The sequence below is a fragment of the Entomohabitans teleogrylli genome, from assembly GCF_001484765.1.
Lineage (GTDB): Bacteria > Pseudomonadota > Gammaproteobacteria > Enterobacterales > Enterobacteriaceae > Entomohabitans > Entomohabitans teleogrylli.
The window spans coordinates 287,305-344,451 of record NZ_KQ947377.1 but is presented as its reverse complement, the minus strand read 5'-3'; the positions used below and the strand labels follow the sequence as shown (position 1 = coordinate 344,451).

At 48.8% G+C, this 57,147-nt stretch carries 58 protein-coding genes, 1 tRNA gene and 4 pseudogenes (2 of these 63 cut by a window edge); 25 read left to right on the top strand and 38 right to left on the bottom strand.

The genetic code is table 11. The features are described from left to right. The 15 genes and pseudogenes from AQ981_RS04805 to AQ981_RS04755 form a co-directional block, all read left to right on the top strand. Positions 1–196, top strand: the 3' end of a protein-coding gene (locus tag AQ981_RS04805; protein WP_058910610.1) for a DUF4303 domain-containing protein. 338 nt of this gene lie to the left of the window's left edge; only the last 196 of its 534 coding nucleotides appear in the window; its start codon lies off the left edge, out of view; its stop codon occupies positions 194–196. A gap of 52 nt (positions 197–248) precedes the next feature. Further along, positions 249–445 (top strand): annotated as a pseudogene (locus AQ981_RS28485) (hypothetical protein); the annotation flags it as partial. Between the two features lie 54 nt (positions 446–499). Continuing rightward, positions 500–715: an RHS repeat domain-containing protein gene (locus AQ981_RS04800; protein ID WP_058910609.1), complete on the top strand. Its 216-nt coding sequence runs from the start codon at positions 500–502 to the stop codon at positions 713–715. Beyond that, on the top strand, positions 666–806 hold the full coding sequence (locus AQ981_RS27565) for a hypothetical protein (protein WP_154675902.1): 141 nt from the start codon (positions 666–668) through the stop codon (positions 804–806). Before AQ981_RS04800 ends, AQ981_RS27565 begins: the two co-directional genes overlap by 50 nt. A 14-nt stretch (positions 807–820) precedes the next feature. Next, the gene (locus AQ981_RS04795; RefSeq protein WP_154675901.1) at positions 821–1,369 is read left to right on the top strand and encodes a hypothetical protein; all 549 of its coding nucleotides are present in this window, start codon (positions 821–823) and stop codon (positions 1,367–1,369) included. 283 nt (positions 1,370–1,652) lie between these two features. Beyond that, positions 1,653–1,958, top strand: coding sequence for a hypothetical protein (locus AQ981_RS04790; RefSeq protein ID WP_058910607.1), 306 nt, complete (start codon positions 1,653–1,655; stop codon positions 1,956–1,958). 34 nt (positions 1,959–1,992) lie between these two features. After that, complete coding sequence (locus AQ981_RS04785; protein ID WP_249226265.1) at positions 1,993–2,868, top strand: hypothetical protein; 876 nt, start codon at positions 1,993–1,995, stop codon at positions 2,866–2,868. 735 nt (positions 2,869–3,603) lie between these two features. Further along, a pseudogene (locus tag AQ981_RS25725) lies at positions 3,604–4,092 on the top strand (RHS repeat-associated core domain-containing protein); the annotation flags it as partial. 9 nt (positions 4,093–4,101) lie between these two features. Beyond that, positions 4,102–4,899, top strand: a complete 798-nt coding sequence (locus AQ981_RS04775; RefSeq protein ID WP_058910604.1) for a hypothetical protein — start codon at positions 4,102–4,104, stop codon at positions 4,897–4,899. A gap of 63 nt (positions 4,900–4,962) precedes the next feature. Beyond that, positions 4,963–5,364: pseudogene (locus AQ981_RS28650) on the top strand (RHS repeat-associated core domain-containing protein); the annotation flags it as partial. A 420-nt stretch (positions 5,365–5,784) separates the two neighbouring features. Further along, the gene (locus tag AQ981_RS04765) at positions 5,785–6,108 is read left to right on the top strand and encodes a hypothetical protein (protein WP_058910602.1); all 324 of its coding nucleotides are present in this window, start codon (positions 5,785–5,787) and stop codon (positions 6,106–6,108) included. A 257-nt stretch (positions 6,109–6,365) separates the two neighbouring features. Next, on the top strand, positions 6,366–7,502 hold the full coding sequence (locus AQ981_RS04760; RefSeq protein WP_058910601.1) for an ISAs1 family transposase: 1,137 nt from the start codon (positions 6,366–6,368) through the stop codon (positions 7,500–7,502). A gap of 9 nt (positions 7,503–7,511) precedes the next feature. Beyond that, positions 7,512–7,731: pseudogene (locus tag AQ981_RS28005) on the top strand (RHS repeat-associated core domain-containing protein); the annotation flags it as partial. A 2-nt stretch (positions 7,732–7,733) separates the two neighbouring features. Beyond that, positions 7,734–8,135, top strand: coding sequence for a DUF1308 domain-containing protein (locus tag AQ981_RS28000; protein WP_275935292.1), 402 nt, complete (start codon positions 7,734–7,736; stop codon positions 8,133–8,135). 4 nt (positions 8,136–8,139) lie between these two features. Beyond that, positions 8,140–8,433, top strand: a complete 294-nt coding sequence (locus AQ981_RS04755; RefSeq protein ID WP_154675900.1) for a hypothetical protein — start codon at positions 8,140–8,142, stop codon at positions 8,431–8,433. 374 nt (positions 8,434–8,807) lie between these two features. Here the strand turns inward: AQ981_RS04755 and cspE are convergent, their stop codons facing one another. Then, the gene (gene cspE, locus AQ981_RS04750; protein ID WP_058910599.1) at positions 8,808–9,023 is read right to left on the bottom strand and encodes a transcription antiterminator/RNA stability regulator CspE; all 216 of its coding nucleotides are present in this window, start codon (positions 9,021–9,023) and stop codon (positions 8,808–8,810) included. Positions 9,024–9,329: 306 nt separating this feature from the next. Between cspE and cspF the strand changes: the two genes are divergently transcribed. Together cspF and AQ981_RS04740 are read left to right on the top strand one after the other, a co-directional pair. Further along, entirely contained in the window at positions 9,330–9,542 is a 213-nt protein-coding gene (gene cspF / locus AQ981_RS04745; RefSeq protein WP_058910598.1) for a cold shock-like protein CspF, read from the top strand. A gap of 176 nt (positions 9,543–9,718) precedes the next feature. After that, positions 9,719–10,534 carry a LysR family transcriptional regulator gene (locus tag AQ981_RS04740; RefSeq protein WP_058910597.1) on the top strand — a complete coding sequence of 272 codons (816 nt, stop codon included), beginning with the start codon at positions 9,719–9,721 and terminating at the stop codon, positions 10,532–10,534. 11 nt (positions 10,535–10,545) lie between these two features. On the opposite strand, the gene AQ981_RS04735 is transcribed toward AQ981_RS04740, so the two are convergent. The 12 genes from AQ981_RS04735 to AQ981_RS27845 form a co-directional block, all read right to left on the bottom strand. After that, the gene (locus AQ981_RS04735) at positions 10,546–12,156 is read right to left on the bottom strand and encodes an FAD-NAD(P)-binding protein (RefSeq protein ID WP_058910596.1); all 1,611 of its coding nucleotides are present in this window, start codon (positions 12,154–12,156) and stop codon (positions 10,546–10,548) included. Positions 12,157–12,682: 526 nt separating this feature from the next. Then, the gene (locus AQ981_RS25710) at positions 12,683–13,096 is read right to left on the bottom strand and encodes a hypothetical protein (protein WP_071608801.1); all 414 of its coding nucleotides are present in this window, start codon (positions 13,094–13,096) and stop codon (positions 12,683–12,685) included. Between the two features lie 9 nt (positions 13,097–13,105). After that, the gene (locus tag AQ981_RS04730; RefSeq protein WP_058910595.1) at positions 13,106–13,795 is read right to left on the bottom strand and encodes a hypothetical protein; all 690 of its coding nucleotides are present in this window, start codon (positions 13,793–13,795) and stop codon (positions 13,106–13,108) included. Between the two features lie 529 nt (positions 13,796–14,324). Beyond that, positions 14,325–14,645, bottom strand: a complete 321-nt coding sequence (locus AQ981_RS04725) for a TA system toxin CbtA family protein (RefSeq protein ID WP_015703842.1) — start codon at positions 14,643–14,645, stop codon at positions 14,325–14,327. 20 nt (positions 14,646–14,665) lie between these two features. Next, the gene (locus AQ981_RS04720) at positions 14,666–14,992 is read right to left on the bottom strand and encodes a type IV toxin-antitoxin system YeeU family antitoxin (RefSeq protein ID WP_015703841.1); all 327 of its coding nucleotides are present in this window, start codon (positions 14,990–14,992) and stop codon (positions 14,666–14,668) included. 12 nt (positions 14,993–15,004) lie between these two features. After that, positions 15,005–15,475, bottom strand: a complete 471-nt coding sequence (gene radC, locus AQ981_RS04715) for a RadC family protein (protein ID WP_015703840.1) — start codon at positions 15,473–15,475, stop codon at positions 15,005–15,007. A 67-nt stretch (positions 15,476–15,542) separates the two neighbouring features. Then, positions 15,543–16,364 carry a DUF932 domain-containing protein gene (locus AQ981_RS04710; protein WP_015703839.1) on the bottom strand — a complete coding sequence of 274 codons (822 nt, stop codon included), beginning with the start codon at positions 16,362–16,364 and terminating at the stop codon, positions 15,543–15,545. A gap of 92 nt (positions 16,365–16,456) precedes the next feature. Continuing rightward, positions 16,457–17,467, bottom strand: coding sequence for a hypothetical protein (locus tag AQ981_RS04705; protein WP_015703838.1), 1,011 nt, complete (start codon positions 17,465–17,467; stop codon positions 16,457–16,459). 61 nt (positions 17,468–17,528) lie between these two features. Beyond that, complete coding sequence (locus AQ981_RS04700) at positions 17,529–18,218, bottom strand: helix-turn-helix transcriptional regulator (RefSeq protein ID WP_015703837.1); 690 nt, start codon at positions 18,216–18,218, stop codon at positions 17,529–17,531. Between the two features lie 191 nt (positions 18,219–18,409). After that, entirely contained in the window at positions 18,410–19,303 is an 894-nt protein-coding gene (locus AQ981_RS04695) for a GTPase family protein (RefSeq protein WP_015703836.1), read from the bottom strand. 184 nt (positions 19,304–19,487) lie between these two features. Then, positions 19,488–20,771, bottom strand: a complete 1,284-nt coding sequence (locus AQ981_RS04690; protein ID WP_015703835.1) for a hypothetical protein — start codon at positions 20,769–20,771, stop codon at positions 19,488–19,490. A 159-nt stretch (positions 20,772–20,930) separates the two neighbouring features. Then, on the bottom strand, positions 20,931–21,095 hold the full coding sequence (locus AQ981_RS27845) for a helix-turn-helix transcriptional regulator (RefSeq protein ID WP_161969156.1): 165 nt from the start codon (positions 21,093–21,095) through the stop codon (positions 20,931–20,933). A gap of 365 nt (positions 21,096–21,460) precedes the next feature. On the opposite strand from AQ981_RS27845, the gene AQ981_RS04680 reads away from it, so the two are divergent. Continuing rightward, positions 21,461–22,633: a hypothetical protein gene (locus AQ981_RS04680; RefSeq protein ID WP_015703833.1), complete on the top strand. Its 1,173-nt coding sequence runs from the start codon at positions 21,461–21,463 to the stop codon at positions 22,631–22,633. 304 nt (positions 22,634–22,937) lie between these two features. Here AQ981_RS04680 and ptuB read toward each other — a convergent pair whose 3' ends face one another. The 3 genes from ptuB to AQ981_RS04670 are packed head-to-tail and all read right to left on the bottom strand — an operon-like array spanning position 22,938 to position 26,373. Then, positions 22,938–23,714, bottom strand: coding sequence for a retron Ec78 anti-phage system effector HNH endonuclease PtuB (gene ptuB / locus AQ981_RS25705; RefSeq protein ID WP_071608800.1), 777 nt, complete (start codon positions 23,712–23,714; stop codon positions 22,938–22,940). Beyond that, positions 23,714–25,357, bottom strand: coding sequence for a retron Ec78 anti-phage system effector ATPase PtuA (gene ptuA / locus AQ981_RS04675; RefSeq protein ID WP_015703830.1), 1,644 nt, complete (start codon positions 25,355–25,357; stop codon positions 23,714–23,716). The genes ptuB and ptuA overlap by 1 nt, the downstream gene beginning before the upstream one ends. Beyond that, on the bottom strand, positions 25,357–26,373 hold the full coding sequence (locus AQ981_RS04670; RefSeq protein WP_015703829.1) for a retron St85 family RNA-directed DNA polymerase: 1,017 nt from the start codon (positions 26,371–26,373) through the stop codon (positions 25,357–25,359). The genes ptuA and AQ981_RS04670 overlap by 1 nt, the downstream gene beginning before the upstream one ends. A 446-nt stretch (positions 26,374–26,819) precedes the next feature. Here AQ981_RS04670 and AQ981_RS04665 point away from each other — a divergent pair, with 446 nt between their 5' ends. After that, entirely contained in the window at positions 26,820–27,446 is a 627-nt protein-coding gene (locus tag AQ981_RS04665) for a hypothetical protein (RefSeq protein WP_161969154.1), read from the top strand. After that, entirely contained in the window at positions 27,430–28,518 is a 1,089-nt protein-coding gene (locus tag AQ981_RS04660) for a helix-turn-helix domain-containing protein (protein WP_015703827.1), read from the top strand. Before AQ981_RS04665 ends, AQ981_RS04660 begins: the two co-directional genes overlap by 17 nt. Positions 28,519–28,578: 60 nt before the next feature. Here AQ981_RS04660 and AQ981_RS04655 read toward each other — a convergent pair whose 3' ends face one another. The 3 genes from AQ981_RS04655 to AQ981_RS04645 form a co-directional block, all read right to left on the bottom strand. Next, a complete protein-coding gene (locus AQ981_RS04655; protein WP_015703826.1) occupies positions 28,579–29,763 on the bottom strand; it encodes a tyrosine-type recombinase/integrase in 1,185 nt (394 codons plus the stop codon). Positions 29,764–29,926: 163 nt separating this feature from the next. Beyond that, positions 29,927–30,021 (bottom strand) — tRNA-Sec (locus AQ981_RS04650). A 459-nt stretch (positions 30,022–30,480) separates the two neighbouring features. Further along, positions 30,481–31,431 (bottom strand): alpha/beta hydrolase, encoded by a 951-nt coding sequence (locus AQ981_RS04645; RefSeq protein WP_058910594.1) that lies wholly within the window; start codon positions 31,429–31,431, stop codon positions 30,481–30,483. A 236-nt stretch (positions 31,432–31,667) separates the two neighbouring features. Here AQ981_RS04645 and AQ981_RS28395 point away from each other — a divergent pair, with 236 nt between their 5' ends. Both AQ981_RS28395 and AQ981_RS28390 read left to right on the top strand, forming a co-directional pair. Beyond that, on the top strand, positions 31,668–31,799 hold the full coding sequence (locus AQ981_RS28395; RefSeq protein ID WP_275935291.1) for a hypothetical protein: 132 nt from the start codon (positions 31,668–31,670) through the stop codon (positions 31,797–31,799). Between the two features lie 468 nt (positions 31,800–32,267). Further along, positions 32,268–32,390: a PIN domain-containing protein gene (locus AQ981_RS28390; protein ID WP_161969153.1), complete on the top strand. Its 123-nt coding sequence runs from the start codon at positions 32,268–32,270 to the stop codon at positions 32,388–32,390. Positions 32,391–32,407: 17 nt separating this feature from the next. Here the strand turns inward: AQ981_RS28390 and fdhE are convergent, their stop codons facing one another. From fdhE to fdnG, 7 genes are all read right to left on the bottom strand, one after another. After that, the gene (gene fdhE / locus AQ981_RS04640; RefSeq protein ID WP_058910593.1) at positions 32,408–33,337 is read right to left on the bottom strand and encodes a formate dehydrogenase accessory protein FdhE; all 930 of its coding nucleotides are present in this window, start codon (positions 33,335–33,337) and stop codon (positions 32,408–32,410) included. Between the two features lie 152 nt (positions 33,338–33,489). Beyond that, positions 33,490–34,212, bottom strand: coding sequence for a response regulator transcription factor (locus tag AQ981_RS04635; RefSeq protein WP_058910592.1), 723 nt, complete (start codon positions 34,210–34,212; stop codon positions 33,490–33,492). Beyond that, entirely contained in the window at positions 34,193–35,719 is a 1,527-nt protein-coding gene (locus tag AQ981_RS27995; RefSeq protein WP_058910591.1) for a sensor histidine kinase, read from the bottom strand. The genes AQ981_RS04635 and AQ981_RS27995 overlap by 20 nt, the downstream gene beginning before the upstream one ends. 20 nt (positions 35,720–35,739) lie before the next feature. Further along, positions 35,740–37,074: a vWA domain-containing protein gene (locus AQ981_RS04625; protein ID WP_058910590.1), complete on the bottom strand. Its 1,335-nt coding sequence runs from the start codon at positions 37,072–37,074 to the stop codon at positions 35,740–35,742. 167 nt (positions 37,075–37,241) lie between these two features. After that, positions 37,242–37,877 carry a formate dehydrogenase cytochrome b556 subunit gene (gene fdoI, locus AQ981_RS04620; protein ID WP_058910589.1) on the bottom strand — a complete coding sequence of 212 codons (636 nt, stop codon included), beginning with the start codon at positions 37,875–37,877 and terminating at the stop codon, positions 37,242–37,244. Continuing rightward, a complete protein-coding gene (gene fdxH / locus AQ981_RS04615) occupies positions 37,874–38,776 on the bottom strand; it encodes a formate dehydrogenase subunit beta (RefSeq protein ID WP_058910588.1) in 903 nt (300 codons plus the stop codon). Before fdxH ends, fdoI begins: the two co-directional genes overlap by 4 nt. A gap of 12 nt (positions 38,777–38,788) precedes the next feature. Further along, positions 38,789–41,839, bottom strand: coding sequence for a formate dehydrogenase-N subunit alpha (gene fdnG / locus AQ981_RS04610; protein WP_154675899.1), 3,051 nt, complete (start codon positions 41,837–41,839; stop codon positions 38,789–38,791). A 164-nt stretch (positions 41,840–42,003) separates the two neighbouring features. Between fdnG and fdhD the strand changes: the two genes are divergently transcribed. Together fdhD and AQ981_RS04595 are read left to right on the top strand one after the other, a co-directional pair. Beyond that, on the top strand, positions 42,004–42,834 hold the full coding sequence (gene fdhD / locus AQ981_RS04600; RefSeq protein WP_058910585.1) for a formate dehydrogenase accessory sulfurtransferase FdhD: 831 nt from the start codon (positions 42,004–42,006) through the stop codon (positions 42,832–42,834). 128 nt (positions 42,835–42,962) lie between these two features. Then, on the top strand, positions 42,963–43,172 hold the full coding sequence (locus tag AQ981_RS04595) for a YdgH/BhsA/McbA-like domain containing protein (protein ID WP_058910584.1): 210 nt from the start codon (positions 42,963–42,965) through the stop codon (positions 43,170–43,172). 114 nt (positions 43,173–43,286) lie between these two features. On the opposite strand, the gene AQ981_RS04590 is transcribed toward AQ981_RS04595, so the two are convergent. The 12 genes from AQ981_RS04590 to rhaB all read right to left on the bottom strand — a co-directional run bounded on the left by AQ981_RS04590 (position 43,287) and on the right by rhaB (position 56,145). Next, positions 43,287–43,868, bottom strand: a complete 582-nt coding sequence (locus AQ981_RS04590) for a fimbrial protein (protein WP_058910583.1) — start codon at positions 43,866–43,868, stop codon at positions 43,287–43,289. A gap of 35 nt (positions 43,869–43,903) precedes the next feature. Beyond that, positions 43,904–44,485, bottom strand: a complete 582-nt coding sequence (locus AQ981_RS04585; RefSeq protein WP_058910582.1) for a fimbrial protein — start codon at positions 44,483–44,485, stop codon at positions 43,904–43,906. A gap of 50 nt (positions 44,486–44,535) precedes the next feature. Continuing rightward, positions 44,536–45,669 (bottom strand): fimbrial protein, encoded by a 1,134-nt coding sequence (locus AQ981_RS04580; protein WP_058910581.1) that lies wholly within the window; start codon positions 45,667–45,669, stop codon positions 44,536–44,538. Further along, positions 45,666–46,400 (bottom strand): fimbrial biogenesis chaperone, encoded by a 735-nt coding sequence (locus tag AQ981_RS04575; protein ID WP_058910580.1) that lies wholly within the window; start codon positions 46,398–46,400, stop codon positions 45,666–45,668. The genes AQ981_RS04580 and AQ981_RS04575 overlap by 4 nt, the downstream gene beginning before the upstream one ends. 28 nt (positions 46,401–46,428) lie before the next feature. After that, positions 46,429–49,020, bottom strand: a complete 2,592-nt coding sequence (locus tag AQ981_RS04570; RefSeq protein ID WP_058910579.1) for a fimbria/pilus outer membrane usher protein — start codon at positions 49,018–49,020, stop codon at positions 46,429–46,431. Positions 49,021–49,068: 48 nt separating this feature from the next. After that, entirely contained in the window at positions 49,069–49,659 is a 591-nt protein-coding gene (locus tag AQ981_RS04565; RefSeq protein WP_058910578.1) for a fimbrial protein, read from the bottom strand. A gap of 52 nt (positions 49,660–49,711) precedes the next feature. Beyond that, a complete protein-coding gene (locus AQ981_RS04560) occupies positions 49,712–50,284 on the bottom strand; it encodes a fimbrial protein (protein ID WP_058910577.1) in 573 nt (190 codons plus the stop codon). Positions 50,285–50,967: 683 nt separating this feature from the next. Further along, positions 50,968–51,282 (bottom strand): L-rhamnose mutarotase, encoded by a 315-nt coding sequence (gene rhaM / locus AQ981_RS04555; RefSeq protein ID WP_058910576.1) that lies wholly within the window; start codon positions 51,280–51,282, stop codon positions 50,968–50,970. Continuing rightward, on the bottom strand, positions 51,279–52,427 hold the full coding sequence (fucO, locus tag AQ981_RS04550) for a lactaldehyde reductase (protein WP_058910575.1): 1,149 nt from the start codon (positions 52,425–52,427) through the stop codon (positions 51,279–51,281). Before fucO ends, rhaM begins: the two co-directional genes overlap by 4 nt. An 85-nt stretch (positions 52,428–52,512) precedes the next feature. Beyond that, positions 52,513–53,337, bottom strand: coding sequence for a rhamnulose-1-phosphate aldolase (rhaD, locus tag AQ981_RS04545; RefSeq protein WP_058910764.1), 825 nt, complete (start codon positions 53,335–53,337; stop codon positions 52,513–52,515). 82 nt (positions 53,338–53,419) lie between these two features. Beyond that, on the bottom strand, positions 53,420–54,679 hold the full coding sequence (gene rhaA / locus AQ981_RS04540; RefSeq protein WP_058910574.1) for an L-rhamnose isomerase: 1,260 nt from the start codon (positions 54,677–54,679) through the stop codon (positions 53,420–53,422). Continuing rightward, the gene (rhaB, locus tag AQ981_RS04535; protein WP_058910573.1) at positions 54,676–56,145 is read right to left on the bottom strand and encodes a rhamnulokinase; all 1,470 of its coding nucleotides are present in this window, start codon (positions 56,143–56,145) and stop codon (positions 54,676–54,678) included. Before rhaB ends, rhaA begins: the two co-directional genes overlap by 4 nt. 313 nt (positions 56,146–56,458) lie before the next feature. On the opposite strand from rhaB, the gene rhaS reads away from it, so the two are divergent. Beyond that, positions 56,459–57,147, top strand: partial view of an HTH-type transcriptional activator RhaS gene (gene rhaS / locus AQ981_RS04530; protein WP_058910763.1) — the 5' portion only. Its footprint extends 148 nt past the window's final position; the window shows 689 of its 837 coding nt (coding positions 1–689); the start codon lies at positions 56,459–56,461; its stop codon lies beyond the right edge, outside the window.

Below are 57,147 nucleotides of genomic sequence, written 5' to 3'. Positions count from 1 at the left end.
AAAAGTCATAGCCTGTTGCCTGGAAGCTATGAAAAGTTGCATTGAAAAAAATATTTTCAATAAATCAGATGGGTTAATATATCTCTTTATGATGAGTGATTGTTATGAAGGAGATGAGATATTATCTTGGAATAATGATTTAAATATTGGTATTGTACAAAAAGAGCTGAAACAGTGGGTTGAAAAAGAACTTTGAATGATATTTTGAAATTATCATCAATGATCTTGCGAAACTTTATTCCATATAAAAAACGCAGTATGCGTATGACAAGTCCGGCAGGGTTACGGGGATATTCGGCCCGGACGGAATGGAACAGCGAACCGGCTATGGTGAGCGTGGCCGGATGAATATCGCCACCCAGGGAAAACGGGCCATTGAGTACCATTATCTGGGTGAAATACGGTTATCTGCTACATCCTGACACCGGAAGGCGACACCGAAAAATAGATTAATCTGATCGGGGTCATTGATAATATTTATGATGGTTCCGGGCGTCTGGTGACGGTCACCAGCGATGATGCGGTGGTGGAGTTCGACTACGACGATACCGGACAGGTGATCGCCGAACGCATCAACGGGCGCAGCGTCAGTTATCAGTATGATGCGTCAGGACAGCGGACGGTAACCCGGCTGGACGGGGTGGCGTTGCATCTGGATTGGGGCTGTGTCGCAATTCAGCGTGAAGGGACATGCGCCGCTGAGCCTGGGCTATAACGCCCGGGATGAGGAGCAGTGGCGGGAAAGCGGAGCGGGTTTTGCGCTGCTGAGCAACTATACGCCGACGGGGCTGCTGGCAGGTTCGTAAAGCAGGAGGTTTTTTTGACTAGTTATGGTGATGAAGTGAATATAACAATGCATATATCGCAGCTAACGAAAAGACTTGCGTTGTTCAATTCTGTTCAGAGAATAAAATTCGGAATTTGGTGTTTATGGCCAATGATTAATGATTTTGAAATAAAAAAATTTCTGGATAAAATAAATGGAGATGGAACATGCAGCCATTTGGCAGAGGAGTTGAAAGCTATATGGAGTGGTAATTTTAGCCCAGAGAGATTGCACTTGCTATGTACCTATCTTGAAGATATAGACTGGGATCAAGATGAGATTGATGAGGATGATGAATCTGCTTCACAAGGCGCTATGGATTTTTTAGGAGGTATGTCATCTTTAGTTCATGGCTACCTTGATGATTCAATAGAATATATCGCAAATTGTGCTGAATTGATTATAAATAGAATATCTTATTTAATTGATTTTGGAAGATTAGATGATAGTGCACTTGGTGCTGAATTAAAGAAACAAATGGTAACTTTAAGTTTGATAAATAAAAAAGAAGATTTTTCACTATCTCTGGAAAATAGATTGTAAAGCATTATCATTTTCTGTAAACAACCTTTAAGATTATTTTTGGATTTCTATTTGATTACTATAATGTATGTTCAGTGGCTTTAAAAAGCTAATTTATCATGTTTATTTTAAAAATTGACCAAAGATATATGCAGCTACTTTGGAGTAAGTTATCTAATGTGGGATCGCAAAATTAATCAGGGATAATCCTAAGTTAAGATGAATTATTGAACACACAGGCAGAGTGAGAGGTCCAAATGGACAATTTATATCAAGCCCAGACTTTACTACTAAGGGAGGGGGGATGGCTGGTGGGAAGTTGAGGCATAAAACAGCAACTGATTTACTTTTCGATAGCGCAGGAAAATTACGTGATGGAGTAAAGGTTTCGATCCAGTATGTTGATTTGGGTAAAGCTGAGGGGTTGAGAGAAATGAATCGAATTTTGCGACATTATGAACAAAAAGCGATGGATTTTTTTGAAAATATACCAAAAGCTACCAACTCAGCAAACCAAATTCGTGCGGCAGCAATAAATAGAGTTGAAGAGTTCGCTCAATTGGCACGAGATAAGCTATCCAGTGTTGGCGATTGGTCCATATTGAATTAACCAAAATAGAGACAGCTATATGAGAAATTTTACAATGCGTAATGCAGATCGTTGGCCAATGCATGGTGATGTTTCAGAAGATATATTAAATAAGAAAGCATTCTTGGGACGTGAATTGAAATGGAATTGTATTCCAGAATATCAGAAGGATAAAGTGGATTTCATAGAGTTAATTCCTGATAACTTGGAAGATATTAATTTTCCAGACATTATTCAAACCCTGCCTAATTTAAAAAAAATTACTATACCAACTTATTTAGTTCCTGAAATGAAAACTAATCTTATTCCTGCCAATGTTGAAACAATTATCGTTGGCTTGTTAGGTGAAAATAAAAAAAAGAGAGTAAATTGGATAAGTAGTGAGATTTTCTATAATATTACTGAATTGCAAGGGGTAGGTGGAAATGTTGGTTTTTCACATCACAATTTCCCAAATTTAACTAATTTGCATGTCAATATTAATAAGGATGAGTCAGAGTTTAATGAGATCATTTTTTTGCCAAAGCTTCAATCTCTTATAGTAGAAAATCCGCTGACTATTAATTCAATTAATGAATTATCACAAACAAACATAGAATATTTAATGATATTGTCCGGGAAGTTACAATCTTTCAAGGATGTATCTAATATTGATAAATTATCTAAATTAGAAGTTCGATTTTGTACAGTTAATGATTTAAATGGAATTCAAAACTTGTCTCATGTTGAGGATGTTGAATTTTATGGGTGTACGAAAATTATAGATATAAAACCCATCGCATGTTCAAGCTCCATTAAAAGAATTCATATTATTGGTTGCGGCGCAAAATGGAATGATCCCACCTTACCTGATTATTTCATGTCGAAAGGGTTTACGCAGGTTAGGTATGAACCAGATTGTAGTAACTCCTTGTTTGAAGCAATTAAGTAGTTACTTGGTTTCTGAGCAATCAGTTACAGTGGTAACAGAACTATATGGGGCGGCGTGATCTGGCATTACCGTTATGATGCCGATGACCTGTGTGCAGAGAAGATAAACGACCTGGATGAAGCGCAGCTCGCTGGCACTCGCTCCTGCCGGTTCGGGTGCAGTGTGCCTCCCCGGCACCGCAGTCGCCGCCATCCCTGGCGGCTCCGGTGCCGTTCTGCGGGTGCGGCGTTGCGGGCCAGCCTGCGGTAAAGGGTTGTCGGCCTGCGGCCTCCGCTTGTAAAGGGCTTTATGCCCGCCCGGCGTCGTCTGGCTGCGGCGGCTCGTGCCGCGCAAAAAGGCCGCGCGTCACTCGTTCCCGCCTCGCCAGCTTCCGCTGCCCGCCCTGGTCCGTGTGGTCATGTAAAGGCAAACCCCGGTCAGGCAACGATGCCATAGAGCGCCGTTCCGTCGCTTTCGGACTCTCTCCGCCCGCACCCGCAGACCCCGCGCTGTGGCCCCGCCATGCCACCAGTGGCGGCCTGGCGGCCCCCCGTCACGGGTTGCCGGAAACGGACTTAGTGGAAAGCGGAATGACAGGTTCGTGGCGGTGGTGATATGGTGAGCGGGGGTGAAAACGCGCGTCGGGAAAGTTTGGTTAACGTGCTGTTAAATAAGTAAAAGGTGATGGCCGGAAAGCCAGGAGTGGCGCGGGCGGTAGCGTGTTAAAAAGTACGACCTGCACCGGATCGTCCCGATGACCCGATAGGGCTGGTGGGGGGAATAAGATCATACGGATATGTGAATAATCCACTGGGGTGGATTGATCCGTATGGGTTGGTTGCATGTCCAGTACGTGAAGTAAACGGAACAAAAATATTTGGTAAAGGCCAAAAAGATGGAACTCCTGGTCACGATCAGTTTTCCGAGGTTATAGCTAATAAATTAGCCATGAGTGGTAAATTTAAAGAAGTTTATTTGAATAGGTCATATAGCTTTGCTAATGGTAAAGGAATCTCAGGACGGCGACCTGATATTATGGCTGTTGATATGAATGGTAACGTTCATGCTATAGAACTTGCATCGAAAACAGATATGGGTAAAAAACTTCCAACACTTACTAGTCGTAATGATACTGCAATGAGTAATTTACCGCCAAATAGGCAAGGTGAAGTTATTGTTCTTGAACATCCGTATAATGCGCGAGATATGAAGTTAGCATTAGATAATTTAATTTCAGGGATATAAGAGGAACATATGTATTCTGGAATGGTTTTATATAATACTGAAGATATAGGTTCAGAAACTGCGTGCGAACTAGGTGAGAAGCTTTTTACTGATCTTGGTATACCTATTACTGGTGCTGGATATTATAAAATACTAAAGAATGGCGATCATCCAGGCGATCACGATATTATAGAAATATCATTTCCTGATTTAAAGAAAAAAATAAAAAACAATGAAATTACTGCTTTTAGAATATATTCAGAAAAGAGAGATGTGCAGCCATGGTATGCATCTTTCGGTTATATGACCAATGAGTTTGGGGGCTTCCACTATATTGATGCACAATATCCAAGTGTGGTTGATGAGCCCAAGGCTACAATTGAATTTTTAAGAACATTATCTAATAAAATATCATATTCATATGGTGTTAAATATGATAGCGATAAAATCACTAAGGCATTTTATTATGCTACTGGTGATAATATGGTTAATATATATCAATATGAAGACGCCTCTTTGTTCAGAAAAGAGTGCTCTGGTAGATTTAAAGGGCAGGAGCGTTATAAAAGTACGATGCTAAGGATGGTATATCCAGTTAATGTGATTAATCGCCATCATCTTGATATTGTCATTAGCAATATTAACTTGAAAGAGTGGATATCAAGTGATGAAAAGCACGGTGTCCTTGAAGAGTTAAGTAGTGGTTTATGGCTATGGACAGTTGATGCTGCGGAACTTGACGAGGTAAATAAATATCTTGGTAACGCCGGAGTATTAATATCTTGGAAACCGCTAACCATTAAAAAAACACAGAGAAAGCTGCCATAAGTAAAAGTCAGGGAGATCATCTTTGGGTCGTCCCTGCTTTTTATTCTTCAACTTGATTGGGCGGTTCACTGGCTGTATGCGCCGGGCGCGCTGACGCCGGTGGCCCGGTATGAGCGTGGTCAGCTGCATTATGTGGTGGTGGACTATCTGGGTACGCCGCGGGAGTTGCTGACGGAAGGTGGACGGCTGGCATGGTCATCGCGCAGTAACACGTGGGGTCGGGCGGAGTTCTGGCCGCTGCCGGCGGCGAATGATGATGAGGTGAGGCCGGACTATCCGCTGCGTTTTCCCGGGCAGTATGCGGATGAAGAATCGGGTTTACATTATAACCGGTACCGTTATTATGAACCGGAGACCGGGCAGTACCTGATGCCGGATCCGATAGGGTTGGCGGGGGGACTAAATACCTATGCGTATGTGCATAATCCGTTAAGCTGGATCGATCCGTTGGGGTTAATTGGCTGTATACCCAAAGGTTTTAAAGATGCTAATGATTTCAATCAGTTCGGTCAGGATGTAAGAAAAGGGCTTTCAGATGCCGGATATTCAGGTACAACACCGATTATCCAAGGTAGTGCTGTAACTGGTAAAAGTTATAGAACAGGGAAACCTTTTGACCAAGGCAGAGTAAGTGATTTTGATATAGCACTTGCCGGTAGTGATGTGATGAACGCTGCTAATAAAGCTGGTATACCTACGAGAGGCCAGGGAACTAGAACTCGCCCATTGACTGAAAGTGATTTGAAAAAAATGGGATTATTTGATTTAGCAAATAATATGAGTAAAAAATATGGAAGAGACGTGAACTTTATGATTTACGATACTATTCCTACTGCTACAAATCGTGCACCAAGCATTATATTACCTCAATGATTAAGGTGTTATATGAGTTTTTATGATCTATATGGTTTTCATAATGTTAGCTTAGAACAAGCAAGACTATTTTTTGAAAAAGTTTTAAATATTAATTTCGAGGCCCATGAGAGCCTATATCAAGGAGGAGACTATTATAGGCATGGGGAGAAAGGAGGTGAGAACTTTCTTCTAAGGAAAAATATTGATCCTTTTGATGATAATGAGCCAGTTGAACCAAACTTCTTAGAATATAATATTTTGTTGTATGTCAACAATACACATAGATCATTAGAGTTACAGTCCATGTTACATAATTTAGAACAATGTCGTTTGCTAAAAAGTGAGGAATTATAATCTAGAATAAAAACCGTAAAGATCCTATCTGGACCTTTACGGTTTTATTAGAGCCTGTCGGTAAGTCTGGGCCGTGACGCCAACTTAATGTTGTTGTACACTTTGTCTTTTGGACAGGGAAAGATCACGTAAAGTACATTTTTTGTACTGATAAATCCGCATTTTTTTTATAAATTAAGCCTATCCTTATCCAGTACAACTGTCCTTCTGACATGACATATGATCAAATATCTCCCGAAAAATAAGGAGAGCAGATTATGGAACTTGAAAAATTAATGGCGCATATATCTATCATTCCCGATTACAGACAATCGTGGAAAGTAGAACATAAATTATCTGATATTCTGTTATTGACAATATATGCTGTTATTTCTGGCGCTGAAGGCTGGGAGGATATTGAAGATTTTGGTGAGACTCATCTTGATTTTTTGAAGCAATACGGTGATTTTGAAAACGGTATTCCGGTTCATGATACTATTGCCAGAGTAGTTTCCTGCATCAGTCCTCAAAAGTTTCATGAATGCTTTATCAACTGGATGCGTGATTGCCATTCTTCAGTGGATGGCGATATTATTGCTATTGACGGGAAGACACTTCGACATTCTTACGATAAAAGTCGTCGTCGGGGAGCGATTCATGTAATAAGTGCATTTTCCACCATGAACAGTCTCGTGCTGGGGCAGATAAAAACCAGTGAAAAATCAAATGAGATCACTGCAATACCGGAATTGCTTAACATGCTGGATATCAAAGGAAAATTGATTACAACAGATGCCATGGGATGCCAGAAAGATATCGCTGAAAAGATACGTGCTCAGCAAGGTGATTATTTATTTTCAGTGAAGGGAAATCAGGGACGGTTGAATAAATCCTTTGAGGAAAAATTTCCGTTAAGGGAAATAAACAATCCGAAGTATGACAGTTATTCAACGACAGAAAAAAGTCATGACAGAGAAGAAACACGGCTTCATATTGTCAGTGATGTGCCAGATGAACCGATTGATTTTACGTTTGAATGGAAAGATCTTAAGAAATTATGTGTAGCGGTATCATTTCGTTCGGAAATAGCGGAGCGGAAAAAAGAACCGGAGATGCAGGTAAGATATTATATGAGCTCAGCGGATTTAACGGCAGAGAAATTTGCCAGAGCGATGAGAGGTCATTGGGATGTCGAAAATAAGTTGCACTGGCGTTTAGATGTAGCGATGAACGAAGATGATTGCAGAATAAGAAGAGGAAACGCGGCTGAATTATTTTCAGGCATAAGACATATAGCCATTAACATTCTGACAAAACACAAGGAGTTCAAAGCCGGGCTAAGACGCAAGATGAGAAAAGCAGGCATGGACAGAAACTACCTCGCGTCAGTCCTTGCAGGGAGCGGGGTTTCGTAATCTTGCCCTGCGAATGAGGGAGACATCAGGCCAGGTTGTGCGCTACGTTTTCCCGGTCAGGATGCTGATGACGAGTCGGGTTTACATTACAACCGGTATCGGTATTATGAGCCGGATACCGGGCAGTATTTGATGCCGGATCCGATAGGGTTATTGGGGGGAGTGAACCAGTATGCTTATGTTCCAAATCCGCAGGGATGGATTGATCCTTTAGGTTTAACTAAGTGCTCTGTGAATCTCGATGCTGGAAGTGTTCGAGGTTTAATTGCCGAAGGTTCACCGATTAGGCATCAGATTAGAAATATGATTGGTAATCGACGGATAGTTATGACACAAACCGCTGCTGATGAGGCGCTTGATGCCGTTTCTCGTTTGGCAGGGCCAAACGAGCAAGCACGTTTCTTGAGATTTTTAGATAAAATAGAAATTATTGCTGATAATCCATCGCAAAGAGCATTAAATTTAATAACAACCAGAAAAGTTGGTGATGCTGATAAGATTATTTTTGGTACAGCAGATAAAATGGGTATTCAGACAATAACTTCTGATGCAAAGTTTCTAAGAGGTGCCTCGGCCCAGGGAGTCGATTTTAATGCCTTGGTTCATGATCCATTCTCATATCTCGGGTTATAACATCATGATTATGAAAAAAGAAGTACCAAAAAATTTAATATCAACTTATGACATGGTTTTTAATGGATTTGGAGAGAGAATTAGTCAACATGAGTATGAAGGTTTGATTGTTTTTCTATATGATGAAATGTCAGATGAAAATTTATCAAAACTGCTATCTTACTTTATTGATAAAGAACAGGTAGTTATAAATAATGATATTGCCAGATATTATAATAAAGATAAAGAAATATATAGGGATGTCTCAATAAAACTTGAGAAGAATGGCTATATCGCATGGTTAGATGATGAGACTTAAATGGTATCCATAAAAATAGTGAGAGAATTAAGGCTCCAGGAAATATGAATTTGCGGCGCTATTTCAGACGGCGGGTCGCCATTTATATTTGCCGCATCTGCAGCGTGACGAGATGTGATCTCCGCCGTTAATATTTTTGGCGCAAAAGGAATTGAAAGAATGGATTGATGCAGGGTTATAGTTCTGTTGCCCGAAAGGAGGTAATAACCTGTATTCCGGAGCGATGAAATACTTACGCTCGTGTAGGAGTATGCTGGTGTTATACAGATTTCTGGCTCGATGGGAACACTTAATAAAAACCACAGACGCCTGCCTGTTTGTCCACTCGGGTATAAACCGTCATCGTTATCGCAAATAAACAGGCGTCGGGATAATTATTCTGCGGCTACAACGTTAGCGGCAGACGGGCCTTTAGCGCCATTCTCAATGGAGAATGTGACTTTCTGGCCTTCGAACAACGTACGAAAGTTGTCGCTCTGGATAGCAGAGAAGTGCACAAAAACGTCTTTGCTGCCATCGGTCGGGGAGATAAAGCCAAAACCTTTATCTGCGTTAAACCATTTTACTAAACCAGTCATTTTATTAGACATGTGATATTTCCTTTCTTTGAGCCTTGCGGCGAATATGGTCTGCGTTACAGAAATTACTTAGCGCTTAGTGGGGAGACTCAAAAGAAGGGATATCTGAATAAACCTGATGATGAGAACTACTTTAGTAAACTGCTTTTTATAACGTCTGTCTTTCAAACCGACGGCGCTATTAACGCACGTTGGTTCACATTACGCAAGTTTTATTTTAGCCGTCCGGGAGGCCAGGTTTCACAGGCATCTTTATGCTGGTATTACTGCGCATCATCGGTATACTGCCAGGGTTTTATTTATCTGAAGGAATTTTGTTTGTCCCAAAAAATGACAGGTATTGTCAAAGTTTTTAATTTAAAAAATGGTAAAGGCTTCATTACCCCCTCTGACGGACGCAAGGATGTTCTGTTTCATACCTCAACCATGAGCCCTGCCGATGCGCAGGAACTCATGCCCGGCATGTGCGTCGAATTTCGCAGAATGAACGGCCTTAAGGGGCCAACGGCGGCTAACGTCTACCTTAGATAATTCTGCATATTGCCCGTGTCGCGATGCCCCACAGGCTGAATATCGATACCCGCAGGCGGTGGAAAAATATTCCTCCCCGGTAAACATCTGTCTTCGCGGGCAGGATTATTAAGTCTACTGCCGGTGGTTTTCTTTCCCTTTAAAAACCGGCACTTCGCTCGAAAACCTTGCGCTACGTGAATCCCATTCAGCCGGCACTGACAAAGCAGATCCAGACGCTGGAACATCTTACCGGGATGCGTCTTTTCCTGCGCGGTCGCCAGGGCGCCAGGCTGACCGTCGCCGGGCAGCAGTTGTATTCCCGGGCCCGTGATTTGATTGGGCAGCATGACGAATTTTGTGAATACGTGCGGCAAGTGCGGCAGGGAAGCGTCGGGCGGCTGGCGCTTGGTTTCGGGATTTCAACCTTTCAGCTTGCGCCGGCGCTGGTCAGGGCTTTCCGCGAACAATTTCCCGCTGCCGATGTGTCCCTGAATGACATCCCTTCCGATGAGCAGTGTCGTATGCTGCTGGACGGGCAATTGCATGGCGGATTTGTGCGTCTGCCAGTGCCGGACCCCCTGCTGGCGCGGGTGGTCATGACTGAGCGGCTGGTGCTGGCAGTACCGTCCGGTCTGAAGGTCGTCAATGATGCGATCCACGCGCTAATTCATCATCATCCGCTGCTGCAAATCAGCCCAAAGCGCGGGCGCGGGCTGTCGGAACAGGCGGCCAGTTTCCTGAAGGCAAATGATATCAGACCCGCGGCGCTGGCCGATGCCGATGATATTCACACGCTGTTAGCGCTGGTAGCGGCGGGAAATGGTGTGGCGTTACTGCCTGCCGGCGCCAGCCATATCGTGCCGTCTGGCGTGATGCTGGTGCCTCTGGAAGGACAATGTACCCGGTGGCAGGTCGGTATCGCCTGGAACCCGGCGCTGGAGAACGCATTGCGCGATAATTTTATCAACAGCGCCACCGGGACAGAGCCTGCGGCCCTGCCCGGCCGGTAAAACCGCGTCTGTTACATATCAGACAACAGCAGTCGCCTGCGTGGGTGTGATGACGGCTGCGATATTGCTTTCGCCATGTCAGCGGCGATCTCCGCACAGGCGGTCAGCCCCTGAACGAAGGGCTGGTCGTGCATCAGGTAGGGCAGCGCGCCGAAGGCAATTTTTCCGCGCGCTACCGCCGGTTCCAGCAGGGTGTAATCGTCGGCGACATCGGGAATATCGTCGCCGGTTTCCAGCAACTGACGGCGCAGCGTCGGGAACGGTAGATCTTTACTCTTCAATGGTTTCTGACCGCGGGCGTCGATGAAAACGTCGAATTCATGCCGTTGTCCTGCGGCGAAAATCACGGTGTGTTCTGCTTCGCTGTTCATCTCGTAATCCGTTCCCAGGGTGAGGACACGAACGAGCCCGGCTTCGCGTAGCGCCAGCAGCCTGCGGATTGACTGTGGCGGAATCGCCGCATAATTGTCGATGAAGACCCGGCTGAGACCAGCGTTGAACCTTTTCCGGTCCCGATCGTTAAGATGTGGGACGATTTCCTGAACGGTTTCATGCAGGCGCAAAATCGCGTAGCGCCAGGGGACCGTTCGTTTGTCGCGCTTGTTGCGTTCGACTTCCCGGAGATTTTTTTCAGCCCACTGGAACGGATCGCTTTTCTTGCGGCTGGTAAAATAGGCGTCGGCAAAAGTGTCGGCATCCTGATCGCTGAGTGCGATATGCTCGCTCCATTGGGGATCTGCTGACGCTATTTCCCGGGCGATAAGTTGAAAGACCCGATCGAGCAGACCCTCTGCTCCGGCGGCGATTTCGGCGTCGAGCGCCTGCCGGGTAACGATATTCAGCGGTTCCCAGGGGATGGGGCAGAAGAAATCCGCCTCCGGCAGAATGCCCGATCGGGACATCAGCACGATCTCCAGACCTTTGCTTTTTTCATCCAGTGCGAAGCGCAGGGCGCCATCGGCAGACTCGACGAAAGCGCCATGCTGTATCACCACCGCCATCGCCGCATCGATGGCGCTCAGCGAAGTGCCCATAATTCCGACCCGGCATGGCCTGATGCTGGCATCCATCAGGCCAGACCACGGGCTGGGGAAGAAGGTGCGCGTCGCGTCCTCTTCATCAGGCCAGACATGCCCGGTTGCGATTACGGCCAGGTCGAAAAGCGCCGGTGCGGGCTCTCCCTTAGCCCACAGTCTGACGCCCTGTGGCGTGGCCTGCAGGTCGGTGACCTGGCAGGATTCGTGTACTGCCACAGTAAAACCGCGCTGGCCTGCCTGCTCCACCAGAGCCAGAAACTGGTCGCGGAAATATTCTCCAAGGAGGATGCGCGGCAGGAACTGCCGGTCGTGAAGTGTCGATTTGTCGACGCCATAGCGGGCCAGCCTTTGCTGGCTCTGGTTACGCAGCCAGTCGAGATAGGTTGAGGTAATTGGTGGGATTTCGATACTGGCGATGTTGGCCAACATCATTCGGGAGTTTTCACTGTCGCTGTAGGGCATACCGACGCCAGCCTCATCGCTCTGTTCATAGATGGTAATGGCGAGCGGCTGCTGGTGTTTCAGCAGACAGAAGAGCGTGTAAATACCCGTCGGACCGGCGCCGACGATGGCGATATTTTTCATGGTTGTTTCCCCTTGTGTTATGTCCGACGGGTCCGTATCCGGGCTTCGCCTGCGGCAAAATCGCCGCGTCCGGTCTGTCGTTTTTCGGTTATCTGGCGGGAGCGGCGAAGGGAACAGATTTCGCGTAAAAGAAATCCGTCAGGCTGGCCGCCAGCGCCATTGAGATAACTCCGGGGAATAAGTGTGGTAGAAAACACCGTTTTAGTCACTGGCCGGGGATGGGTCTGCTGGCTGCGATAGCTGGCCAGGGAGGAGTTACGCAGGAAGGGTGTAGAGTCAAAAGGTTAATTGAAGTTAAAATGTCTTATAAAGAGGAAGAGGTTTTCTTTTGATAAATATTGTTAATATTTACTCTCAAGAGATCTTCATATTTTGATATGAATTTTTTCCGGATTTTTAAACCTGACTATTATTTCATCCTGAATCAGGCTATATAATTTATTGAAATTCTATGTTCTTTCTTTTTAAATAGATAACATTATTATAATCTTCACTATTAGTAAATTCTCAATTAAGAAGGAAATGTTTATTTTTTCAGCACCTCAATAATTGTAGTCTCAGGAAACTCAATTGTGCTTATATGTACAGTTTTATCTGAATTATCCGAGGTCCAGTATTCACCACTTTCAACTTTACGATCTAATTTGAAATTTAGAGATAATAAATATTCATGAACCCTTGAAATATCTGTTGTATTACGGAATGTTATTGCACTTACTTCTATTGCAGGGCCATCTACAGTTGCATAACCAAATTCATAATCATGAGATATCCGTGGGCAGTTTTTAATTATATCATCGGTCAATAGGTTATATGCTCTTTTATCTTGCTCAGCATAACGTATATTTCCTCCTGTGAATATTTTTATTGTTGGTGAAAAATAGTATGAAAATACAATTATAGCTATAAGCAGTCCAATTATAATATATATTTTTTTCATAAAATCACCCTAATATTTAATTTCCAGTTCCGTTCCATCGTTAGATACGATGCCAACATTAGTAGATTTAAAATCATTATATGGTTGTACTGTATTCATAAATGCCGGGAGATACCCAGGTCGAGGTGATGAGCCGGGAAACCTTTCAGGGTCTGGAAATAAAATAGGACGAAAACTGGTGTTTTTAAATGATCCAACTGGACCGTAATAATCCCAGCGTTTTAGTGCATTATCCTGACTTACCGGGCGCAATAAAGGAAATGGATTTTGCAGAGAGACGACCCGATAAAAGCCTAATAAATCAGAAATCAAATCTTCCCCGCTAAAACCGCTGTCAGTAACTAAACTAAAAGGAAAGGATGATTGCATAGACTCAAATCGTTTTGCAACAGTAAGCATCATAGCTAAGGCGATACTTTGCCTTTCATGAACAGGACGCCCTTTTTTTATACGCCATTTAATGAAGCGGGATATCGTAATCTTTCTTTTAATACCAACCATTCCTTGAGCATACTTAACCTCATAAGTATTTTTATCACTTGATGACGTTTCTCCTGTGTTCATTTGTTGGAGAAGATCCCGAATATCTTCTCCCTGGGCATGGCCCAGATCAATCCATCCTAAAACCTCGGTATAGATCAACCCATAGCTTGAACCAATAGCAAGTCGTCCATCGATAATGTCACTTCGTATGCTCATTGCACTCTCCTTTGCAAATGTTCCTTTTTCTAAATATATATTCAGCAAGATTTTTATTCAAATGTCCTTCCTGCCTGGATAACCTGATACTGGAATAGTATCGGTTGATGGTGAAAGCGTTGGGAGAGTACAAAAACTGTAGAGAGCAAAAATGGGTATGTTTACATCCCTGAAATATATTTGATTCAGGTAAATATAAGTCGACATCAGGAGAAAATTGATGGCTTTAGTTATCCGTTTTTTAAGGCGTTTATTGATTTTAGTGGGACTCACAAGGATTGACGTGGTGAAGAGCACAGGGATGCTTACATGACTATGGTCACATATGGACGATAATTATTTTAACTTATTGTTTTTATAATTATAAATGGACGGGTATGGACTGCTATGGAAGGATTTTGGCGGAGATCACAGGAATCGCATTTGATAAGTAATCACTTTGAATTTATTGATTATTTTTCTATGCGATTTTTAAGTGTGCCCCCAATTATGCCCCCACATGTTTTTCCTTGTCAGTTAACTGGTTAAATTATAAACGTTCCACGTTGAGTTTAAATCGTGCTCGGTGGACATCCATAGAAGTTAACCAAGGTTCTTGATCTTGCACAGAGAAGCCTTTTTGGTCAATACGAACTAGTTCATAGCGTTCAACCAGAAAATTTATGGCATCAGCCAAGGTAATACCTGCCTCAATGTGTTTCTGAATAACAGTTTCATCACTGAACGGCGTGTCGTTTAGCGTGAGACCATAGTGCTGGTCTAGCAGGATTGTCAGTAACATTTTCCAGACAGCCAGGGGCGACAGACATGGCTTCGCCGCCTGCGGAGTTGTTGCAGGTTGAGTATTCATGTTTGATCTCAAGAAATTAGTTAGCGTTGAGTAGGGTAAACAGCGATGTACACGTAGCCGCAACTGCCAAGGGTGTCAGCTTCGCAGGTAAAACCGTTGTGGTAGAGAGTGACACAGTGTTGGTGACAGGGGATCAGTTCACCAGTGGTCAGCATCGATTCCATCTGGCTGATAAAGTGTGGAAATGCGTCATTCAATTTGAAACATTCCGTATCGCTGAAATTGCCCATCAAACTAGCCCTGTCAGCCAGATAATGCAGCCGGTTGCCTTCCTGAACTAATCTGGCACCAAACCGTGGAACAATTTCTCTTTGTAGTCCCCATTCATGGGCTGGTATTAATGACATGAGAACCTCCTTTTAAAGTAATCCCAGCTCAGCAAATGAAATTGTCTCATTCCCGACTACGAGATGATCCAGCACGCGTACTTCCACCAGCGCCAGCGCTTTCACGATCCGCTGAGTAATGTGTTTATCTTGCTGGCTGATTTCTGTCGTACCAGAAGGATGGTTGTGCGCCAGAATTACCGCAGCAGCATTATGCTTCAGTGCCGATTTCACCACTTCGCGGGGATGTACCTCGGTATGGCTCAGTGTGCCGGTAAACAGTGTTTCGCGTTCCAGCAAACAGTGCTGATTGTCGAGATACATCACGATGAAAGCTTCACGCTCAAGGTGTGCCATCCTGAGTTGAAGCCAGGCTTTAGTAACGCTGGTGCTAGTAAATGATTCACTGGGTTGACGCTGATACTTCTCCAGCAATCGCAGTGCGCGTTGTATAACACGTTGCTCGTTTACAGGAAATTCCGGGAATAAATTGGGCGCAGACATAATTGTTCCTTAAAGCAAAAAGCCCTACCAGTTTAGTCGTAGGGGCAAAAGAGCCTTGTGATAGAGTTCATGAAGCAAATTGCAGCATATTCTCAGCCATAACCCACAGTGCTCGATTGAGCTTCACATCACCGTCGATACCTTTCACTGCGCGTGTATGAGCGCGTTTACCTTTGATGGTTCGTCCCGATAGCCCACCTTTAATCAGGTTTTCCTGAATGCGTTGGTAGGTAGTCCAAAGATCGTTACTTTCATCCTGCCATCGGCGCGGGGAAAGTATCTGTGATTCCGTGACTGGTTGATGCTCTTCACCAAAACGATAGGTTAATGCCGCTTTCGCAATGGCGTGCTGAGCAGGTGGCGGTAACATAAGTGACTGCATGGCATCGCGCTTCTCTTCTACTCGGTCAAAAATGCCCAGTATTTCGTAAGCCCCTTCAATGACTTTCTCCACTACGTTGCCTTTATGCGGCACACGCACTTCCCCAAAACTTTCACCGCAAATAAGTCCATTTTGGCAAACCGATCTAAATAAACCTGGTAGCATCTGGTATGAGCTTGAACCGTCGTGGCTATTAAGCAGAATAATTTCTGGCACCTGTTTGCCGGTAATTTGCCCTTCGCGACGCAGGCGCAGCATATGTTTGGTGTGCTCTCGTTTACTCAGATCTCGCACTCGGGTCTGGCAGGCAAAGAACGGTTGAAAACCCTCGCGTTGAAGGTTATCGAGGAGGGTAATAGTAGGGATGTATGTGTAACGCTCACTGCGGGATTCATGCTTTTCTTCACTGAAGACACTCGGAACGTAATGTGCCAGTTCATCGTGGGTTAACGGGCGATCACGGCGCACTAAATTGACCGCACCAAAGCGGCTGGCTAATCGGGTCATAATTAATTCCTTCGGGCATAAAAGTGAAAAGGCCATACTTCCCTAGGGATGCATGGCCTTGATGAAATGATTGCTAGCAGTTGAATGGTGTATTACTGACCTTCGTACTGAACCTGTGTGCCAGTCACTGCACCTGATGCGTTTAGGGTGACACGCACTTTGTCATAAGTTTTGTAGCCTGGATTAAAGACCTCATACTCCACGACACGCAATTTTTGTGTTTTATCTGCCGGATCTGGTACAGAAGGTGCTTGTTTGTATGATCCAAAGTCAGCTGATGCGAGGGTTTCTTGATCGTAATTAGCAGCATAAGCCTTTTTCGCTGCCGCTAATGCTGCCTGCATCTCTGGTTCTGTAATTCCAGTAGCGCTTTTTGACATATGATTTTGTGCTGCAAGGCGGCGTGCTTCGTTTGCAGCTTCAGCATCCTTTTGTGCCTGGCTACCCGGACCATAAAGATTTTTATTGGCTCCGTCTCCATAGAACCCTCCTTTTCCTGAATTTTCAGCAACCCCCGCTTTGGGATCATAGTTGGCGGCTATTTCAGGATCTGCTTCGCGTGAATATGCCTGTTTTGATTGTTTATGCCATTGGCCGTTTTCATCCTGTTTATAGCCCATCTTTGCCATGTCCTGTTGATAGGTTTTCTGGGGATCGAAGTCGGCCACTTTCTGGTTAATGATGGATGAACAAGCTTGTGCAAAATCAGCAGTATTAACTTCAGAACGTGAACCGAAGGTATTGATGCTGACCGATTGGTTATCTTGCAGCATGCTGATTATGTTTTGGATATCTTTTGTCGCCGTGGTGGTTTGCACTGCCTGATAGTTCGATTGGGCGTTACACATCACGCTGGAGGGATAAGACGAACCATTGACACTAAAGTTACTGCCAGCCAATTCGGTAGAGCCTCGTCCGTTGCATTGCGGTTGCTGCTCAATCAAACCTATTGTTGCGGGTCTTACGCGAACAAGTACTCGTCCATCATCAGTGTAAGACTGACAAAAAGTCCCACTTACTTGCCATGCTGCGGAAGCATTAAAAGTTGAGGCACCTAACATCACTGTCAGTATCGTAGTTTTAAGAGGTATGATCATTTTCATTAAAGGTTCTCCATAACGGATAAGATATACAGGCTAAATCAGGTCTTCCTGATAGCTGGGACTAATAGCGAAATGTGTCAATAACATCACTGATAAGAGGAAAATGCGGTAGTGCCGCAATAAAACCTTCACCAGCAGTTAGGTATGAAATATCTTCGCGACGCTTAAAGCGCACCTCATCAAGCGTGACAGCACCAATACTGGTCAGAGCAAACACACGGATTTTTCCCGACTGACACACCACCAGATACCATTCCTCCACATAGTGAATAAGACGATAAGGCTCCAATGCTTCATGACGCTGCCCTTCAACCAACACAGTGATTTGTCGTTTCTGGCTGATAGCCTGCACAAGACGGGAGAAGAACTCGGGTAATGCGACATGGGATTTCAGGGGGGCATGCCAGATCAGGCAGGGTGAAGTCCCGGACTCGTTCATTAGCAGGTTCATTAGTTGCCTGTCTTGCACTGGGATTATCCGAGCAATCCCTGTAGTACGTATAAACGAGAATGCGCCCGATGAATGATCGGGTGGTTGGCAATCATTCAAACGGTATCGTCCATTTTCATCCAGAATATCCAGATGGATTAGCCTCTGATTGAAGTCACGTTGTAGAGTGCGTTCAGAGACACCAAATTCATCCACCAGAGATTTGAGTGAGAGTGTTTCTCCCGCAAGCAGGCGGCTAATAATGACCGATAATCTGATCGCCAGTCGGTCGTAACGTGAGTCTTGCTCGTTGACGGACATATGGCCTCTCAGGGCAACAAATATGGTTCTATTTCATGCAGTTATTATGCAGCACAGGCCGGACACGTTATGTCGGCAAAGATAGGTAAAATAATGAAATCTGAAAAATAGTGCGGCACGATAACGCCTTGTTAAGAAAGGTTTTGTCTGATAAACATTCATCATAGCGACACAACCTGACGGATGTGGTGTTAGCCAAAAAATCTGTCCCATAACACGGTGGCAAGCTGCACTAATTTTTGGCGCAGTTTTCTCAAAAAGCTGGTCCAGCCTGACGGGAAAGAGTCCGGGTTTATCACCGTATCAAATGCATTTCCTGCCATCTCACCAAACCGCTGGCGTACAGCATCGTTGCTCTCTTTAGTCAGGTGCTCTGGTTTCAATTGCCGATAAAAGGCGCTGCTAGCCTGTATCGGTAATGCATGCACCATAAGCTCTACAAGGACCGTCAAGTTGTAGCCAGTATGAGCAGAAACTGCTATTACCGGATAAGAAGATGGAAACTGACCCGCAATTTGGGCGCTGATGGTGGCCAACGAAAGGCACTGTGTTGGAGAAGGCCGATCCTGGCATTCAGAGTTAGTTGGTAACGGAGGAATACATTCAGCCTGAGTTATCACAAATAAGAAACGTGATGGATCTGCGCCATTAGAAAGTAGCAATCGGTGTGTTGTAATATCTATTGCCCGGGCGCGATCATCAGCCCGTAATACCCAAATAACTAGGTCCAGTTCAACAAACAAACGATGATAGAGCGCCATATACTCAGCATCGAACTCAGGAGTCTCACCAACGCCAGGAAGATCGACCAGGGTTATGCTGCGTTCGCCCACAGTGAGGACCAAGCGTTGTGGTTCTCGGGTACACGCCATAAGCTCGCTAGTCAGACAAGTTTGCTCCTGGAATAGTGCGTTGCAAAGGCTGCTTTTACCTGCACCTGTTTTACCCATAATTCCAATTACAGGCTCGTAGTCGATAGATTGCTTTAACTGCTTCAGGATGCGTTCGGTTGAAGAAGAGGGTAGGAAGCTAAGACAGGCTTGGAATGCGTTTACCGCATCATGTGAATTAGAGTGTTTGGACATAAGGCGCTCCTTTGAATGTATTACCTGAAAGTCTTTCGGTTCTTCAAAGGAGTAATGAGGGTGTGAAATTTATTGGGATAGTGATATTAAGTTAACTTACTGTATTTTAGCGATAAAGTGTGGAAAAGTGAGCGCCAAAAACGACAGTTTTGGCGCTATTTATTTGTGGTGTTGTATTACCCGTTCAGCTAAGTGTTGAACCAATCCCGAAAACGTCCCCTGACCTAGGCAGTGTGTCAAGCACATACTCTGGAATGATAAAAAAGGTATTCACTTTGCTCTGTCTTCCTTTGAAATAGGAAAAGCTTACGATTTCGCCTAGCTCCCCGACGTCAACAACCTGAAGTGAGAAAAAACTATTGTAGAGATCGACAATTTCTCGGGGACTCTCAATAGCTGAGCCAAAAAACAGCCGTAGATATCGCCTTAGGAGTAGGTACATGCATCTTTCGTAGTTGTCCCTGCCCCATGCCCGAAATGGATGCCTTGTGGATAAAGCCGTGTCGTCGAACCAACGCTGAATTCTCATGAAACGCATTAGGAAACGGTCACGATCACCAGTTAAAATCGCATAAAACATGATAATAGCCACTAATTCAACATATACTGGAAGAAGACTCTCATAGTCCCGCCGAATAGCTTGAAGAAATTTAACAATGTCATGGTGCCCTAAGCGTAATAATTCCGAAATTAACAGCATTAGTAGGGGAAATTCATGATGCATTCCCCCAAACTCCGGCTGTTTGGCGTAATTACCATGGAAGTGCTTTAGTTTGCCAATTGATGAAAGCTCTTCGTCTACAACCTTTTTTCCAAATCGTGCAACTAGACCATCGTAAAGGCTTCCATTCAGTGGCATTTTTTTTCTTAACACTTTCAATCCGGGAAAAAGCCTACCTTGATACGGAATTGTATCTTTTAACATGCGATTGATACGTAATGGGGCAATGATCACATTATCAGGTGTATTTTCACCACCACTATTCACCGGATAGAAATGGCAAATTTCTAACCTTAGAAGTGGTATAGGTTTAATTTTTAATTTCTCCTTCGATACTCCCCATTGTTCGAGTGCTAAAACATAGCTCCTTTGATGCTTCGTTTTACATTGGTACAGTTGGTATAAACCAGTAATGTCATGCACTCCATTAATTGAAGCCAGTTCTATTGGGCTTCGCTTAATATGATGTTGAATATGCCCCCAGTAAGAAAATCCAATAATATCCGTTATGATCTTCCCTAAAATTTTTCTGGAACCCAGCTGGCGGTGTGCTTTGCAACAGTATTTTTTGTTTCTCATCTTTGCGAGGGACAGGCCACAATAATAACAAACTGATAATGCTTTAGCCTCTTTAGCTATCCGGTTTTGGACATATGCGGCATAATGTCGTTTACAGAGACGTTTAGATCTCTCTTTATTATTACCCCAAACAGACGTAGTGCAGTTTTTACGGACACAGATGGCCATGATATTATCCTTTATACCATTAAATGGTAATGCAGTTTAGATATTAGTATTGTTGTGTTATAGTTAATTATTAACCAATAGATAATTAACTGATATAAATATAATGTTAAATTTAATTATCAACATACAAATTACCTAGTCAATTATCTTTCTAAATTGCTATTGGCCTCTATTATTTGCTCTTTGCTCAATCCATTGTTCATACTCACTCAGTTTCCACCGGGAAGATCGCCCTAGCTTAATTGGTGATGGAAATAGGCCTTTTTTTATTTGAGCGTAGAAGAACTTATTTGTCAGACCTGAATTGCTTACGATGTACTTCATATCGATTAAGAAATCAATATTATCGTAATCATGCGAAATGGTATCAGTATGTATTTTTCCCGGGATCAAGCTTGCAGCCCCCTCCATCGCGGCTTGAGAGAGAGCATCTAGAGACAGATGCTCAGGAAAATAATTTAATCTAAAAGGTTGGCGACGGCGAAAGCACCGAGCATACTTATAAATTTCATTTATCTGTTTGTTTTTATTGTTGTTTTCTGTTTTTTCTGACTTTTCCATTTTATAGTCTCTTCGTTGAATTAGTCTTTTAAGTACCGGTTTTTTGCTACGAAGAAGATGGTATTAGATTCTTTTAGTGTGTAAAATTGGCAAATTAGAAATACTTTTTTAGACACTGGAGCTTATTAATGCCAAAGGTGACACAGGTTCAAAATGCTGTAATAGATATAATGGATTTTATACATTTCAAGAATGTCTATACTTCACTATTTTTAAGTAATGAACAAACTAAAGCTTGTTTAGTTATTTTTTCGTTAGTGGAAGAGGTCACAAATAGGATCTGTTCATCACTTATCGAGCGTGATATTTTAAATCACTATCTTCTATGTGGTATCGAGGTTGCCTTAAGTAATGATGAAATTGATACGTTTAAGGTTTTTGGCAATGTCGATAATATGTCTTATGAAGAATTGGAGAAGTTAATAAACAAAAGGACTGAAATATCCATTTCTACTCTCTCTAATTTAGCTGAGAAAAATGGAGTTAATAAAGCGGTTTTTCTTAATTCTTTAGAATATTTACTAGCTAAAGAGGAAATAGCAAATACTTCACCAGCGATAAGATTTAGACTTGCATCTAAAACGGTCAGTATTATTCATCCGCTAGATTCAATTTTATTTTTTAATTATTTAAATGATTTGGGTATTCTTTACGCTGCAAAATACAACGCCAAAACTTCTCGAGAAGAAAGTAAATGTGCTTTTATAAGAGTTGGACTTTTGATGGAGTTTGAGATTTTGAGATCTAATGTGAAATATATTGCTGGACCTGGGGGTTCTGATGAGTTAATAATAAAGGCTCCTCCTAAAGGAACCTCATCGATTGTATGTCGTGATATGGCTGATAATTATAAATATCTTATCGATGTACTATTCTCTAATACTACTGATTTATTTTGGTTCCAAGCATTACATATGGACCACCGAAAGTCAGCAAACTATCTATTAATAAACGTTAACCGCCTTTTTAGGCATAAAAGATTATTTAAGGGAACGTTTGCCAGGTGGCCAGGAACTTTGGGAATTTTTCTTATGAGTCTAATAAAAAAAGAAAATGTTAACCAACCTATTTATTGTGAAAGTGATAATAAAGGAAGTGTAAGTGAAAAGGCGTGTCGTGAATTAGAGAGGCTTGATATTACTCTGTCAGAAAGAACGTTATATCTTCGATATAGAAAAATTTTGAAAAATGAGTACTTAAAGGTGAGGTTTTACTGTGAACAGTGTGCAAAGTTAAATTATTATTTGTCTTGGGATTATGAGGATTTATATTATAATGATGCTGTTCTGTTGGATATATAAACAAATGAAATGATGCTAATTTATATGTTTATGTTGCAGTGTAATATTTAAATTACTCAGGATACATGCGAGGAAAACGTTGATTTTTTAAGAGCTAGCATAAGTAATGCTGTTATACCCAATAAACTTGAAGTTGCATGCTTAAGCAACAATGCAGCCCAAGCCTTATGGGCATGCCACGACACGGGCAGCATGCAATTTAAAGTATTATCGATATGAATGTAATATACCGGCTAACATAATGGATAAAAAACAATCATCCTGATGATTAAATATCATCAACTGTATAAGTTATATTTTAATATTAATCATTATATTCTGATTGTCGTAAAACATCCTCTGCAGCTGGACCAAGATACCATCTGATTGTAGAAAAAAAAGGAGATAGCTTACCGTTATTATCCGGGCAAAGGTAAGCTTCAGATAACTCATTCAAAACTGCAGGAAGATTTTCTTCTGGAAATGAAAGTAATTCATCTCTTATTTTTTGGATTGTGGCGCTTCTAAATCTTTCAATTTTCTTTGTGTTAAGTTTTAAGTATTCAATAGTTTTATTTGCTTTTTCCTTAATTTCTTGTGGGCAACTATCAGATACAGAAATAGTTCCCTCCTCATTAAACTCAAAAAGCGATGGAAATGCTGGTATATCTACAGTGGGGTCGAGGATAATTGCTGTCCAATCATTATTCATTTTGGGTACATCACAATGAGTATGTGGGTTGCTATACCTTTCCTCGCTCTCTACTACATGTGGTACGTTCCCTCCAGTACAACATCCAAATAAGTTTGGCCAGTGCAAAGCATAATTTATACCATCACCTCTTGATTCGCCTGCCTTTGGATTTTCCGGAAAGAAATGTTCTACCCTGAAATCATCAAATCCAATTCCTCCAGAATCCTTAAGATCTATTTCACAATAAACGCATAAACCAAATTGCTCTTTTTTTAGAGCATCTCGAACTGACTGATTTGCCTCTGCTCCAGCATTTTGTCTGAAGCCATTCTTCCAATCACTGTTAGGATTTTCCCTTTTATATATAGATAATAAATTCGGCTCATCCCCTTTTTTTATTTTTTTCATTATTTTTTCCCTCTTCTAAACTCACGAAGCCTAATATCCATTTGCAGTTTTTTCATTACTGGATCGTGTTTACCCGCCCATTTATCGAGCTCCTTCTTTAAATCTTCAGCCTCATCCGTATCCCACTTATCGAGTTCTATTAAATCTTTGTACCGGTTAAGCATTTTTACTTGCTCAATATTTTCCGGGCGAGAGTTTACAAGAAATATATCTTCAAGAATCATATCGGACTCGGAACCGAGAGAGAATTCAGGTTCGACAATATTTAGTATTCCATTTTCATCATTACGAATAACTTTAATGCAATGGCTCGGTGCGGTTGATAATACCTGAGGGCTATGAGTTGTTATAATAAATTGAATGTTAGGAAAAGTATCCTGTAGTTGTCCAATGATTTCCTGTTGCCATTTCGGGTGTAAGTGTAAATCAATTTCATCGATAATTACAACACCATGACCTTTTAAAGCATCAATCCCTTTTCCTGGATTTAGAAGAATAAGCCTACGGCTAATATCACTGACTAAGGAAAATAAAGCTTTTTCACCCTGAGAAAGGTCAGTTGCAGAAATAGTTATACCTTTTTTGTCAAGTAAGATTGATACGTTATCTTTATCAACTTTCATTCTTATATTGTCGATGCTCATAAATTTATATATTGCTTTTTTAACAACACTAACGATATTGCCATCGACATTATTTAGATTTAACTGGAATTCTGCAATTTTCATGCGAAGTTCATCTAATTCATTTTTAAGTTTTAATCCAATAGAGGATTCTTCTTTAGTCTCATCTGCTAAAAAGTTGTAGATTTCATATGTTGTATTATATTTAACTTCAAGAGAAGATAGTTTGTTTTTGATATCATCAACTTCATCATTGTTTTGAGAGCCACAAAACAACATCCACTTAATTAAATTCTTGAAATTCCTAGATTCTTCAAATGAAAAGCTGTACCCATCTAAGTTATTAAATGCAGTAATTTCACCATTTTTTTGTTCATCATCTGTTTTTATTTCTAAAGCTCTACTAACTGAATAGTGGCAAAAGAGAGGGAGACAGGATTCACCTTTATATTTACTGTTGAGTGAATAATACATTTCGGCTAAATTTTTAAACTCACTCAATGAGCTTCTGTTCTTATTTGTACTGTTTTTATTTTTATACAAGATGAGTGTGAATGTTGATTTCTCATCAAGAGTTAATGTTGCTGTAATTGCACAATCTTTTGCATCTTGAGAATTATTTATTTCAGCAGGATGGATTCCTTTACCATTTGCTCTATTTTTAATACCATTAACCAGCCAAGTAGATGCTTTTACTATAGATTCAATTATTGTCGTTTTCCCGCTGCCATTCACGCCTACAAAAATATTCAAGTATGGGTCAAGGGTGATTTTTTTTACCGTTTTTCTAATACCTTTATAATTTACTAACTCTAAGCTAGAAAAAAAAGGTCGTTTTGTTTGAAGGTTTTCATTTATATGATCGTAATATTCTTGGGCTTTAGCTTTATCTGTATTTAGAGAATAACGCCCTGACTCCATCCATCCTGCAACTTCAAACATATCCCCCAGATGTCCTTTTTCTGCACCTTCAATTTTTTCAGTTACAGTTCTGGTTGCCTTTTTATTTTTACCTTCCATTATTTCCTCCATTGACCAGAGATTATTTTATCTACCAAGTTAACTGAGTATTTTTTCATCATTCTTTCGATAAATAATGGCTCTATATGTTTCGAAAAGGATAAGAGCCCCTGTAGTTTAGCCAGTTCAATATCGTCAGATTTTCCTAGGGAGTATTTATGGATCATTGACGATATTATCCTTTTTTTCTCTCGACCTAAAGATAGAGTGTCATTATTAGTAATGGTAACTCCTGCAATATGCCTGTTATGTGCTTTAGATGAAAAACTGGTTTTAACTTCATTAATCGTTAATTTTTTACCAAACTCAGTACTTAAAACATATTGGATTAGGCTTGGGATTTTAAAAAGTATATTTTTATTCTTAGTAGAAAAAAATAAATCATCGGCATATCTCGTATATGTGATCTTCAGAGGCGCACAGATTGAACTAATCGTTTCATCGAATGAAAACATAATGAAATTTGATATTAATGGCGATGAAGGTGCACCTATGCTGAGAATAAGGGTTCCTGTATTTGTCTTCTTGGGACTCCAAAACGCAGAACGACGGATTAATGCTTTGTCTGCTGCGCTTAGTTGGATTTTATGTTTCTCAATCCGCTCCTCAAATAGATTAACATCAATACTATTAAAGAAGTCAGCGAGATCCATTCTTAAAAAATATGGATTTGTCACATGTTGAAGCGCATTATCTTTAATACTAATATTTTTTCTATATGCATACGCAGCATCATGTACAGGTAATTTATCATTTAAGAATTCAACTAATCCTCTTTGGATCACCTTGAGAGCTCTTGACGGATGAGCAATTGTACGTTTGCCCCCATTTTTTTTGGGGATTGTATAAACTCTGTACATCTTGGGGCCACTTACCATCACCTTTGCAAGTGAGACAGTGAGCCATTTTTCCACATCCAATTTCGTCACTTTTTTAGACGAGGAGGTAGAGAGCAAACTGAACGCCTGTTCCGCAACTAAGGGGCTGGTGAGTAAATGATGTTTTAGAGTTGTCATTTTATCGACTCTAGAGTTAGAGCCCTTCAGATGAAGGGCTGTGTTGCGCTCTTTACTAGAGGAAGCGAAAGTCTCGCGACCTAAGTGAGTTAACGAACTTGGGTCGCGAGACTTTCGCAACCACAATGTCGTTCAATAAGTTGGTGTCTGGCGAAGCGCCCGACAAGGCTTTAATACTGAGCCACAAGCTAAAGAGCAATCAAAGCATATCAGACAAGCTAACTGTCCAGCAACACAGCAGCGATTTCAGCAACTGCTATTGATGGGGCTCGAACAAGAATGCACTGCGAGCTTAACAGGAGAGTGTAGTGCAAAAATAATAAATGTTAAAAAAACATATAGTTACCTTGTTTTGGAATATTTTTTGGAATAATTTGTTGTAAAAAATGTGGCTGAGTTTTATGCTTATCCATGACATTTCACAGCAAAAATTCCAGAGATTCTATATGTCTTTAATCAACAAAGAAGAAGCACATTCAGTCTGTCAACCCTACTACCACACCCTAACTTCAGTTTTCGACAATGTTTGGAAAAATTGGCTTCAAAACGATGTCGCACGACGGTTGATTGATAAGCGTGTTCGTTCAGCTGTTCTCCGCAATGACGCATTGTTTTTCCTTAAAGACAGTATTGAAACTTCTAATCTTAAAGGGATCAAATATGTAAAAATGCCATATCAGGTAGGCTTTCTGATTCAGGATCGATATTTTGTAAGGATTAAGAAAGGTGATAAGAGCCTTCGTTCTTCCAATTACCCTACTCAAAGAGCCTTGGATTTTCATAATCCTGAAATGGACATGTTTGGAGGATTAGTTCGTTTAGAGCTACTCTACATACTTAGTGACGATGGTGTAGGAATTGATAAAATTGTTCTCACGCAGCGCAATGGTAAGTTTGTTGCGTGGGCAATTGATTTAACAGATGAAAATCTGTACGAAATGCCTATATCTAAGCTTGAATTGAACATACCCCAACCACAGCCTGTTAAGACGGTTTCCCCAGCAAAAAGTGTTGTGAAACCAAGACGGGCTAGAAAGACAGAACCGAAGGTAGAAAATGGTCGTGGAGATTAAGTCAGCAGCCACAATACGCCCAGAGATGATTGAGTTGCGTCGGAAAATGTTGGGTATGAGCCAGAAGGATTTGGCTCAGATTATCGCCATTTCTCAAGGAACCTTGTCTAAGATTGAGCAAGGCCTTAAGCCGGCCACTGATGAGCAAATTGATAGCATCGCAAAAGCGCTCAACTGCCCCATTGAGTTTTTCATGATGTCTGAAAGGCTTTATGGCGGACCCATAAGTGCAAATCCCATGTATCGTAAAAAAGCGTCAGTCGGTATGAAAGTACTGGACAAGCTTGTTGCGGAAGTAAATGTACGCATAGCCCATCTCAGAAAACTTTTGCAGTTCGTTGATTTTGAACCTGAATATGAACTCCCGTACTATGATCCTGACGATTATGAAGACAATATTGAGCAAATTGCGCGTAACGTTCGTACAGCATGGCACATCCCACGCGGACCAATAAAAAATCTAGTCGAAGTGTTAGAAAGGGCAGGAGTCATTATCATCGACTGTGATATGGAAGATACGAGTCTTTCCGGCCTTAGTTATAACCTAGCTGGCCTGCCGCCACTGATTTTTATAAACAAAAACCAGCCAATGGACCGCTACCGATTTACCTTAGCTCATGAGCTGGGACATTTAGTCATGCATCGTGCTCCTACTCCTGAAATGGAAGAGGAGGCAAACACTTTTGCTGCAGAATTACTTATGCCCGCTTCCGATATTTATAATGATTTAAGAAATGTAAGTATTGAAAAGGCTGCCGCACTTAAACCATTCTGGCGAACCTCAATGGCTGCGTTGTTTTACAGAGCTAAAACATTAAAAGCTATTACGGCAGGCCAAAGTGATTGGATCTGGAGGCAGATGTCCATCAAACGTTACAAGGTTGATGAGCCTGTAAAACTCGATATAAATGGGGAAAAACCCACTTTACTGAATGCAATTATTGATCATGCGAAAGAAGAACTGGGTTATGATCAGAATGAACTTGCATCTATATTCAACCTATTTTTACCCGAAGTTAACCAGTTGTACTCACTGAGTACACAAAATCAGCATTTACGTTTAGTAAATTAAAAAGGTAATGGCTGAACATTTATAGTTTAGCCATTTTACTTAATACTATGTTTTCATTGGTTAAAATGATGTTCTAAGCAAGTGGGTAATATAGTCTGCATACCACTGCATCATCTCTTTCCTTCCATCCAGATACTGCGCATGGTTGTAAGCTCCACGAATCGCATTCTTGTCCACATGAGCAAGTTGAGTTTCAATCCACGCAGAGTCAAAACCTTCTTCGTGTAGTATGGTACTCATTGTGTGCCGAAAACCATGCCCCGTCACCCTTCCTTTGTATCCTAATAACTCGATCACCTGATTAATGCTTTCCTTTGAGATCGGCTTAGTGCGATCATTGCGTCCAATGAATACAAGTGGATATAGCCCAGTAATAGGTTTTAGTGATTCAAAGAGTGCTACTACCTGATCCGACATAGGTACGATATGCGGTCGTTTCATCTTCATTACTTCAGCTGGTATCTCCCAGAGTCGCTTTTCAAAGTTGATATCTTCCCAACGGGCGAAACGCAACTCCTGAGTTCGTACACCTGTAAGCATGATGATTTGGGTTGCCGTCTTGGTAATAATGCTACCAGTGTACCCAGCTAGATCTTTGAGGAAGTGCGGTAGTTCTTCAGCGGTCAGAAAGGGAAAATGTGTTTTCTTAGGTGTAGCGAGGGCAGTAGCGAGATCGGGGGCAGGATTGTATTCAGCACGTCCGGTCACAATCGCATGACGGAATACTTCACCACAGCGTTGCCTGACTTTGCGCATCTTTTCTAGTGCTCCACGTTTTTCCATTCGGCGCAGAGTTTCAAGTAACTCCATCGGTTTTATCTCTGCAATGGGACGCTTGCCAATGTAGGGAAAAACATCTTTCTCGAACGTATCAATGATTTCTTCACGATAGCGCAACGACCAACGGTCAGCTCTCACCTGATGCCATTCTCTCGCAATTGCTTCAAAAGTGTTTTCAAAGCCTAGCTTCTGAGCGATTTTCTCCGCTTTCTTTACTTCACCAGGATCGTTACCCGCCGCCAGTACCTTTTTGGCAGCTTCACGTTTATCACGCGCTTCAGCTAAGGAGACTTCTGGATATACACCAAAGGCCAGGCGTTTTTCTTTACCAGCGTAACGGTACTTCAAACGCCAGTAACGTGAGCCGCTGGTCGCTACCTCAAGGTAGAGACCACCGCCATCAGATAACTTGTAAGGCTTTTCTTTCGGTTTAGCAGTATCAACTTGACGGGCTGTTAACTTCATTGGGGGCACCTCAAAATGGGGGCATCTTTTATGCCCCCCATAATGCCCCCAGAATGTACTTGATTCTGGTAGACATGAGTTGACCTCAGGAGAACATAACTGATTGCAATAGCAGGTAGTATAAGGGATTTATTGACTGTGGGGGAATTCAGGGGAGGCTAATTGGCGGAAGATCACAGGAGTCGAACCTGCCCGGGACCGCTGGCGGCCCCAACTGGATTTGAAGTCCAGCCGCCTCACCGGAGACGACGATCTTCCTGGCCTTCATTGCTACATGGAGGCGCGCGCATTATAGGCGGCTTTCATCATCTAACCAATACCTGGCCGGTGCTTTTTTTCAGACTTTGACTGTCATCGGTTTTGTTGGTTATCTGACCAACAGGCTAAGCCGCTATCGCACGATTAACCCTTCTCCCGCCACCCTGGGTTACCGGGATCGCATAAACCAGTAAGCGTAGCCGGATAGCCCGAAAATACAGTACGTACAACCCATTGGCTGCTCGACTAAAACAGCATAATCCCACCGGGTTTTAGTTGTGCGGATGAGGTTCACGCTGTGAATTGCTCGCGAGCGCTATTGTCTCCGGGCCCCGGATAAATATCATTAAAATCTGGCGCCTGGCGATGCGCGCCATGGTGCCGGACTTCCCGGTCATTTTGTGACTGGCGCTACCTGCGGGTGGCGCCTGCTGCTGGCAGGTGTTTTACACGCTGCCGCTATGCACTCTGCTGAACCGGGCCTGGTGGATTCACCTCCTGACAGGCAACACGCCAGGCGATATCGCGCAGCGCGTTTCTGGCTGCCAGACTAATGCCACCGAGCTGGAAGAAGCCGTGGATGGTGCCGGCATAGCGCTGGCAGGTACAACTGACCCCCTGTTCCGTTAGCCGTCCGTAAAGGGCTTCCCCTTCATCAACCAGCGGATCGTACTGCGCAGTAATGATATGCACTGGCGGCAGACCCGCGAAATCATCGCGCCACAGCGGGCTGGCCTCAGGATGCTGGCGCGGCGTATCCGCCAGATAAGCCTCGTAGCCGCTGATCAGCGCATCACTGGTGATCACATAGTCCCGCCCGTAGCAGGTATAGCTTTCCGAAGTCGCAGCGGCGTCGAGCATTGGGTAGATGAGCACCAGTTGGGCCGGTAGCCACTGCCCGGCGGATTTCAGGCGCAGCGCGGTGACCAGCGCCAGGTGTCCGCCAGCGCTGTCGCCGGCCAGAGTGATGCGTCTGACATCCACGCCCAGTGGACCGGCGTGCTGGTGGATCAACCCGGCGGCGCGGTGGGCGTCGTCATGAGCCGCCGGCCAGGTGTGCTCCGGCGCCAGGCGGTATTGTACGGCGATGACCCGGCAGCCGCTGTAGCAGGCCAACTGGCGCAATGGGTTATCGTGGGTGGCGAACCCACCGCTGACAAAGCAGCCGCCGTGGTAGTAAATCACCGTTGGTAGTCGACCGGCGCCGCAGCCGGTGGGGGAGAACACCCGTAGCGCCACTCCTTCCAGTTCAATATCCTGTATCTCCACCCGCGTTTCTGTCTCCCCGGCGAGAGCGGTACTGGCGAGATACCCCGCCCGCCGCTGCTCAAAGGTCTGCTGACGCGCTGATGGCCGCCCGGCGGCGATAAAGTCGTTAACCAGCGCGGCAATTCCCGATTCCAGTGCCATTTTCCTGCTCCTTATCTGGATATTTATCCAGTGTTATAGCCTGGATTTTTGGTTGATGAAACTGCTAATTGCCGCGCAAAGCGCATTATGGAAGATGTCTCGCAGGAATTAACTTGCGTCTGAACGAGGGGTTATCAATAGCTTTATTGACGGTTATTCTTGAACCGCCGACGAGGTCAAATATTGTTCTTTTATGATATGGCGGGATGATAAATGGGAACGGTAGTGAGGTTTATATGACGGGACGCATTTTGCCTGGCCTTGCTGATGAGGCGATTAAGCGGCTGGATAGCCTGAAACCGCGCCGTCATTTTCCCCGGGTACTGCTGTTGCGCGAGGCCGGACCGGCAGTCGGACGGTACGGTTGAGGAGACGCCGGGGCTGTGGGGAGATAAGGTCGAAGATGGGCTGGCGTGGGAAAGGACGCTGCGCGAGGCGTGGTAAGCGATGTACAAACTGGCCGTTTTTGATACTAACATTTTGATTGATCTGTGTTGCGGCCGCGAACAGGCTGTTGCAGTGAAGCAGTGAAGCAGTGAAGCAGTGAAGCAGTGAAGCAGTGAAGCAGTGAAGCAGTGAAGCAGNGCAGTGAAGCAGTGAAGCAGTGAAGCAGTGAAGCAGTGAAGCAGTGAAGCAGTGAAGCAGTGAAGCAGTGAAGCAGTGAAGCAGTCAGCTGATCAACTTGCTATCAGCCAGAGCACCGGGATTGAAGTGATGGTCGGCGCCGCGAAATATCACCAGCAGGATCGCCCCCGGGCCATACTGGACACATTCCGGGTGCTGTCGGTGTCGCCACAGATTGCGGCGCAGAGCGTGGCGAATGTCAGGTATAGGGTATGCGCTTACCGGAGGCGATTACCCTGGCAGCGGCACAGGTCTATAACCGCCTGTTGATCACCCGGAATACGCAAGATATTTTCGGTATTCCGGGTGTGGTGATGCCCTACACTCTGGCGTGAGCCGCCGGGCGGCGCAGTTATTCCCCTTCGCCGGGGAACAGGAATGGGTTGATGGAGCTGCGCGCGAAGCCTTCCTGCTCCATACGGGCGTCCAGCACCAGCGAGGCGAGATCGTCGGCCACCGCTTCTACCTTCGGGTCTTTCTCCTGATAGAGAATCTTCAGGTAGGTGCCGCAGTCGCCGCAGCTTTCCGCTTTCACGGCGGACTGCTCGCTGTCCAGCGACCAGTAGTTGAGATCGCGGGTCTGTTCGCAGTTGCTGCATTTTACACGCACCACGTGCCACTCGGTTTCGCACAGGTTGCAGTGCAGGTAGCGCAGGCCGTTAGTGGTGCCGATATGCACCATACTGGAGACCGGCATACTGCCGCACACCGGGCAGAACTGGCGCTGCTCGCCGTATTCGGCGCGGGCCTTGCCGGGGATCAGGTTGGCCATCTGCGCCCAGTAGAGGGACAGCGCGGCCCAGATAAACGGCGCTTTGTCGCTGCTCACGGCGCTGAAGTCGCTGTTAAACAAAGCGGAAGCCATCTCTTCCAGTTCCAGCGAAGAGGCTTTCTCCAGGTTTTCAATCACCGCCAGCGCCGTGCCGCTCATTTCCGGCTTCAGCTCGGCGATCAATGAATGCAGCAGGCGCTGCCAGTGGGCATCGCGCGGCAGCAGGTGAATATCCAGCGGCGGCTTGCCCTGTTCGGCAGCTTCTTTGATACGCGCCGTCAGGTCCATCTCCAGCGGATGGTCGTAAAGCACGACTTCCTGGGCGTGGGCGATCAGCGCCGCAAAGCGCAGGTAATCGCCCAGCGGATTGCTTTCCGCCAGCTCGCGCAGGCGCTCTGCCCGGCGGTTATAAAGGTGTTTCAGTCTGGGGAATAATAGCGGTGGAATGACTTCGGCTGCCCGCTTGTCGTTATTCTCCATCTGGTCCTGCGGAATAATACGAATACTCATTGCAGTTTATTGTTCCTGTTACGGCGAATTCGTGCGTTCGCCTGGTGCTTGCCCATATTGCCGATGTACTTAAAGCTCGGGATATTACTCTATGATAGCGGCAATTGTTGTATAAGAGCTAAACGAAATTACCCGCTAACTATTCATGGGTATTAATTGTCGCCCCGGCTCTCCTCCGCCCCTGGATGGGCGAGTACCTGGTAGCGATAGCCCATACCGTGTACGGTACGGATAAGCTGCGGGTCGCTGACATGGTGTTCTATGACTTTGCGCAGCCGGGAAATGTGCTGATCCAGGGTGCGGCTATTGGGGGCGTAGTCGTATCCCCAGGCTGCGTCGAACAGCATATCGCGGGTGACCACTTTATTTCTGTGCTGGTACAGGCAGTTCAGAATACGCACTTCGCGCAGCGACAGTTCCAGCCGCTGTTCTCCGCGCAGCGCGCACAGCTCATTGGGGTAAACGATAAGGTCGCCAAACGGAAAATGGCTGTCCGGCTGTTCCGCGCTGCGCCGCAGGCAGCGTCGGGCGATAGTCTTGATGCGCGCCCGCAGCTCGTGAATACCAAACGGCTTGCTGATATAGTCATCGGCCCCCAGCTCCAGCCCCACCACGCGGTCAATCTCAGCATCCTTTGCGGACAGAAAGACGATTGGGATCTGCTCGTCGTGGCGGCGAATTTCCCGGCACACCGAATAACCGTCCAGCTCCGGCATCATAATATCCAGCAGAATGAAGTCCGGTTTCTCTTTCTGGTAACGCGCCAGCGCCACAGCGCCGTTTTCAGCGGCGATCAACGTGTAGCCCTCGCGCTCCAGCGCATCCACCAGGCCCTGGCGGATATGGGTGTCGTCTTCAGCGACCAGTATTTTCATTATCTTCTCCCTCGCAAGAGGTCCGTACGGCAGGCAGGCGCAGCGTAAAGCGGCAGCCCGGGTTTGCCGCTTCGACGGTAATGTCGCCCTGCAGGCGCTGCGCCAGTTGCCAGGCGATAGTCAAACCGATGCCGGTGCCGGAAACGCCCTCGTTAATGGCTGACTGCACCCGGTAGAACGGGCGGAAAATCATTTTGCGCTCTTTCTCGCCGATCCCCGGGCCGTAATCCCGTACCTGAATCTCCACCCCCTGCGGCGTCGCCGCGGCGCGAATGTCGATACGCTGCCCCCGGGCGGCATATTTTTCGGCATTGCTCAAAAAGTTACTGACAATCTGGGTAATGCTGTCCCGGTCGCTGACTACACACAGCGCCGCCTCGCAGTGCAGATGGATGACGATGCCTTTCGCCTGGCATGACGGGGTAAAGATATGCGCTATCTCGCTCACCAGCGCGCCGATATCCACCTGCTGAAGGCGCAGGGTGGGCATGCGGGTAAAGGTCAGGATATTCTGAATCAGCCGCGACAGGCGCTGCCCTTCAAGGGTGATGATATCCATATAGCGCTGCTCCTGCTGTTGCTCGTCGTCCAGCCCTTCGCGAACCAGCTCGGCGTACATGGTGATGTTGGTCAGCGGGGTTTTCAGTTCGTGAGAAACCTGGCTGACAAAATCAACCTGTTGACGCGCCAGGCGCGTGGAGCGGGTGTATTGCCGGTACAGGCTGAAAATCAGCAGCCCCGCGGCGGCCAGCAGCAGCAGGATCATGGCGCTGCCGACCAGGTAAATCTTCCATGGCGCGGCGGCATGGCCGTAAACCTGGATCTGCCAGGCGGTCAGGGGCCAGGAAAGAGTTTGCGAGTAAATCAGCGCTTGCCCGCCCTGCGCCGCGGCGGCGCTCTGATACAACGGGCGACCGTTTTCTGTCACTGCCAGCGCCTCCGGACCCGCTTCGACGCCGTTGGCGACATCCATCATCAGATGGACGTAAGAGAGGCGAAAGCCGATGATACTGGCGCCGTTCTGACGCCAGTAGATCAGCAGCGGGTTGCTGGTTTCGTTGGTAATAAACCAGCCGGACTGGGGCATCGCCTGCTCGGAATGCATATTGTGGCTCAGCAGCAGGCTGGGATCGTGAACCAGCGGCATCAGAGTTCTCGCCCACTCTTGTTCTTTGAGGGTCAGCGGCTGGCTTTCGTCGGGGTAGAGCAGGCGGTTTTTGCGCAGGATAAAGGCCGCCTCAATATCACTGTCTTTCTCCTCCAGCTCTTTAACGGCTTCCGGCGCTTCACTGGTCAGAAAATCGCTGATGGCGTCCAGCCGGGTGGCTTTTTGCTGCAGGATGCCGGTGATGAAGGTATTGACCCGCGAAGCCTGGGCGCTGGCCAGACTGCGCGCCTGGTAGTCGCGCAGCAGGACTTCATGTTCCAGGGTCCGGAAGCCCAGGTAAGCCAGCACCGCCAGAAATGCGGCGATAATGACAGCGTAAAAGATCTTACGTTTGGGCATCCGGGGTCTCCTGTGTATCGCTACTGCTTCTGGGTTTTGATGTTGTAGTTCTGCTCTTTGAGCGACTTACGCATCACGTCTTTGTTTTCGGTCTGCATCTTCTCCGCCTGTATGCGGTTCATCTCGGCGCTTTTCTGCACTCTTTCGATGGCAGCCGGCGCGCTGAGCGGAATGGATTCCAGCGCGACGGCGCTCTGGCCGAGCACGCTTTTCGCCTCTTCCATTTTGCCTTCATCCATCAGGCGGATGGCGCGTTCGCTCTCAATGGCCGCTTTCTGAATCGCCGACTCGGCGACCACTTCTTCAACCATCGCTTCTTTAGCCTGTTCCGCGGAGCGGGTGTAGCGCACCGCGACTTGTTCCTGGCGGGTCTCTTTTTTCTGGGTGGCGAGGTTGTTGTAGCTGACCTGAATATCGGCCAGCGGTTTGCTCTGGCTGTCCTGTCCTTTCGCCGGCACGACCTCCAGCAGAACATATTTCTCCTGGTTGGCGTACAATTGGTTGAGTTTCACCGTCACGGCGTCGCCGCGAATCTCGCCTTCCCGGCCCAGCAGGCGCACCGGCTTAACCTGGTCGGCCATTTTTATTTCCACGATCACGTCCTGGGCGACCACTGACATCACATCGTCAAATTCGCGTACAAAGGCTTTTTCCAGATCGGAGGAGTTCGCCACAAAGGTGTGGTTGCCGTCGCTGTACTGGGCGATGGTGGTCATCAGGTCTTCGTTGTAGCCCTGGCCGAGGCCGATAGTGGTGATCGCGACCCCTTTCCGGGCGGCGATTCTCGCCAGCTCCGCCAGTTCGCTGTTGGAGGTCGGGCCGACGTTGGCCTGGCCGTCGGAAAGCAGAATAATGCGGTTAACCTGCTCTTTCTCCAGGTTTTTACTCACCTGGTCCAGCCCTTTGCTGACCCCGGCGAACAGCGCTGTCATGCCGCGCGGCGCCAGCGCCTGGCGGATTTGCTCTGTTAACCGGGCTTTGTTGGTTACCCGGGTGGCCGGGACAATGACTTCAACGACCGAGTCATAAGCCACCACCGACAGGGTGTCCTGGCTGTCGAGGGTGTTGACCGCCATTACGGCGGCTTCGGTGGCTTTCTCGATGCGATCGCCGCGCATTGAGGTGGAGCGGTCAATCACCAGCGCCAGGTTAATCGGGCTGCGTTTTTTGACGTCCAGCGGGTAGCCGGTCAGGGAGATTTTCAGGTAGTTCTTTTCCTGGCTGTTTTCCAGAATTAGCGGCGAAGCCACTTCGGACTTCACGGTAATTTGCGGGGCTGCGGGAGCGGCCTGCAGGCCAGAGGTGACAGATATCAGGCCGACGGCCAACAGACTGCACATTTTTTTAAGATTCATAGCGCTTCTCCATGTCTAACGAACGGCTTCCATTTTCGCCGTGTCGCGGCGGCGCCTGGTCTGTTATCTGTATAAAGTTGTCAAAAATTTGTCAAAAATGAAGCGCATAAAAAAGCACCAGGAGCATAACGCCCCTGGTGCCTGGCGGTCTGGCGTGACAGGAACGGTTATTCCGTTGATTTACCCTGTTTTTCACGCAGTTCCCGGTACCAGCGCGGATGGTGTTTCTTCGCCCAGGCTTTGGTCACCCAGCCTTCGACCATCGCGGTGATAGTGCCTTTTACCCACAGGGCGGCGTAAATATGCACCATGATAACCACAATCAGGCCGACAGCGGCAAAGGAGTGCAGCATTAACGCGACGCGGATCACCGGAATCGAGAACGACGGCGCGAAATACGGACGCCAGATAATCACGCCGCTCACCAACAGCAATACCAGCAGGATAATCGACAACCAGAACACACACTTCTGGCCGAAGTTATAGCGCCCGGTATCCCCCACCTCTTCATTGACCACAATCTTGCGAATGTTCTTCGCCCAGAAGATATCCTCACGGTTGATGAGGTTATGGTGCCAGTAGCGGAAAAACATGATGATGAAAGCAGCGAACATTATCGTCCCGACAAACGGGTGCAGAATGCGCGCCAGCTGCGGCGTACCGAAAATGTGCAGCAACCAGTTAAAGGAGGGGAACAGGAATCCCAACCCGCTCACCGCCGCCAGCACAAAGCAGAAAGCGGTTATCCAGTGGTTGATGCGTTCCGGCGCCGTGTAGCGCACGATGGTGTCACGACGTTTCATTTGCGCACCTCGTCTTTCTCTTCATGGAGATTGTCTTCCTCTTCTTCGGCGCGGTTCGGGCCAACGCCGACGTAGTGGAAGATACTGGCGGCGAAGGTGGCCGCGAACCCGACGGCGGCGAGCGGTTTCCAGATACCTTTCCAGAATTTCACCGTTTCGCTGATGGCCGGGTTTTCCGGCAGGCCGTGGTACAGATTCGGTTTGTCGGCATGGTGCAGCACGTACATTACGTGAGTACCGCCGACGCCCTGCGGATCGTACAGCCCGGCGTTGTCGTAACCGCGGGTTTTCAGCTCCGCCACGCGCTCGCCGGCGAGGGTTTTCATCGACTCTTTACTGCCGAAGTGAATCGCCCCGGTCGGGCAGGTTTTCACACAAGCCGGCTCCTGGCCCACGGTGACGCGGTCCACGCACAGAGTGCATTTGTAGACCCGGTTGTCCTCAGGGTTGAGGCGCGGCACGTTGAACGGACAGCCGGCGATGCAGTAACCGCAGCCGATACACTGTTCAGACTGGAAATCGACGATGCCGTTGGCGTACTGAATGATCGCCCCTTCCGCCGGGCAGGCCTTCAGGCAGCCCGGGTCGGCGCAGTGCATACAGCCGTCTTTGCGGATCAGCCACTCCAGCTTGTCGTTCTGCTCCACTTCCGAAAAGCGCATCACCGTCCACGATTTGGCGGTCAGATCCGCCGGGTTGTCGTACACCCCGACGTTACTGCCCACTTCATCGCGCAAGTCGTTCCATTCGGAACAGGCCACCTGACAGGCTTTACAGCCAATACAGGTGGTGACGTCGATAAGCTTTGCCACTTCTTCCTGATGATCCCGCGCCCGGGGCGCGGGGGTGAAGCCGTTGGTGGCGGAACGACGGATAATATCCTGAGATTGATAAGCCATGATTTCTCTCCGTTACGCCTTTTCCACATTCACCAGGAACGATTTGAACTCCGGCGTCTGGGTATTGGCATCCCCGACGAACGGCGTCAACGTGTTGGCGATAAAGCCTTTCTTCGCCACTCCTTCATAGCCCCAGTGGATCGGAATACCAATAGTATCGATCTGTTTGCCGTTCACGGTCAGGGTGCGGATACGTTTGGTCACCACCGCTTTGGCCTTGATATAGCCGCGGTTAGAGGAGACTTTCACGGTATCGCCGTGGCCGATGCCCAGCTTGTCCGCCAGTTTTTCGCCGATCTCCACAAACTGTTCCGGCTGCGCGATGGCGTTAAGCAGCGCGTGCTTGGTCCAGTAGTGGAAGTGCTCGGTCAGACGGTAAGTGGTACCGACATACGGGAACTGCTCCGCTTTACCCATTGCGTCCAGATCGTCTTTAAAGACGCGGGCCGCCGGGTTAGAGACTACGTTTGGGTGCAGCGGGTTGGTGCCCAGCGGCGTTTCAAACGGCTCGTAGTGTTCCGGGAACGGCCCTTCCGCCATCTTATCGATGGCAAACAGACGTCCCATCCCTTCCGGTTGCATGATAAACGGCCCGACATCGCTACCCGGCGCCGCGGCGCTGTAATCCGGGATATCCACGCCGCCCCATTTGGCGCCATCCCATTTCAGCAGCTGACGCTTCGGATCCCACGGGTTGCCCTGCGGGTCGGCGGAGGCGCGGTTGTAGATGATGCGCCGGTTGAGCGGCCAGGCCCAGGCCCAGCCCAGGGTGTTGCCCAGACCGGACGGGTCCGAGTTATCGCGGCGCGCCATCTGGTTGCCTTCTGGCGTCCAGCTACCGGTGAAGATCCAGCAACCGCTGGAGGTGGTGCCGTCATCCCGTAAATGCGCAAATGTACTGAGCTGCTGGCCTTTTTTCGCCAGTACCGCCCCGGTAGCCGGGTCGATAATATCGCTCAGCGCTTTACCGTTACTCTCCATCGCTACTTCTTCCGGCGACGGGTTTTCCGGCGTTGCGTAGTTCCAGGACATATTCAACACCTGCTCCGGACAGGCGCCGCCGTCGGTCGCGTACATCTTGCGCAGGCGCAGGAAGATACCGGCGAGGATTTCGCCGTCATTCAGGGCTTCTCCCGGGGAGTCCGCCCCTTTCCAGTGCCACTGCAGCCAGCGGCCGGAGTTGACGATTGAGCCGTCCTCTTCGGCAAAGCAGCTGGAAGGCAGACGGAATACTTCGGTCTGAATGGTTGACGAATCGACGTCATTCTGCTCGCCGTGGTTCTGCCAGAACGTGGAAGTCTCGGTGTTGAGCGGGTCAATCGTCACCAGGAACTTCAGTTTCGACAGTGAAGCGATCACTTTGTTTTTGTTCGGGAACGACGCCACCGGGTTAAAGCCCTGGCAGATATAGCCGTTCACCTTACCCTGGCCCATCATTTCGAAGTATTGCAGGACGTCGTAGCCTTTATCCCACTTCGGCAGCCAGTCGAAGCCCCAGCTGTTGTCTGCGGTGGCTTTGTCGCCGAAGAAGGCTTTCATCATCGAAACGAAGAATTTCGGGTAGTTCCCCCAGTAGTTGACCTGGCCGGGCAGCGTCGGTTTCGGCGTGTTGGCGGCAAGGTAGGTCTGGAGATCGGTTTGCTTCTCGTTGGGCAGCGTCATATACCCCGGCAGGCTTTGTGACAGCAGGCCGAGGTCGGTCAGACCCTGAATGTTGGAGTGCCCGCGCAGCGCGTTGACGCCACCGCCGGCCATCCCCATATTGCCCAACAGCAACTGGATCATCGCCATGGTGCGGATGTTCTGGGCGCCAACGGAGTGCTGTGTCCAGCCCAGCGCGTAAAGGAACGACGCGGTTTTATCTCTGACGCTGGTTTCGGCGATATATTCACAGACCTTGATAAAGTCGGCCTGCGGGGTGCCGCAGATATTTTCCACCACTTCCGGCGTATAGCGTGAAATGTGCTGTTTCAGCAGGTTCCACACGCAGCGCGGATGGCTCAGCGTGGTATCGCGCCGGGCAAAGCCGTCGTCGCCCAGCTCATAGTTCCAGCTGGTTTTGTCGTACTGGCGTTTTTCGGCGTTGTAACCGCTGAACAGTCCGTCGTCGAAGCTGAAATCTTCGCGCACGATCAGGCTGGCGTTGGTATAGGCCTCAACGTATTCACGGTTGATTTTTTGGTTATTGATCAGGTACAGCATGACCCCTGACAGGAAAGCAATGTCAGTACCGGAGCGGATAGGGGCGTAGAAATCGGCCACCGATGCCGTACGGGTAAAGCGCGGATCGATAACGATCAGCTTCGCGCCATTGTGGATCTTGGCTTCCATCGCCCAGCGGAACCCCACCGGATGCGCTTCTGCCGCGTTTCCACCCATTACGACGATCAGGTTGGCATTCTTTATGTCAACCCAGTGGTTGGTCATCGCACCGCGACCAAATGTTGGAGCAAGACTTGCTACCGTTGGTCCGTGTCAGACACGCGCCTGATTGTCGACCGCGAGCATACCGAGCGCGCGGGCGAATTTCTGGGTTAAATAGCCAGTTTCGTTACTGGCCGCCGAGGCGCACAGCATCCCGGTGGACAGCCAGCGGTTAACGGTGACGCCCTGGTCGTTCTGAGCGATAAAGTTAGCGTCGCGATCTTCTTTGATAAGCTTAGCGATGCGGTCAAAAGCGTCGTTCCAGGAGATATCCTGCCACTTGTCCGAACCCGGCGCGCGATATTGCGGGGTTTTCAGACGGTTTTCTGAGTGAATAAAGTCCACCAGACCGGCCCCTTTCGGGCATAATGCACCCCGGTTGACCGGGTGATCCGGGTCGCCTTCGATATGGAAAATAGACGCTTTGGCGTTTTTCGATCCGTCGCCGAGGCTATACATTAATAGCCCACAGCCAACGGAACAGTATGTACAGGTATTACGGGTTTCGCGGGTGCGCAGCAGTTTATATTGCCGTGTTTCCGCCAGCGCCGCGCCTGGGGCAAAGCCCAGCGCCGCTGCCGTGGTGCCTGCCATACCGCCAGCGCAGATCTTAAAGAACTGCCTTCTGCTGACCTGCATGGTTCGCTCCTTGGTTCGACATTGTCACAGTAGTTATAAGGGTTTCCTTTGCGGTTTATGTCGCAGAGGTCCAAAATTGATCTGACAACCCGCTTTCACTCCGAAAGAGGTATGTAATAGAGGTAGAATACCATAATGTTGCTATGGGTGTTCTAATACGGTTAATGCAAAGTGAAAAATTCACCCACGATTGGACAGATAATGTGAAGGACATCACGGGCGCACGCGCGTTGCCGCTGTGGCAGAAGAATAATCTGACAACACCTGCTCCTGACTGGCTGGCGGAAGAGGTTCCCGTTGCCCTGGTCTATAACGGCATTTCCCATGTCGTGATGATGACCACGCCAAAAGACCTTGAGTATTTCGCGCTGGGGTTTTCACTCTCGGAAGGCATTATTGACACTCCCGCCGATATTTTTGGTCTCGACGTGGTTCCCGCCTGCAACGGACTTGAAGTGCGCATTGAGCTGTCCAGCCGCCGCTTTATGGGGCTGAAAGAGCGCCGTCGGGCGCTGGCGGGACGCACCGGCTGCGGTGTGTGCGGCGTTGAGCAACTCACGGATGTGGTGCGCCCGGTACCGGCGTTGCCCTTCACGCAGCGCCGTTCGCTGAGCAGTGTCGAAGAGGGGCTGGCGCGGTTGCGGGAATATCAGCCGGTGGGCGAACTGACCGGCTGTACCCATGTCGCCGTCTGGCTAAATGACGTCGGCCAGGTGCTGGGGGGCCATGAGGATGTCGGCCGCCACGTGGCGCTGGATAAACTGCTGGGTCGCCGCAGCCGGGAAGGCTGGCGCGACGGCGCGGTGCTGGTGTCCAGCCGCGCCAGTTATGAAATGGTCCAGAAAGCGGCGATGTGCGGGGTGGAGATCCTGTTTGCCGTATCGGCCGCCACGACGCTGGCGGTGGAAGTGGCTGAGCGCTGTAACCTGACGCTGGTGGGCTTTTGCCGGCCCGGCAGAGCGACGGTTTATACCCACCCGCAGCGCCTGTATTAATAGTTATTCAAATTATTTGATAAATTCTGGCAAATCCTTTTGCTTTTTGTTCAGTAACGATTGCCCTAACATTTATCACATCAGGGCAACATGCTCTTAGCCTAAAACTGAATAACAGGAAATTCGCCATGAAATCCATCAAAACTTTTGTAGTAGTTATGACCCTGGCCGCGTCTTTTGGCGCCTTTGCCGGCCAGAGCGTGAGTGCCACCGGATCCACCCTGGACAGCGCAGAAGCGAAAATCGCCGCTCAGGCCCAGGCGGCAGGCGCGTCTTCTTACACCATTACCAGCGCCTATGGCGGTAACCGTGTGCATATGACCGCTGAACTGAATTAATCTGAAGATTGCTGAAAGAGCGCCTGCGGGCGCTCTTTTGTTGCTGGGATGGAGGATATTTATCTGCCTTGATCAGTGTAGTGAAAAATAAATTCTGTTACGTTTGTGTGGTTATTAATAGTAGGTCAGGCTATAGGTTACCGTCGCGCTTATTTTCCCAGGAACGACAGCGCCGCTACCCGGAACTTTTTTGTAGGCTACGCTGTAAAGATCGGTGACTAACAGATCGCTCTTATGCTGTGGAAAAACGGCACTGGTTGTTTGGACACGTCCTGGTATTTTGGCGTATGAATAGCCCGATGTATTATGTGCCGTGATTTGTAAACCGACGTTTTTGGCGCTGCCCGGTGTATCGTTGGGCATGTAAAGGTTACCGTCACTGGAGATATTATCTGTATAGAATGTGGCATAAACCTGTTGATGGCCTGTCATGGCGATACAATCACGGAAATGCAACCAGAGCGCGGTATCCCCTGCCAGTTGGCCTCCGGTCAGTGCATCAGCAGATATATCAGGTAATTGAATAGTGGGATTGATTGACGGCGTCCCGCCTGCGAGTGAAATCCCCTCGAACATACAGGTCGATTGCACGGCTTCCCCTTCAAAGTTCACTATGCCGTCATAGGCGATCGCGAAAGAGGAAATCAGATACACAAAGAACAACGAAAATATGCTGGTAATTTTATTTTTTATCATCTTCATATTCCTTATTTAGTGTTATACGAGAAGAATCAGAAATAGGTGATATCATAATAGGCAGTGCTGGTGACTCTCCCCGCGCCGAGCGGTCTGGAAGTGTCTAATATGGAATACTGTGCCTCATATTCAATAGTGATATCCTCTTGATTTTCAGAAAGTGGAATTATGTTGTTACTATAATAATTGCCATCGAATAATATGTTTATACCTCGCCCCATGCCCTGATTTCTTTCATACCAGTGTGTGATTTTAATACCCAGGTTAGTGGCACCTCCGGTGGTGGTATTGGAAAGTGTTTGATTGTTGTGAATGTTGTTGGACGAAAATTTGGCCACGATATTTTTTTGTGTCGCGGTAGCCCGACATCCTTTCAGGTATATATAAAACGTTTCACCGGTGAATACAGGGTCTGTCATACCTGTTGACACTTGCGGCAACCTGACTGTGATATTAGTCGATGGTGTCCCACCTTTCGTTGCCGCGCCCAGTACTGTACAGGTACCGTCGATAATTTTGCCGTCGATGGTGAGCGTGCCGTTAGCGGCAGAATACACAAGTGGGGTGAATAAAAAGAGTATTGCTCCGCTGATTAATGCTTTGATTGCTATTTTCATCTCTGTTCCTTGTGATATTAAGACCTGCTCTTTACTTGCGGGCAATGTGCTCAGTCATAGGTCACCCAAATATTGACATTGCCGCTGATATTGCCGGTATACAGCGCCGCGTCGCTAGTAATTGCTGCGTACTGCATATACCGTGCCGTCAGTGCTACGGGAGCTGCGACGTCATAAACCGGGGTTGCATTGTGAGTGTTACGGCCTCGTCTGCCGGTATCCAGCGGTTCGTTGTCGCCAATGTTGATGCGATTGCCGTTAAACAACATTTCGACTTCCAGTCCTTCCACGCTTTTACCGCCTGATGCGCGATATAACGTGACGTTTTGATTTGCCGATACTCGCGCGCCGGTATCCTCAAAGCGCAAACGCAAATGTGCGACTTCGCCACGGCACTCCAGTTGCAGTTCAAACGGTATTTCTGCACCTCTGGTGGGAAGCGTGTTACCGCTTTGCATTACCCAGCGGCCCATATCAACGCGATATTCTTTTGTACTCAGTCGGCAGGCTGGCGCAATCGGCGTTATACCGCCCTGACCGAGGTTTTCAGCTTCCTTTTTCACTGTCCCTGCTTCCAGCCACAGTTGGGACTGCGCCGCTGGTGATATCGCTGTGCCGTATGTCACCTCGCCGGTTTTAACCAGCTCGGCTCTGGCGGCAAGCGTCACGGTTTTACCAGGGTTGAAAACATAGCGTCCGGTACCATTGTCGTTGACTTCCAGACTGGCCGTGACCGATTGCTGTGCCTGCATTTTCACCACTTCGCCCTGCGATGTGTGGAAATACCAGCGAATACCTGCTCCTGGGGTGCTGGTCGGCATCAGATCGTTACCGCCCTGTGCTGTTAAACGCATTTGCCAGTCTGAAGGGTTGCCACGTGCCGGGTCGCGCAGTCGGTTAGTTGAGTTACTGATCCCTGACCCCTCGCAGGAAAAGGCGTAATCCATAAATGTGCCGTAGCCCCAGGACCACAGCACAGTACCGTAAGGCTGACTATTATCTACCACCAATGTGGCGCTGTTGGAAAACGGTTGGTTGTTTGGCACGCTATAGAGGCAGGTGGCCGCGAGCTGCCCCGCGTTATCGCCATTGTGCCAGTAAACGCTTTCGCTGATAACGGTGGCGGAAGCCGGTAATGCGGTGAACAGCACAGGGACAAGCGCCATGCCAGTCAGGTGTTTCATAAGTTCACCTGAGTGGTCAGTTCTTCCCCTGTGCCGCCGTAGTCGTGAACGGCACTGTATGTGAGCGTGGCCCGGCCACTTTTAAACGTTGCTGGCACTTCGTAGCGCTGGTTGCCTTTCGGCGGTGGCATGTGGAATTTGTCACCCAGCATCATGTCAGGTTTTCCTCCCTGGCGGAGCGCTAGTTTGCCGAAACTGATGTAATACGGTGTAGGATTGCTGGCTACCAGCCAGGTTTTTCCAGCGCTTTTTTCTACTTGCCAGTTTATTTTTTTTACGGCATCGCGGGCTTCTTCGCTTTTCAGGCCTGCTGGTCGTACAAACACTTTGATACGGCTACGGATTGCCATCACCAGTTTATTGCCTTCGTCGCCGGAAGCTTTCGGAGGAATTTCCTGCACTGACAGCCAGTAGACAGATTCAGTTTCCTGAGGGATGTTGGCCGGGATCACCACCAGGCGCAGTTTGCCCTGTTTTTTGCCTTCCAGACGCATGACTGGTGGTGTCAGCACGACCGGAATGTTGTCATCGTTACCCTGGAGATCCTCCAGCCAGGACTGCACCATATAGGTTTGAGGCGCGTCATTGATAATATCCACCGGCGTTTCTTTGTCCGCAGCATAGGCTACGATGCGGGTCAGCATCGGGCGTACGGCACAATGCGTTGACGGTGTCGCTACTGATGCCAGAATGACTGCAAGAAGCGCTTTCAGTAAGTGATTTTTTTTCATTGTGTTTTCCTGTGAGTTCCGTGCTCTGTTACTGACAATTCACATTAATTTTCTGATACCAGTTATCGGGATTCCGCTGCGCCTCTGTGGCGGGCGGCAGCAGGAAATAACATTGTTGAGCGGGGCTATTGCCCCAGTGCACGCGCAGTTTCTGTTGCTTGTTGGCGGCAATGCCGCTGAGGTAGGTCAGGCCTTTATTACCGACGATTCCTGCCTCGTCTTTTTCTCCCTCCACATGAACCAGCGCGCCCAGTGGAATCGGCTTGATACTGTGGATTTCCACCATGGCGCGGCGACCAATTCGGGTCGCGAAGCGGAGTAATAACGCCGCGCCCTGAGTAGGCACGACTTTGCGGGCGGACTCTTTCAGTTCCACGCTTTCGGTTTTGGTGGTATCCAGCGTCAGGGTGTTGTAGCGATAGGGCGTCATGTACGACAGCACGGTACGTCCCCAGCGGTCGGTGTTAGTGCTGTTGTTGCCCGTCACGTGAATGCCTCTGGCATCCGGGGTTTCGATAATGCCGATAGTGTCGCCCAGCGATGGCGCGAGTAGTACTCCTCCGGAATACAGCACGATACCTCCGCTCATGCCGGCGGAATATTGCAGCATGTTATCACTGTGGCCGACTGAACCGTTGAGGGAGCCGATACTGGTGCTGTAGCCCATCGATAAGGATTCGCTTGTTCCGCCACCAGCATCGCGCTGGAGGTTGGCGGAATAATTTAGAGTATTATCCAGCGCATTGCCGGAATGACCCAGCGTCTGGCTGAACTGGTTGTCGCGGTTGCGGGTCAGGCTGTAATTCAGTGAGCCGGTATTGCTCTGACGATCTCCCCAGTTGAAGGGGACGCTGATATTCAGGTTAAGCTGATTATCGTGGTCGTCGTTTTCTTTGGTCCACGTCCAGGTTAACGAAACGCTGGCCGGGCCTATTTGCGTTCCTGCCCCCCCGGTGAAGGACGTACTTTTATTCGATGTGTGGTAATAGCGGTCCTGACTGAGGGCAAAATAGAGGCTTCCGTAGTTTTCAAATCCCTGATTGAGGTTAATTTCCGCACGACTGCGGCGCTGACGATTCCAGCCCTCTTCGCCATAATCGTATCCGTTGATGGCGTCGTGATTATAGCGGTTCATAAAATCGCTAAAATCCATAAAGTGACGGGAGTTGTACTGATATCCCACGATCTGCAGATTAGTGTTGGTTGTTTCAAAATAGCGGGCGTACAGCATGCGCAAGGCGGAACCGTTGTTGTCCGCGTTCTGATCCCATGTTTCACGATAACGGGCGTATGCCAACTCCAGCGAAAAGGCGCCGATTAGCCCCAGATTCCATGCTGCTCCTGCCGATAGAGACTGATATTTTTCCGCTGCCAGTAAGGTTGAAAGCAGGGTAAAACGCTCAAAACCATATTCCAGGCCAGCGAAGCCCAGCCATGGCTCGCCGTCTGAATGGCTGTTTTCCCGGTATTGTCCCACTGCCGCGCTGTAGCGCAGCGCTCCAGGGCGAATCATGGTCGGTAGTGTGGAATAGGGCACCCGGAAAACCTGGCGAGCGCCGTCCGCTTCTTCCACGGTGACTTCCAGGTCGGCGCCTGAATGGGCGCTGGAGAGATCGTCGATAACAAAGGCGCCAGGCGTCAGGGTGGTGCTGTAAATTACCTGGTTTTGCTGGCGTACCACCAGTCGTGCATTGGTATGGGCGATACCACGAATCACCGGGGAGAAGTCAAACTGGTTATCCAGTACCATGCGTTCAGTGGTGGCCAGCGTCACGCCGCGTAGCGGAATATTACCGAGAATGGCACTGCGTGATTGAGTGAACAGATCGCCGATTGAAAGATGGCTACGTACTGCGGCGATGCCTCGGCTGAGGTAGAGGCTGTCATGGTTGGTTTCCCAGCCGTCTTCCTCGCTTTTATTGAACGCATCGGTGCTATATAAGCGCCAGGGGCCGGTTCCACCAACGCTGTTCAGACTGAGCCACGCGCTGCGGTGAGTTTCATCTTCGCTGTCACTGCCGGATTTGTTGAGTTTTGCCTGATAAAAATAGCCGGTGTAACTGGTGCGCAGGTTAGCAATGCCATCGTCCCACTCTTTCGGCGATATCATGGTGGACGTCTGGCGTTTTACAGCTTCCTGTGGAAACTGGAGGGACAGAGACTGCAGGCTGGCGTCATAACTGATGGAGGACGCTGGAATATGGGCTGTGACGTCCTCACACTGGTCAACGGCGATGTTTTCCGCCGATGGCGGACCTGCAGGGCTTTCTGTGACTGGCTGGCGCCAGCCATTGTAAAGTTCGGTTTTAATGCCCAATTGTTGCAAGAATACCGTTGAAAAACAGGGGGTCGCTGCTTTCTTTTCGGGGTGCTCGATAAATTGAATAGAAAATCTATCGACCATCTGGTCATTGATGTACAGATCGACATCTTTAAGGCCCGGCGTGACAGCATTGTGATAAAGAAAAACGTCCGGCGTCGCACCCTGTTTATCTTTACGTAAGAACTGCGTTTCAAATTCGCTTTCCCCCGCCAGTGCTACCTTCATAAAAGAGATCAGCGTAGACAGCACAAAGCAGGCCGGGAGGCATTTTCCATAATGTGCAATACGCTTTTCCATAAAATCGTCGTTCCTGTTGCGATTTTTTGATACTTCTCAGCCGGAAACTTATTGGTATTCGATTTCGTAATTGACCGATGTAGTAAATGGTCCAGGAGTGACGGTTTCATTGTAAGCGTCAAGTGCGCTGGCGATAAAACCAAAGCGGATGGTACCGTCTACTCCAGTATTTCCCGCCATGGGTAAGGTGCGAAAAGCGGTTGCCGATCGGCCCTGACCTATGGGCAAAAATTGACTGTTGTTGGTATCAAGGTTTCTTTCATAGAACACGATGACTTTTCCCTGGGCTCCATTACTGATGGCGTTGCCCAGATAACCGTTTTTATCGGCGTAAGGACTGCTCAGGCGGATGCGGATTCTGTTCTGGCTGGCGCTGGCGTAACAGTCTTTGAGGTGGATCTGGAACCAGCGAAAGCTGTTCGCCGAGTTATCGTATTCGGAGAGATTGCCAAGAGTTATTGACGGGTTAATTTCCGGCTGTCCGGTACCGATATCCTTATCAGAAATGACCCCCAGCACCGTGCAGGTAGACGTGGTAATCGCACCACTCACGATTAGTGAACCGCTCTCTGCCAGTACAACCGTGGCGGTCAGCAGCAGACAAAAGGCCAGTGATAATCCGCCTTGGTTTATATTCATAGACCGGGACTCCTTGCTGTTATAGCCCCCAGCGCTGAGCCGGGGGAGTTACTCAGAAATAAGAGATTTCATAGTTGATGGTGTTATAAACCACCCCGGCGGTAACTGGAGCGCTGGAGTTAACAACCGAATAGGACACCTGGTATTTCATCTTCACGTCGCCGCTCACGGAGGGCAGCGGATAGCCAGGATCCTGATTCGGGCCACCGTTTACGTCGAGGGTGTTACCGCCTTCTGTTTGCAGTTTTATCCCAATGTTACCTGCTGCGCTGTCGCTGCCGTTAGAACCGGCGACGATAACACCGTTGCTCACCTGGTCTGGCGTGGTGAACAGTGTGCGGACGTTTTGCAGTGTGGTGGTTGCCAGGCAGCCGGTGAGCAGGATTTCAAAATTAGTGGTGCCTGCCACGTTGGCGCCGTTGTCGAAAGTGGATGCAGGAAGCGTTGGTAGCCTGATAATTGCTGCGGTTGAGTGGGTTTGCCCGGTTTGAGCGGCGCCAGCGACAACACAGGTTGATGCGGTGATACTGCCGTTAAACGTAATGGTTCCGTCAGCGGCTTGTACTATTGGAGATATCAATATGGCGCTGATAATACTGGATGACAGGTAATATTTGATTGTCATAAATGTTTTTTCCTTTAGGTTTATCTGCCTGCCATTAGTACTATTTCAACCTGTAGTAACTGTTGTAACAATAGTGCCCCTGGTAGGTCTGGTTGCAAATTGAAAAGGTGTTGAAGCTTTCACATTACTGATTGAAATTCCGGATATTCAGTGCGTTGATTATATGTGTCCATTTCAGTTCCTCGCCTTTTTGCGTGTCCGGAATTATTCCTGATGGATTTGTCATACTCTCTTTTCACGTAAGGATTTCACATAATTATGCTTGCAGCCTTGCGGAAGCCTGAATGATTTTACTTATACTCACTACCTACATTGAATAGTAAATTGGCGCTTGTGGAGAGTAAAGTATTTTGATGGAAATAATTCGGGGCTATTTTTTATTTTTTTTGATAATTTTTGATGATGTTTTTATTTATTTATTTTGTTAATTAACAAAAGGTTGTTTTTATTTAATTTTGCAGGGTGATAATTATTATGTAAATAATTTTAGAAGAAGGCTTTTCTGATTTACAGAAAAGATCATTTGGGTTTATTTATTATGCAGATAAGATCATTTGCTTCTATGATTTTATATGTTTTGGGATTATATCTTGTGGCGGTATAATGAAAACTAGGAATATAACCAGGATTTGGGGATAGGAAAAAGAATCCACCCGGCGGCATTACCGGGTGGGGCGGGGAAATTACTCCAGCCAGAAGACGTTTTGCAACTCTTCACTGACCGGGCTGTTATCCGGATTGCAGGGCATGATGTCGCGCATATATTGCCACCAGCGCTGGCAGACTTCGGTTTGCGCCACCGCGTTCCAGCGCGCTTCCGATTCGATCTCGACGCTGGCGAACAGCAGGTTGCGCACGGTGTCGAGATAAATCGCATAGTGGTGGGCGCCGTGGGACTTCAGCACCGCCTCAAGCTCCGGCCAGATCGGGTTGTGGCGGCGCTGGTACTCTTCGTGAGCGTCAGGATTGACCTGCATCACAAAGGCTTTGCGAATCATAGCGCCTCCATATACAGCGTGCGCACTTCGTCGCGCGATGCGCTGCGCGGGTTGCACGGCGCACACGGATCCGCCAGCGCTTTATCCAGCCAGCCTTCGATATCCGCTTGTGTAATACCCAGCTCACGGAAGCCGGAGGGAATACCGACCCGGGCGGAGAGGGCGCGGATGGCGGCGATCGCCTGCAGGCTGGCCTGCTCTTCGCTCATCCCGCTGGTATCGACACCCAGCGCGGCGGCGATCCGCGCAAAGCGCGCCACGGCCTGCGGACGGTTAAAGTTTTCAATTACCGGCAGCAGGATCGCGTTGCACACCCCATGCGGCAGATCGTGCGTGGCGCCCGGCTGGTGGGCCAGTGCGTGAACCAGCCCCAGGCCGGCGCTGTTGAACGCCATTCCTGCCAGATACTGGCCGTAGGCCATCTGCTCGCGGGCCTCAAGGTTCTGACCGTCGTCCACCGCTTTCGGTAGCCAGCGGGCGATAATGCGGATTGCTTCCAGCGCGTTAGCGTCGGTAAGCGGATGGGCGCCGACAGAGACATACGCCTCCACGGCGTGGGTCAGGGCGTCCATTCCGGTGGCGGCGGTGACGCTGGCCGGGATGTTGAGCATAACGCTGGCGTCGTCGACGGCGATATCCGGAATGATATTCGGGTCGATAATCACCTCTTTGACCTGGCGTTCGGTATCAATGATCACCGCGTTGCTGGTCATTTCGGCGGCGGTACCGGCGGTGGTGTTAATCGCCACCAGATGGACGCCGGGGTTTTTTACCTTTCCGACCCCGGAATAGCGGGTTGACGGGCCGGGGTTAGCGGTGAGGATTTTGATCGCTTTCGCGGTATCGATCGGGCTGCCGCCGCCGAAGGCGATGATGTAGTCACATTGCCCGTCCTGAAAAGCGGCATAACCTTTTTGTACCAGGGCCTCCGTGGGATTGGGAAACACCTCGTCAAACAGCTGGTATGGCATCTGATGGGCGTCCAGAGCGCTGAACAGACTATCCAGCAGGCCGAGTTTCACCAGTTGGCCGTCCGTCACCACCAGGGCTTTGCCCCACTGTTTTGTGGCAACCATATTGACCATATCGCCGATGGCGCCGGCGCCGTGGAGGCTGATTTTTGGTAACGCCAACAAAAAGCTCATGTTCTCTCTCCTTAGTTTTCCATAAACCGTGAGCGGCGACGGAGGCCCGGGAGACCCGACCGGGAACGCGTCGCCGAAAGCGCCATTATAAATCCAGGGCTCCCGCCAGCGGCGTGACGCCAAACCGCTTTCCAAGTGCAACCAGTTGGTCCCGGGAAATAGTTTGCTTCATACCGCCCATCGACAGCACCTTGACGAGAATTTCGGCGGACTTCTCGGCGGTATCGATCAGGCCAAAAGCCTCATCGATAGTCGGGCCGCTGCCGAACACGCCGTGAAACGGCCACAGCACCAGCGCATGGCGCGACATCTCTGCGGCGGTGGCTTCGCCTATCTCATCGGTGCCGGGCACCATCCACGGCAAAATGCCGACGCCGTCCGGGAATACCACCAGGCATTCGGTACTGCCTTCCCACAGCTTACGGGTGATCAGTCTGGTGTCGTTTTCCAGTACGTAGGTGAGGGCGATAAGATTGGTGGCATGGCAGTGCATAATCACCCGGTCTTTGCCGCCGGTGGCGCTGATTCGCGCGCAGTGGGACAGGAAGTGGGCCGGCAGTTCGGAGGTTGGCAGCGCGTCGTTTTCCAGACCCCACAGAATATGGTAACCGGTACCATCGCTGTCGACTTTCACCACGCCGATATTGGCCGCCGGGTCCAGTTGAACGTTACGGAAGAACTTGCCGGAACCGGTGACGATAAACGGCGTATTGGCCAGTACCGGCATTGGCTGGCTGAGGGGAATGTAGCGCGGCGCGGCGTGGAAATCGCCGCTGTACGGCGCGATATCGGCCTCATCAAGGCGCAGGGTCAGGTTGCCGCCGTTGCGTTCGTCCCAGCCTTTCAGCCAGGCGTCGGAAGTGGCTTTGATCATTCCCTGGACAAACCAGGCGCTAATAATGTTCTGCATAGTCGGTAATTCCTGAAACCCGGTTCCCGGGCGTGTCTGTATGGCACCGGCGACGCAGGCATCGCCGGTGGTAGTGATGTTATTAACCGCGCTGGCTGAGGATCTGTTGTTCATAGGCGCGTACCGTGGTCAGCCATTCGCTGCCGACGGGGGTATCGTGGCGCTGGCAATACATCTCCCACACTGCCTGCCACGGTAGCGATTTCTGCTCTTCCAGCAGTGCCAGCCGTGCGGTGTAGTCGCCGGCGTTTTCCAGTTTGCGGAGTTGATCGGTAGGCTCCAGCAGGGCGCGCAACAGGGCTTTCTTCATGTTGCGGGTGCCGATAACCCAGGCGGCGATGCGGTTGATGGAGGCGTCGAAGAAATCAAGGCCGATATGTACCCGGTCGAACAGCCCGTGGCGTACGATCTCGCTGGCGATGGCCTGGGTTTCATCATCCAGCAGCACCACATGGTCGCTGTCCCAGCGTACCGGGCGGCTGACATGCAGCAGCAGGCGCGGTACATAGAGCATGGCGGCGGAGATCTTGTCGGAAATCACCTCGGTTGGGTGGAAGTGGCCGGCGTCGAGGCACAGGGCGGTCTGGCGGCTGGTGGCGTAGCCCATGTAGAACTCGCCGGAGCCCACGGTATAGCTTTCCGCGCCGATACCGAACAGTTTGCTCTCCACCGCGTCAATATGGTGCGCCGGGTTCAGCTTTTCACTGATAACCTCGTCCAGCGCCGCCAGCAGTCGGCTACGCGGCGCCAGGCGGTCGACGGTGATGTCTTTCATGCCGTCCGGGATCCAGATGTTCATCACCGATGGCGTGCCGAGCTGTTCGCCGAAATATGCTGAAATACGGCGGCTGGCTTTACAGTGATCGATCCAGAACTGGCGAATTTGCGGATCGGCGTGGGACAGGGTAAAACCGTCGGCGCTCAGCGGATGAGAGAAGCAGGACGGGTTAAAGTCCAGCCCCAACTGATGCTGTTTCGCCCACTCCACCCAATTTTTAAAATGCCGCGGTTCGATCTGGTCACGGGAGACCGGCGTGTCGGATTCGAGATAGATAGCGTGCAGGTTAACCCGTTTCGGACCGGGGATCAGGCGCAGCGCCTGTTCCATATCGGCGCGCAGTTCGCCGGCGTTACGCGCTTTGCCCGGGTAGTTGCCGGTCGCCTGAATACCGCCGGTCAGATTGCCTTGCGGATTTTCAAAACCGGCGACGTCGTCCCCCTGCCAGCAGTGCATGGACACCGGCAGGGTATCGAGTTGACGCAGAGCGGCCTCCACATCGATGCCGACGGCGGCAAAACGTTGTTTTGCCAGTTCCCAGGCGTGTTCAGGTTGAGTCGTCATACGCAAAGCTCCTTGGTCTGTTGTGGTGGCTGAAACTGCGCCACGGCGCGGGCAATTTCGCTGTCAGGATTAGGGGTATAAGTGGTCAGGTTGTGGCAGGCGTTCACCACGCGTCGGAAATCGTCGACATCGCTGATGTCGTCCAGCGCCATGAGCTGGCAGCCGATATTGCCGAGCGTCGAGGCTTCCACCGGGCCGGCAATCACCGGGATACCGCAGGCATCGGCGCACAGTTGATTCAACAACTGATTCTGGCTGCCGCCGCCTACTACGTGCAGGCATTTAAACGGCCGGCCGCGCAGGGTCGCCAGTTCGCCGAGAACCCGGGCATAGAGCAGGGCCAGGCTGTCGAAAATACAGCGCGCCAGTTGCGCATCTCCTTGCGGGAACGGCTGGCCGCTTTCCCGACAGGCGGCCTGAATTTCGGCGCTCATATTGCCTGGATTGATAAACCGCTCATCGTTCGGGTTGATAACGTAGCGGCAGGCGGGCAGCGCGCGGCTGCGGGCGATCAGGTCGTCGATATCGCCGACCTGCTGCTCTTTGAGGATCCGTTGCAGCAGCCACAGTCCCATGATGTTTTTCAGTACCCGGTAGCGACCTTCGGCGCCGCCTTCGTTGGTGATATTGGCGGCCAGCGCGGCGTCGCTGGTGTAGGGGGTTTTGCTTTCAAAGCCCATCAGCGACCAGGTGCCGGAAGAGAGCCAGGCGGCATCGCCGTCGGCCAGCGGCGCGGCAATCACCGCGCTGGCGGTATCGTGGGTGGCCACCGAAACCACCGGAATCCGGTTATTCTGCGGGCAAATCCAGTGACCGATGACGCTGCCCGGATGGCTCGGGGTGCCGAACCAGCGGCGCGGCACGCCGGCCCACGCCAGCAGGGTATCGTCCCAGTTATCGGTGTTGATATTCACCAGTTGGGTGGTGGTGGCGTTGGTGTATTCCCAGTTCAGTTTCCCGGTGAGACGGAAACACAGATAGTCCGGTATCAGCAGCGCATGGGCCGCTTTGGTCACTAACTCCGGCTGTTGTTCGGCCAGCGCCCGGAACTGATACAGGGTGTTAAACGGCAGAAACTGAATACCGGTGCGCCGGTAGATCTCCTCTTTACCGGGGGAGCATTGCGCCCTGGCCATGATGCCGTCGGTACGGTGGTCCCGGTAAGCGACTGGCAGGCCCACCCGCTGGCCGCTGGCGTCAATCAGCACGTAGTCCACGCCCCAGGTGTCAATGCCGATACTGTCGATCAGGATACCCGCGTCGCATACCTTGCGCAGGCCGCGGCGAATTTCCGCTTCCAGTCCGTCAACGTCCCAGGTGTCGTAGCCATCCACCTGGCGCAGGCAGTTGCTGAAGCGGTGTATTTCACGCAATACCAGGCGGCGGGTGGCGTTGTCATAATTTGCCAGCATCACCCGGCCGCTTGAGGCGCCCAGATCCACGGCAACACAGTGGCGAACAGTCATGGTGTGGTCCTTCTCTCAGTCATTGCCTGTCAGTCTAAAAACATGTCGCCATGACAACCTTCGCTTCACTGACAGAGCCGTTTGGCCGCTGGCAAAGAGGCAAAGGTGAACGTGAGGGAGTTCACAGAACTGCGCAAAACCCCCGGTGTCACTGGTTGCCGCAGGATGTGACATTTGCCGCATTCCACGCAGTTCGCCGGCGGATTCTTGAAAATCGTGCCGTTTTTGCTCGATTTGCTGCCGAAAATTCAAGGTGGGTTGTTCTTGCTGTTCACTACTATCAGGGGACGCAAACAGGGTGGAGGGTATGACGATGACCAAATTACACGGATTTGATTTCTTCCCTTCAGGACAGGCCAGCGTGGCCATTGAGCCGCGCAAACCGCAGATTGAATTTCCCGAGCACGATCATGATTTCTATGAAATTGTGATTGTCGAACAGGGCACCGGCACTCATATTTTTAACGGCCAGCCATATACCCTGAGCGGCGGCTCGGTCTGCTTTGTGCGCGACAGCGATCGTCACCTGTATGAACATGCGGGTAACCTGCACCTCACCAATGTGCTGTTCCGCTCCCCGGACGATTTCTGCTTTTTGTCCGGGCTGGAGAAACTGCTGCCCCGGGAGCAGGACGGTCATTACCCGTGCCACTGGCGCATCAGCCAGGGGGTGATGCAGCAGGTCCGCTATCTGGTGGAACAACTGGAGGCGCCTCTGGAGAGCAGCGAACCGGGCGCTGTCGCGCTGCGCGAGATCTTGTTTATGCAACTGCTGGTTCTGTTGCGCAAAGGCGGGCTGGCGGAAGGGCCGGAGGAGGACGGCGGCCGCCTGAATCACCTGCTCGCCTGGCTGGAAGAGAATTTTGCCGAAGCGATCTGCTGGGAGGCGCTGGCGGAACGTTTTTCGCTGTCGCTGCGTACCCTGCACCGCCAGTTAAAACAGCAAACCGGCCTGACTCCCCAGCGCTACCTGAACCGTCTGCGGCTGGGCAAAGCGCACCA

Bases quoted from the DNA above. Each gene is read 5' to 3' on its own strand.
- AQ981_RS04790 (WP_058910607.1), top strand. From the start codon at position 1,653: ATGGCTGGTGGGAAGTTGAGGCATAAAACAGCAACTGATTTACTTTTC.
- AQ981_RS04785 (WP_249226265.1), top strand. From the start codon at position 1,993: ATGCGTAATGCAGATCGTTGGCCAATGCATGGTGATGTTTCAGAAGAT.
- AQ981_RS04775 (WP_058910604.1), top strand. From the start codon at position 4,102: ATGTATTCTGGAATGGTTTTATATAATACTGAAGATATAGGTTCAGAA.
- AQ981_RS04765 (WP_058910602.1), top strand. From the start codon at position 5,785: ATGAGTTTTTATGATCTATATGGTTTTCATAATGTTAGCTTAGAACAA.
- AQ981_RS04760 (WP_058910601.1), top strand. From the start codon at position 6,366: ATGGAACTTGAAAAATTAATGGCGCATATATCTATCATTCCCGATTAC.
- AQ981_RS04755 (WP_154675900.1), top strand. From the start codon at position 8,140: ATGATTATGAAAAAAGAAGTACCAAAAAATTTAATATCAACTTATGAC.
- cspE (WP_058910599.1), bottom strand. From the start codon at position 9,023: ATGTCTAATAAAATGACTGGTTTAGTAAAATGGTTTAACGCAGATAAA.
- AQ981_RS04735 (WP_058910596.1), bottom strand. From the start codon at position 12,156: ATGAAAAATATCGCCATCGTCGGCGCCGGTCCGACGGGTATTTACACG.
- AQ981_RS25710 (WP_071608801.1), bottom strand. From the start codon at position 13,096: ATGAAAAAAATATATATTATAATTGGACTGCTTATAGCTATAATTGTA.
- AQ981_RS04730 (WP_058910595.1), bottom strand. From the start codon at position 13,795: ATGAGCATACGAAGTGACATTATCGATGGACGACTTGCTATTGGTTCA.
- AQ981_RS04725 (WP_015703842.1), bottom strand. From the start codon at position 14,645: ATGAATACTCAACCTGCAACAACTCCGCAGGCGGCGAAGCCATGTCTG.
- AQ981_RS04720 (WP_015703841.1), bottom strand. From the start codon at position 14,992: ATGTCATTAATACCAGCCCATGAATGGGGACTACAAAGAGAAATTGTT.
- radC (WP_015703840.1), bottom strand. From the start codon at position 15,475: ATGTCTGCGCCCAATTTATTCCCGGAATTTCCTGTAAACGAGCAACGT.
- AQ981_RS04710 (WP_015703839.1), bottom strand. From the start codon at position 16,364: ATGACCCGATTAGCCAGCCGCTTTGGTGCGGTCAATTTAGTGCGCCGT.
- AQ981_RS04705 (WP_015703838.1), bottom strand. From the start codon at position 17,467: ATGAAAATGATCATACCTCTTAAAACTACGATACTGACAGTGATGTTA.
- AQ981_RS04700 (WP_015703837.1), bottom strand. From the start codon at position 18,218: ATGTCCGTCAACGAGCAAGACTCACGTTACGACCGACTGGCGATCAGA.
- AQ981_RS04695 (WP_015703836.1), bottom strand. From the start codon at position 19,303: ATGTCCAAACACTCTAATTCACATGATGCGGTAAACGCATTCCAAGCC.
- AQ981_RS04690 (WP_015703835.1), bottom strand. From the start codon at position 20,771: ATGGCCATCTGTGTCCGTAAAAACTGCACTACGTCTGTTTGGGGTAAT.
- AQ981_RS27845 (WP_161969156.1), bottom strand. From the start codon at position 21,095: ATGAAGTACATCGTAAGCAATTCAGGTCTGACAAATAAGTTCTTCTAC.
- AQ981_RS04680 (WP_015703833.1), top strand. From the start codon at position 21,461: ATGCCAAAGGTGACACAGGTTCAAAATGCTGTAATAGATATAATGGAT.
- ptuB (WP_071608800.1), bottom strand. From the start codon at position 23,714: ATGAAAAAAATAAAAAAAGGGGATGAGCCGAATTTATTATCTATATAT.
- ptuA (WP_015703830.1), bottom strand. From the start codon at position 25,357: ATGGAAGGTAAAAATAAAAAGGCAACCAGAACTGTAACTGAAAAAATT.
- AQ981_RS04670 (WP_015703829.1), bottom strand. From the start codon at position 26,373: ATGACAACTCTAAAACATCATTTACTCACCAGCCCCTTAGTTGCGGAA.
- AQ981_RS04665 (WP_161969154.1), top strand. From the start codon at position 26,820: ATGTCTTTAATCAACAAAGAAGAAGCACATTCAGTCTGTCAACCCTAC.
- AQ981_RS04660 (WP_015703827.1), top strand. From the start codon at position 27,430: ATGGTCGTGGAGATTAAGTCAGCAGCCACAATACGCCCAGAGATGATT.
- AQ981_RS04655 (WP_015703826.1), bottom strand. From the start codon at position 29,763: ATGAAGTTAACAGCCCGTCAAGTTGATACTGCTAAACCGAAAGAAAAG.
- AQ981_RS04645 (WP_058910594.1), bottom strand. From the start codon at position 31,431: ATGGCACTGGAATCGGGAATTGCCGCGCTGGTTAACGACTTTATCGCC.
- AQ981_RS28395 (WP_275935291.1), top strand. From the start codon at position 31,668: ATGACGGGACGCATTTTGCCTGGCCTTGCTGATGAGGCGATTAAGCGG.
- AQ981_RS28390 (WP_161969153.1), top strand. From the start codon at position 32,268: ATGCGCTTACCGGAGGCGATTACCCTGGCAGCGGCACAGGTCTATAAC.
- fdhE (WP_058910593.1), bottom strand. From the start codon at position 33,337: ATGAGTATTCGTATTATTCCGCAGGACCAGATGGAGAATAACGACAAG.
- AQ981_RS04635 (WP_058910592.1), bottom strand. From the start codon at position 34,212: ATGAAAATACTGGTCGCTGAAGACGACACCCATATCCGCCAGGGCCTG.
- AQ981_RS27995 (WP_058910591.1), bottom strand. From the start codon at position 35,719: ATGCCCAAACGTAAGATCTTTTACGCTGTCATTATCGCCGCATTTCTG.
- AQ981_RS04625 (WP_058910590.1), bottom strand. From the start codon at position 37,074: ATGAATCTTAAAAAAATGTGCAGTCTGTTGGCCGTCGGCCTGATATCT.
- fdoI (WP_058910589.1), bottom strand. From the start codon at position 37,877: ATGAAACGTCGTGACACCATCGTGCGCTACACGGCGCCGGAACGCATC.
- fdxH (WP_058910588.1), bottom strand. From the start codon at position 38,776: ATGGCTTATCAATCTCAGGATATTATCCGTCGTTCCGCCACCAACGGC.
- fdhD (WP_058910585.1), top strand. From the start codon at position 42,004: ATGCAAAGTGAAAAATTCACCCACGATTGGACAGATAATGTGAAGGAC.
- AQ981_RS04595 (WP_058910584.1), top strand. From the start codon at position 42,963: ATGAAATCCATCAAAACTTTTGTAGTAGTTATGACCCTGGCCGCGTCT.
- AQ981_RS04590 (WP_058910583.1), bottom strand. From the start codon at position 43,868: ATGATAAAAAATAAAATTACCAGCATATTTTCGTTGTTCTTTGTGTAT.
- AQ981_RS04585 (WP_058910582.1), bottom strand. From the start codon at position 44,485: ATGAAAATAGCAATCAAAGCATTAATCAGCGGAGCAATACTCTTTTTA.
- AQ981_RS04580 (WP_058910581.1), bottom strand. From the start codon at position 45,669: ATGAAACACCTGACTGGCATGGCGCTTGTCCCTGTGCTGTTCACCGCA.
- AQ981_RS04575 (WP_058910580.1), bottom strand. From the start codon at position 46,400: ATGAAAAAAAATCACTTACTGAAAGCGCTTCTTGCAGTCATTCTGGCA.
- AQ981_RS04570 (WP_058910579.1), bottom strand. From the start codon at position 49,020: ATGGAAAAGCGTATTGCACATTATGGAAAATGCCTCCCGGCCTGCTTT.
- AQ981_RS04565 (WP_058910578.1), bottom strand. From the start codon at position 49,659: ATGAATATAAACCAAGGCGGATTATCACTGGCCTTTTGTCTGCTGCTG.
- AQ981_RS04560 (WP_058910577.1), bottom strand. From the start codon at position 50,284: ATGACAATCAAATATTACCTGTCATCCAGTATTATCAGCGCCATATTG.
- rhaM (WP_058910576.1), bottom strand. From the start codon at position 51,282: ATGATTCGCAAAGCCTTTGTGATGCAGGTCAATCCTGACGCTCACGAA.
- fucO (WP_058910575.1), bottom strand. From the start codon at position 52,427: ATGAGCTTTTTGTTGGCGTTACCAAAAATCAGCCTCCACGGCGCCGGC.
- rhaD (WP_058910764.1), bottom strand. From the start codon at position 53,337: ATGCAGAACATTATTAGCGCCTGGTTTGTCCAGGGAATGATCAAAGCC.
- rhaA (WP_058910574.1), bottom strand. From the start codon at position 54,679: ATGACGACTCAACCTGAACACGCCTGGGAACTGGCAAAACAACGTTTT.
- rhaB (WP_058910573.1), bottom strand. From the start codon at position 56,145: ATGACTGTTCGCCACTGTGTTGCCGTGGATCTGGGCGCCTCAAGCGGC.